Source organism: Dongia sp. (assembly GCF_041906375.1).
Taxonomy (GTDB): domain Bacteria; phylum Pseudomonadota; class Alphaproteobacteria; order Dongiales; family Dongiaceae; genus Dongia.
In genome coordinates, this window is sequence record NZ_JAYRJJ010000003.1 from 227,640 (window position 1) to 284,897 (window position 57,258).

The window sequence follows — 57,258 nt, forward strand, 5'->3', positions numbered from 1 at the left end:
GAACTTCAAGGACAACCCCTCGATCATTCTCTTTATCATCGTGCCGCTTTTCATGTTCTGCGCTGGCGTGCCGATGTTCGTGTTTTTCGCGGCGCGCTTCCTGCCTGGCAGTCCCTTCGACCATCTCTCGATCCGGGAGGATGGCGTCGTCCGACGCCTCACCTGGAAAGTGAAGGAGGCGAAATGGCCGGATATTCACCAATTCGATTGCATCCAGCGGACCCGCAAGACCAAGAACGGATCGCAGGTCTATTGGCTGGTCATGGCGGAACGCGCAGGCGCCACTGCGCGCGATCCTGATCAACGCGCCAAGGAGGCCTTGCTCTCCTTCGTCAGCGGCACTTTCGCGCCGGCCTTCAACAACAAGGCGGAATTCGCGCGCTTCCTCACTGACTGGCTTAACGGCCTGTTGGGCAACGTGCGGTCGGGCCGGCTGCACAATCCCATTTCCATGCCCGCCGCACTTGCCGACGCACTCCGCTACACCCCCGAGGCGGGGTCCGGCCACCGGCACGCGCCAAACGAGATCGGCCTGCGGCCAGTGAAGGATCCGGCGAGTAAGTCTTCCGCGCGCAAGAGCGTCATCGAACGCTGAGGGTGTTTCCGCAGCACCCCCACCCCCACCCCAACCCCTCCCCCTGAAGGGAGAGGGGCTTTGGACCGCGCTTGAACGATCAACCTCGCTCCAGGAACCCTCTCCCTTCAGGGGGAGGGCAGGGTGGGGGTGTAAGCGAAGGTTCGCACCTAGGACGCGTAGTTCCCTTTTTGTTCTTGACAATTGGCTAGGAATTTGATACTAGTATGCTGGTGCACACAGTCCCTCCGGTGCCCATCCGGAATCGCTCGGTTGTCTTCGGCGCAAGCCCCGGTCGGGGCGCAGGCCGACCATATCGCTCCCCTTCCACCGGGGGCAGCCTGGGCCGGTGGCTGCAACCGGCCTCCCGGATCGGCTGGATGAGCGATCCCCCGCGAGTCCCGGGTCACAGGACGCTCCCCTCGGGCCGCAGATGGATATGCCGGCCCCCGCTGGACCCGACGCGGTGACCGGGTTCCCCTCCTGGGACGGCAGGCAGCCGCCCACGTCGCGGCCGAGACGAAACGGCCGCTTGCTGCCCGAGCGATTCCCGATGGGGATGGGAGCGGTGAGGTTGGTGAGAGTTTTCAAATCGGCCCCCACTCAACCCTCCCCCTGAAGGGAGAGGGCTTTTGGGCCTGAGCTCGCGCGAGCGTTGCAGCAAACTCGGTGAGATTCCCTCTCCCTTCAGGGGGAGGGTTAGGGTGGGGGTGCGCTTCAGGTGACGGATGCGGGCCAGAACGGCGCTCTACCCCCGCTCATACATCTTTGCAATCGATCCGCCCCACTTTTCGCGGATCTTGTGGCGTTTGATCTTGAGGCTCGGCGTCAGCATGCCGTTGTCGATGGTGAAGCCTTCCGGCAGCAGCGTATAGCGGCGGATCTTCTCGATCGGCGACAGGCTGCCGTTGACGCGGTCGATGACGGAACCGACGGCCTTGTGGAAGTCGGAATTGTCGGCCAGGGCTGCCAAATCCGCGCTGCCGTTTTTCGCCGCCCAATCCCTCGCAAATTCCTCGTCGGGCACGATGAGGGCAACGAGGTGCGGGTGCTTGTCGCCATGGACCATGGCTTGGGCGATTTCCGGCTGCAGGACCAGGAAGCCCTCGACCCGGGCCGGCGAGACATTATCGCCGCCCGACAGCACGATGATATCCTTCTTGCGGTCGGTGATCTTGAGATAGCCGTCGGCGTCGAACTCGCCGATATCGCCGGTGTGCAGCCAGCCATCGACCACGGCCTTGGCGCTCGATTCCGGATCGCGCCAATAGCCGTTCATGACCGCTTCGCCCTTCACCAGGATCTCGCCATCCTCGGCAATGCGCGCGGTGAGGCCGTCGAAGATCGGGCCCACCGTATCGATCTTGATCTTGCTCGGCATGTTGGCGCTGATGACCGGCGATGCTTCGGTCTGCCCATAGCCCTGCAGCAGGCGGACACCCAGCGCCAGGAAGAAGATGCCGATCTCGTAATTGAGCGCGGCGCCGCCCGAGACGAAGGCCTTGAGCTGCCCGCCGAAACGCTGCTGCACCTTCTTGCGCACCAGGGCGTCGCACAGTTTGTTGAGCAAAGTTTCAACGAAGGTGAGGGAGCCCGGCTGCTCATAAGCCTTCCGCCCCAGGCGATAGGCGAGCCAGAAGAGTTGCTGCCGCAACTTGGGCGCCTTGGCGAGGCCGCGCAGGATCTTCGTATGCACGGCTTCATAGAGCCGGGGTACGGCGGTCATGATGGTCGGCCGTACTTCGGCCATGTTGTCGACCAGCCGCTCGATGCTTTCGGCATACCAGATCTCGGCGCCGATCGAGATGGGTAGGAACTGGCCCGCCGTATGCTCGTAGGAATGGGAGAGCGGCAGGAAGGAAAGGAAGCGATCGTCGCCGAGCCCCACGTCGAGCAGCAGCTTATAGGCGCCCTTGATGTTGCAGAGGATGGAGCCATGGCTCAGCATCACGCCCTTCGGTGTGCCGCCGGTGCCGGAGGTGTAGATGATGCAGCAGGTATCGCCACGCGTCTGCAGGCCGAGGCGCCGGTCGATCTCGGCATCCTTGCTTTCCGTCCCCGTCGCCTCGTGCCAGTCGAACTGGCGGAACGGCATCTGCAGGGGCTTGTCGGGATGATCCATGGCGATGACGAATTTCAGCTCCGGCGCCTGGAAGGCTGCCGGCAGCAGGCGGGCGGCAATGGTGCCGCCGGAATAGATGACGCCTTTCGCCCCGCTATGGGTGAGGATATGGCGATGGTCCTCGCTGGTATTGGTTGAGAAGGCCGGCACGGTTATGGCGCCGGCCGTCATGATGGCAAGATCGGCGATCAGCCATTCCGGCCTGTTTTCGGCGACCAGGGCCACGCGGTCGCCGGGTTCCACACCCTGGGCGATCAAGCCGCTGGCCAGCGCCCGCACCTCGGCCGCCGTCGCCGCCCAGCTTGCCGGCTGCCAGCTTCCATCGGCGCGCCGATAGGTGAGCGGCTTGTCGCCGAGCTTGGCCGCCTGGTCGAAAAACAGGCGCGGCAGGCTGGCGATCCGGTCGTAATCCATGCTTTTGGCCGCTCCCCCGACAATAACCCGATGGGCGCTTGGCGCACCCGTCTGAATCCCCATATAAGGTGGCCATGACGCAATCAAGCCCATGAGCGTGACAAATATGACTGCTGCACCTGCGAAGCCTGTTGAAAAACCTGATCTCGGCCCCTTGCCCAACTGGAATCTGGCCGATCTCTACGCTGCGACCAATGACCCCGCGATCGAGCGCGATCTCCAGTCGCTCTCCGCCCAATCGGGCGAGTTCAAGCGCAGATATGAGGGGAAGCTTGCCGGCCTCTCGGGTGCCGAACTGCTGGCCGCGTTGCTCGCCTATGAAAAGATGCAGGATCTGGCCGGTCGCGTCGGCTCCTATGCCCAGCTTGCCTATGCGGGCAACATGGCCGACCCCGAGCTGGCGCGCTTCCAGCAGAACATCTCGGAACGACTCAACCTCATCTCGGTCGAGACGCTGTTCTTCACCCTCGAGATCAACAAGATCGAGGATGCGGTTCTGGCCAAGCAGCTGACGCATCGGCCGCTGCAGCGCTATCAGTCCTGGCTGGATGCCGTGCGCGCCTTCCGCCCGCATCAGCTTTCCGACGAGGCCGAGCGGCTGCTGCATGAAAAATCGATCTCCGGCCGCCAAGCCTGGAACCGCCTCTTTGACGAGACGATGGCGGAACTGCGCTTCGACGTCGATGGGCAGAAGCTGACCAGCAACGAGGTTCTCAACCTGCTGACCGATCGCGACGGCGCCAAGCGCAAGGCGGCGGCGATGGGGCTCAACAAGGGCCTCAAGGAAAACCAGCGCATCTTCGCACTCGTCACCAATACCTTGGCCAAGGACAAGGAGATCGAGGACAAGTGGCGCCAGTTCAAGCGCCCGGTCTCTTCGCGCAACCTCGCCAACCAGGTCGAGGACGAGGTGGTGGACGCGCTGGTGGCAGCGGTCAAGCAGAGCTATCCGAAGCTCAGCCACCGCTACTACAAGCTCAAGGCCAAATGGATGGGCGTCGAGGCGCTCGATTTCTGGGACCGCAATGCGCCGCTGCCGCGCGACGACGACCGACTCATTCCCTGGGCCGAGGCGACCAAAAGCGTGCTCGACGCCTATCATGAATTCTCGCCGGAGCTTGCCAATGTCGGGCGGCAATTCTTCGAGAAGAACTGGATCGACGCGCCGTCGCGGCCTGGCAAGGACCCGGGCGCCTTCGCGCATCCGACCGTGCCGTCGGCGCATCCCTACCTGCTCCTCAACTATCATGGCCGCACCCGCGACGTGATGACCCTGGCGCATGAACTGGGGCACGGCGTGCATCAGGTGCTGGCGGGACCACAAGGTGCGCTGCTGGCCGACACGCCGCTCACCTTGGCGGAGACGGCCTCCGTCTTCGGCGAGATGCTGACCTTCCAGTCGCTGCTGGCGCGCGAGCAGGACCCGGCCAAGCGCCGCATCCTGCTGGCCGGCAAGGTCGAGGATATGCTCAACACGGTCGTGCGCCAGATCGCCATGCACAATTTCGAGACCGTCCTGCATGACGAACGCCGCGCTGGCGAAGTGATGCCGGAACGCATTGCCGAGATCTGGCTGGAGACGCAGCGCGAGGCGCTGGGGGCGGGGATCAAGTTGGATAAGGACAGCGCCTATGGCGTCTACTGGTCCTATATCCCGCACTTCATCCATGTGCCGTTCTATGTCTATGCCTATGCTTTCGGTGATTGCCTGGTGAACTCGCTTTACGCGGTCTATCGCGGTGCCAACGAAGGCTTTGCCGAAAAGTATCTCGACATGCTCAGGGCGGGTGGCACCAAGCGGCACAAGGAATTGCTGGCGCCGTTCGGATTGAATGCGGCCGATCCCGCCTTCTGGTCGAAGGGCCTCGGCGTCGTCTCCGGCTTCATCGACGAGCTGGAGGCGATGTGAGCAAGCGGGCTTCGGTCCCGCGCGAGTTCGAGGATCTGCTCACCCCGGCCGGCCTCCGGATTTTAGGCGGCCGGGCCGATCTCTGCGGCGCCCTGGCCGACCCCAGGCGCCGCTTCCTGGCGCTTGACGGCATGGTCGCCAAGGGCAAGGCGGATGCGCTGCGCCTGGTGCTCGAGGAACATCTGCTGCCGCTGCTCACGCCCATGAGCGATCCGATCCCGCCGGAAACGATCTGGGAGATGAAGCACGATTACGAAGAATGGCTACCCAAGACCGTGCGCGTGCAGACCGCCTATCTCGAGCGCAAGCGCGATGCCGCGTCGCTGCGCGCGCAGGAGCTGGGTGTCGTCGACCTGCTGAAGTCGGAGAGCATGGCGGTCTTTGCCGAACAGATCGCGGGACGCAGGCTTGACCGCAAGAGCGGCCAGCAGGTGCTCTGCTACGGCCCCGGCGACTATGCCGGTCCGCATAACGACCATCATCCGGAAAACGCGCGCGCAGCCGGCGGCTATCTCGACCTCCATCTTTCGCTGTCGTCGAAAGGCGTCGACCACCAATATCTGGTTTACGCCAAGGGCGGGCACTTCACCGAGATGGTGCCGGTGCATGGGTTGGGGTTCCTCACCATCTATCGCCTGCCGTTCTGGCACTACACCACGCCGCTGCAAGCCAAGCCTGGCAAGACAGATGAGGCGCGGCGCTGGGTGTTGCTCGCAACCTACCTTTACGCCAAGGCGTAACAAGAAACCCGGTTCCCGCGAATACAGAGGCGTACCAGCGGGCTAATGCAAATGCAGAATCTTTTGATCGCGACGGTTATCGCCCTTTCGATCGGCATGGTCATTGTCGACCGTCAGGCCATGGCAGAGCCGGTCGACCTGGTTGCAGCCGATGGAACCACCGTCTATGGCGAGGTCTGGTCCGCGGGAAAAGGCGCGCCGATCCTGCTCGCCTTTCATCAGGCGTCGTCCAGCCATGGGGAATACGCGCCGCTTGCGGAAAGGTTTGTGGCTGCGGGCTTCACCGTTCTCGCCATCGACCAGCGCTCCGGCGGGAATCTTTTCGGGACCAATGCGACAGTTGAATTGCGTGGCGCGTCGAGTACCTATGAATCCGCCCTGATGGATCTTGAGGCGGCGTTGTCATGGGCGAAAACGACCGATGGCTCCGTGCCGATTGTCGTGATGGGATCCAGCTACTCGGCGTCGCTGGTCTTTCTGTTGGCGGCGGCTCATCCTGGAGAGATCGCCGGTCTCGCTGCATTTTCGCCGGGCGAATATCTTTCCGACGACCATGCCGTCCGTCGCGCCGCTGCCAAAGTGAACGTTCCCATCTTCATCACGCAAGGCGACGGTGAGCAAGCGAATTCCGGCGTCATTCTGGCCTCGGCTGCCAGTTCGGCAAAGGCACAGTTTATGCCGAAATCTGGTGGCGTACACGGCGCCTCGACGTTGCGCACTGACAAAAATCCCCGCGGCGCCGCCGAGAATCTGCAGGCTTACTTGTCGTTTCTAAGTCAGTTCAGACGTCCCTGACACGATACGCCTGTGGCTCTGCCGTGTGCCTTGCGCTAGCATCCCGCGCGACATCAGAATCGCCGGGAGATATCCATGAGTGTCAGCGCAGAAAAGCAATTCGTGCTCGATTGGGTGGCTGGCCATGCCAGCCAGCTTTCCAAATGGCACGAAGTGATCTGGCATTTCGCCGAGCCGGCGTTCCGCGAATACAAATCCTCCGCCTGGTATGTCGAGAAGCTGCGTGCCGAAGGTTTTGAGGTCGAGGCTGGCTCCGGCGGCATGCCGACGGCGTTCATGGCCAGCTGGAAGAACGGCGCCGGGCCGACCATTGCAACTTACGTCGAATACGATGCCGTTCCTGGCAATTGCCAGGCGGCGACCACGCGGCAGGAACCGCGCAAGGGTCTCTCCAAATATGCGCCCGGCCATACCGATCCGCATTCGGCGCTCGGGATGAGCGCCTTCGGCGGCGCGCTCGCCACCAAGGCGGCGATGGAGAAGTTCGGCATCAAGGGCACGCTCAAGGTCTTCGGCGAACCGGCGGAGAAAGTGCGGGCGTCGAAGCCCATCCATGCCGCCAAGGGCTATTACGACGACCTCGATGCGGCGGTGAGCTTTCATCCCGCCTATATGCTGCCCATGGTCAATACCACGATCTGGGACACCCATTGCGGTGTCGGCTATAACTACATCTATACGTTCACCTGCGATGCGCCGCAGGATTGGATCGCGTCCGACAAATACAGCCCGATCCCGCAGAATCATCTAGCCGCGCGCGCACCCGGCGCCAATGACGCGCTCATCCATTTCTATTCGCTCAATGAAAGCCTGCGCCGCTCCATGCTGCCCTTCACCGGGCTGTGGAGCTTCAACGAGGCGATCCTGACCGCGGGGCAGGCGACCGCCGACAATCTCACGCCGCAGATATCGCAGATCGACTATATGCTGCGCACGGATTCGATCGAGCAGGCGGAGATCATCAGCAATGTCATGGACAACAATGCCGAGGCGGCGGCGAAAGCCACCTTCTGCAAATGGAAGAAGACCTGGGTCGCAAAAAGCCGGCCGGGCCTAGCCAATCACACGATCGCCCAGGCGACCTATGACAATCTGGCCCTCGTCGGCGCACCCAAATGGGAAGGCGAGGCGATCCGCGTGGCGCAGGAGATGCAGCGCAATCTCGGCCTCGATCCGATGGAGAAGCCTTTCCTGCCGGCGACCGAAAGCCTGATCTCGCCGCAGGAATGCGAGCGGCTGATGCGCAAGCAGATGCCGGAATGGCAGAAGTATCTCACTTCCGACGATTATCCGGACTACACATGGCATTGCCCGACCGTGCGCCTCATCGTGGCGCGGCCGATGTTGTCGGCGCCGCAGGGCTATACCTATCCGGATTGGGTCGCGAACGCGCTGGGTGGGATTCCCGCCACCATCGATCCCATGATCCAGACGTCCGCCAAGACCATCGGCGCCACCCTGCTCGATCTTTTCAGCAAGCCGGACCTGCTGCAGGCCGCGACCGACGAGTTCAACGAGCGCACCGGCGGCGGCATCGGCGGCAGCAAATGGCTGGCGCCGCTGCTGCCCAAGGACTTCAAGGTCCCGCACCAATATCGCTGGCCGGAATACATCACCACCGCCCGCGGCGAGGAATGGACCATTCCCTACCGCGACGATGAGTGAGACCGGGTAAGCGGTTCTAGCTGCTCGGTGCCTGCCGGCCGGCATTGCGCAGGGCGGTGCCCTCCTTGCTCGACGGGGCCAGCGTGAATTCGTGCCTGTCCGTGTTGATTGGCAGGTAGCAGGTCTCCGGCCCCGACTTCATCTGCCGCAATTCTTCCTCGCTGCAGATCTGCTGCATGGCCTTGTTGGCAATATGGGTTGAGGTGGCGTGGGCGGGCATCGGTGCCCCGAGATTGCTGCTGACGGCGTAGCCGAGGCCGGCCAGCGCCGCCAGAATGACCATATCGACAATGCCGATATGGCGCTGTGAGCGTTCCAGATACTGATGTTCTACCGTCATTTCGAGCCTCCTGGCCGACAGATGGGCGACCGTGGAAAGCAAAGCATTCCTGATGTCGTTGTCGGGATATGGGGGATCGATGGGCCAAGGCCCAATTCATTCGTCAGATATCGACTATTGCCGCGAATGATCTGGCCGGTGCGAGACCGGGTCCAATCTGCACATGTGGGAAATTGGGAGGAGGGGGTTGTTTTGCAAGCCCCCTCGCGCATCCCTCAAACGCGTTGTGGGTTTGTCGCCCTGGGGTTAGGCGAGTTTCTCTTTGAGTGCCGCGATATGCTCCGGCCCGATGCCGCAGCAGCCGCCGATGATCTCGGCGCCGCGTTGCTGCCAGTCCTTGGCAAAGGCCAGGTAGCCCTTGGGATCGAGATCGGCGCGGATGTCGCTCAGCGTGCCGTTGGCTTCCTCTTCCTCGTTCCGCGGCGGGAAGGCATTGGCATAGCAGCCGACCTTGATGCTTGAGCCGAGCCGTTTCAATTCGGCCCGTGCCACATCGATGGCGTTGCCCATCACTTCCGGCTGGCTGCAATTGAACAGCAAGGTGGCGGCGCCCAGTTCATGCGCGAGCTTCGCCGCCTCGACCACGGTCTCGCCGGAGCGCAGGCGCGGGATCGCGGGATCGGGATGTTCGTCCTGCAGGGTGAACGACAGCCACAGCGGCTTCGAATCGCCTTTGAGGCCCTTGGCCACTTCGCGGGCTTCATCCAAGGCGCTCTGCGTTTCCGCGAGCCAGAAATCGACATGCGGTTTCAGGCCGGCGATGAGCGGCTTCAACAGGTCTTGCGCCTGCGCCGCATTGAAAAGATCGGGCCGGTAGGAACCGAACAGCGGCGGCAACGATCCTGCAACCCGCACCGCCTTGCCGGATTCCGTGACCGCCTGGCGCGCGAGGCGCCCGGCGAGGTCGGCCAGTTCCTGGCCGCGCGCGGCAAAGCGCGCGTCGCCGATGTGGTAGGGCACCACGGCATAGGAATTGGTGGTGATGATCTCAGCCCCCGCCGCAATGAAGGCGGCATGCGCACGGCGCACGAAATCGGGTCCCTCGAGGAGCGCCAGCGCCGACCATTCCGGCTGCTGGAATGGCGCACCCATCCGCAACAATTCGCGGCCCATGCCGCCGTCAAGGAGGGTGATCTGCGTCGTCTCAGTCATCGGAAAGCCTCATTACAAGCGTGTTTCTTCGGATTTTGGTCGGTTGTTCGCCGGGTATCGGAGCCCGATTTAGCATCTAGGATAAGGTTCCGCAAACCACCGTAAGTTGCCCCGGCCGATTTGGGACAAAATGCCGATCAACCGCTCGTTTGACCTGCGTCAAAGTCCCCGGTTCTCAATCATATCAGGATGTTTTTCGGAATTAACGCGCCTTCGCGGCTGCCTTATCCGGCGCTGCGGCCGGGGTATAGAAATTTCGCGAACAGTTCGGCAGGGGGAGTTCGATGACCACCTACTTGCGAAACACCTTTAGAGTCGTCCTCCTCGCAGCAGCGATCCTTCTGGCGCCTCAGGGCGTCGCTTGCGCGCAGCAGGCCGACCTTGGCGATACTGCAGCGACCCAGAATGAAGCAACGCTTTCCTATCTGAACCGGCCGATCTTCACGTTCCGCAGCAATATCGGCACGACGACGCCGGCCGAGCGCGCCGCGCGCTCCCACGAACGGATGATCGAACTCTCCGACGACGTACTGGCTCAGCCAATCGCGGTGCAACCGGTCACCTGGGGTGACAAGAGTGGTGTGATACTTTCAATCGGCGGCAATCTGCTGTTCGGCATTGCCCCTGGTGACGTCGATCCCGAATACCCGCTGAGCGTCGATTTTCTGGCCGAGGAAGCGAAAAGCAAACTGGAGGAAGCGTTCGCGGCGCGGCTGGAGCAGAAGAGACTCCCGGTCCTTCTGCGCGGTGTTGGCCTTTCGATCGCCGCCACCTTGCTGCTGGCGGTGGTGACCTGGATTGTCTGGCGCTTGCGCCTGCGGGTTGGCGCCTGGTTTCACCGATTGATTTCGTCGCGGATCGAAAAGGCCGCCAAGGGCCATCTGCAATGGCAACAATATGGCTATGTACTGACCGCCCGGCTGGTACAACTGGCGACTGGCTTCGCCATTCTCATCCTGATTTATCTGTGGCTGGCATTCCTGCTCGGCCAGTTTCCGATCACGCGTCCGGTGGGGGATCGGTTAGGCGGCTTCTTCGTCGAGGTGGCGAGCGATCTGGGCTTGAAGGCGGTCAGCGCCATTCCCGGCATCATCACCGTGGCCGTGATTTTCCTGATCGCCCAGGCATTCAGCAGCGCCATGTCCAATGTGGCCGTGGCCGTCGAAAGCCGCCGCGTGGCGCTGCCCTTCGTGCAGCCGGATACGGTGCGCGCGACGCGGCAGATCCTGCGCTTCATCATCTGGGGTGTCGCTCTGGCGGTCGCCTATCCCTACATTCCCGGTTCCGACAGCCTGGCCTTCCAGGGACTCAGCGTGCTCTTCGGCTTGATGATCTCGCTGGGTTCGACCGGCGTCGTCTCGCAGATGATGAGCGGCACCGTGCTCGCCTATACGCGTGCCCTGCATGTGGGCGATTTCGTCAGCATCGGCGAGGTCGAGGGGATGGTGTCGGAGGTGGGAGCGATCTCGACCAAGCTCGTCACCATGAGCAACGAGGAAGTGACCATTCCGAATTCGGTGCTCATTGAAAATTCGATCAAGAACTACTCGCAACGCTTCGCCAGCAGCGCGTCGCAGATATCGACCAAGATCACCATCGGCTACGATACGCCCTGGCGCCAGGTGCACGCCATGCTGTTGATGGCCGCCGACCAGGTCGACGGTCTGTGCAAATCCCCGGCGCCCTATGTCTTCCAGCGCGCGCTGACCGATTTCTATACCGAATATGAACTGTTTGCCGCGGTGGAAACGCCGATGGAACGGCTTGGCGCCTTGTCGGCGCTCCATGGCAAGATCCAGGACGTCTTCAACACCTACGGCGTCCAGATCATGTCGCCGCAATATTACGAGCAGCCACCCGAACCGTTGATCGTGCCGAAGGACAAGTGGTTCACGGCGCCCGCCAAGGACCAGGAATAGCGGAGCTGCGGCGATGGGGAGAGGAAGTTGGAGCGGGTGAGGGGAATCGAACCCCCGTCGTAAGCTTGGGAAGCTTCTGCTCTACCATTGAGCTACACCCGCAGGGCGGCCCGCATAGCGGGGCGGCTGCTGGGGGCGATTTATAGGGGATCGCGGCGCCGGGTTCAAGACGCTCGACCCCGATCCCGCTGGCCGATTGCGTCGCCGTGGTGAAACAATCTACGGTTTCCCGCGTATAGAATCGCTGGAAGACAGCAGGGATGGCGGGAGAGATGGGCAGATGACGACAGGTTCGACCCGACGCGACGTGATTCTGGCCGGGTTGTCCCTGGGGCTGACGGTGCCGCTCTGGGGCCAACCGGCCCGCGCCGACACGCCGCCGGCAAGCTTTGACGCGGCCCTTGCCGCCGCCCGTGGCCAGACCGTCTATTTCAACGCCTGGGGCGGCGACCAGCGGATCAACGACTATATCGCCTGGGCGGGACGTGAACTGGCGGCGCAATTCGGCGTCACCCTCCAGCATGTGAAACTCGCCGACACCGCCGAAGCGGTGACGCGGGTGCTGGCCGGCAAGATCGCCGGGCAGACGGATGGCGGCGGCATCGACCTCATCTGGATCAATGGCGAGAACTTCGCGGCGATGAAGCGGCAGGATCTGCTCTTCGGCCCGATCATCCATCTGTTGCCCAATATGAAGTTCGTTGATCCGCTGGTGAAGCCCACGGTTCTGTCGGACTTCACGGTGCCGACCGACGGCTATGAATCGCCCTGGGGCATGGCGCAGCTCGTTTTCTTTCACGACAGCCGGCGCGTGCCCCAGCCACCGCGCTCGCTGGCGGCGTTGCTGGCTTTCGCCAAATCCAATCCAGGACGCTTCACCTATCCGGCGCCGCCCGATTTCATCGGCTCGACCGTGCTCAAGCAGTTCCTTCTGTCGCTCGCTGTCGATCGCACGCCGTTCGACCATCCGCTCGATGCGAGCGGCTTCGCGCGCATGACCGCGCCCTTGTGGGATTACCTGGCCGACTTGACGCCGCATCTGTGGCGGGCCGGGAAAAGCTATCCGACTTCCAGCACGGCGCTGCGGCAATTGTTGAACGATGGCGAGATCGACATCTCCATGGCCTTCAACCCGGGCGATGCCTCTTCGGCGATTGCGCAAGGCCTGCTGCCGGACACGGTGCGCAGTTTCGTGCTCGATGGCGGCACGATCGGCAATACGCATTTCGTCGCCATTCCCTTCAACGCCAATGCCAAGGCAGGCGCCTTGGTCGTCGCCAACTTCCTGCTGTCGCCGGAAGCGCAACTGCGCAAGGAGAATGCCGATATCTGGGGCGATCCCACCGTGCTGGAGATGAAGCTGCTGCCGCCCGAGGCGCGGCTGGCCTTCGACGCCCTGCCGCGCGGGATTGCAACACTCTCCGCGGACGCGCTCGGCCCGGTCCTGCCGGAGCCGCATCCCAGCTGGATGACGGCGATCGAGGCGCGCTGGACCCAGCTCTATGGCCATTGAGGCCGCGTGAGAGCGCGGCGCGACATCCGCCTGCAGGTCGATACCGGAAAGCTCGCCCCGGCGGCGGCGCTTTTGCTGCTGGTGGGGTCGATCTGCCTCGGCCTCGTCTTCGTCCTGGCGATCGGGTTCGGCTACCTGCCGGCGCTGGGAGGGCGGAGCTTGTCCCTGGACGCTTTCCGCACCTTGGCCGACGATCCGCGCACCTTGCCGGCGCTGGGCACCACGCTCCTTGCCGGCACATTGGCGACACTGGCGGCGACCAGCGCAGCCTTTGCCCTCGTCGCCCTGGTCGATCCGTGCGGCGCGGCACGGCAGGGCTGGCCGCAACGTCTGGCCGTCGCGGTCCTTGCCGTGCCGCATGTCGCCATGGCCCTCGGCCTCGGTTTTGTCCTGGCACCGTCCGGCTGGTTGATGCGCGGCCTTGATGCCCTGACCGGCCTGCTGCCTCTGCCGCCGGATGTGGAACTGGTGCCGAGGGAGCAAGGCCTCACCCTGGCCCTTGGCCTCCTCCTGAAGGAGACGCCGTTTCTGTTCGTGGCCATGGCGACGGCCCTGCGCCAGATCGGGCCGGCGCAGCACATGCTGGTGGCGCGCGCGCTCGGCTACAGCGACGGCATGGCCTGGATGAAGCTGGTCCTGCCGCGGCTTTATCCGCTGGTGCGGTTTCCCATCCTCGCCGTTCTTGCCTATGGCCTCTCGGTGGTCGACATGTCGCTGATCCTCGGGCCGACGACTCCCGTGACCTTGCCTGTTCTCATTCTGAAATGGACCAACGACCCGGATCTTGCGCAGCGCTTTCTGGCGGGTGCCGCTGCCCTGCTTCAGGTGTCGCTCGTGGCGGCGGCGATCCTTACATGGTGGCTCGGCGAGCGCGCGGTGGTTCGCGTGGCGCGCGGCTGGTTGAGCCGGGGCGGGCGGCGCTGGCCGCGGATCGTGTCGGTCCCGTTCGCTGCGACCCTGCGCGGTGTCGGCATCGCCTCCGTCGCGCTGACGTTCCTCTCGCTCGGGGCGTTGTTGCTCTGGTCGCTCGCGCAGAGCTGGCGCTATCCGTCGCTCTTTCCCGACGCGTTCAGTCTTTCTGGCTGGCAGCGCAGCCTTGCCGGCTTGTGGTCGCCGCTCGCCACCAGCCTGCTGTTGGCTGTCATTGCGACGACCTTGTCTCTCGTTCTGGCCCTTGCCTGCCTGGAGCATGAGCGGCGGCTCAGCAAATCGGTCGTGCGCGCGGCCGAGAAATGGTTGTTCCTGCCCCTGCTGGTGCCGGAGGTGAGTTTCCTGCTGGGTCTGCAGATCCTGCTGCTGCTGATCGGCTGCAACGGCAGCTGGGCCGCGGTGCTGTGGATGCATCTGCTCTTCGTCTTCCCCTATGTCTTCCTGACCCTGAAGGACCCCTGGCGCTCGTTCGATCCGCGCTATGAGCGGGCGGGCGTGTCGCTGGGGAAATCGCCCTGGACGGTGTTCCGGCAGATCAAGCTGCCGCTGTTGCGCGGTCCCCTGGCCTGGGCGGCGGCGGTCGGCTGTGCGATCTCGCTCTCGCTCTATTTGCCAACCGTTCAAGGCGGGGAAGGGCGCATCGCCACCCTGGCCAGCGAGGCCGTTTCCTTAAGCGCCGGAGGCGATCGCCGAGTCGTCGGCGTCTACGGAATCCTGCAGGCCGTCGCGGCGGGCCTGTTCTTCATCCTCGCCGTGCGGATCGCGCGCCCTCGTCATTGGCGGGCGCCATGAGCCACCTCAGCCTGCGCGCGGTCGAACTCTTCAAGGAGGGCAAGCGTCTTCTCGGCCCGATCGACTGCGAGATCGAGGCGGGGCGGCCAGTCGTTCTGATGGGACCCTCGGGGAGCGGCAAGTCCAGCCTGCTCAATTGGCTGATCGGCGCCTTGCCGCCGGGTTTCATGGCACGCGGCCAGGTCCTGCTGGATGGAGTCGACATCGGGCATCTGCCGACGCAGGCGCGAAGGTTAGGAATTTTGTTCCAGGACGACCTGTTGTTTCCGCATCTTTCTGTCGCCGAGAATCTGGGCTTCGGTCTCCCGGCCGGGCTGCCGGCTTCGGAACGGCTGGCCCGGATCGAAGCGGGCCTTGCCGAAGCCGAGCTCCCTGGGCTCGGTCCACGCGATCCGGCGAGCCTTTCCGGGGGCGAGCGGGCGCGGATCGCCTTGATGCGCACCCTGCTCGCCGAACCGCGGGCCCTGCTGCTCGACGAGCCGTTTGCCAAGCTCGATGTTGCATTGCGAGGCAGGTTTCGCAGCCTCGTCCTGGAACGCGCGGCGGCGCGCAACCTTCCCGTGCTTCTGGTCAGTCACGACCCGGCCGACTCCATGGTCCCCGGGGGAACCACGATCAGCCTCTGAGAGCGCCTGCCGGACCGGCTGGCGGCGGCAAATTATGCCGACGAACAGGTTTAAGAAATGCCCCCAGAATCAACAAAAATGGAGACTTCCGGGGAACCAATTGTGACGTTCGGGCTTTTGACATCGCTGGGACGTTTACCTATAGTGCCAGAGATGTCAGCACTCGGGCTGGCTTCGCCGGGGGATTTCTACTGGTTTGACCGGTTTTCGAACTCAGCCGAGGTTTAAGGCATAAGCCGAAGTCGGGGATGTTGCGAAGCGTCTATGGGCGACGCATCGGAACCTGGGGACGGCGCTGAACAAAAGCGAGGAGACAAAAATGAAAGCATTGCGACTTCTGGCGGTTTTGGGGGCAGTTGGATTTCTGGCAGCCTGCTCGACCGACCTCGACCGTATCCGTACGACTGAAGCGAGCGGCGGTACGCCGTTCACCCAGGCGCTGACCACCGAATATCGCGATCTGGCCGTGTTCGAAGCCGACGAAATGTTCGATTGGCGTGACGCCGGCTACTACGCCCGCCGCGGCCTTGCTGCTGCCGGTGGCGAAGTTGTCCAGCCGGAAGATCCGGCCAACCGTGACCTGCCGGCTGATTCGCTGGGCGAGATCACCGACGTTCGTGGCCGCCTGCTGGCAGCCCTCGACGGCGGCGCTCGCGACAACAAGGCGGCTCTCGCTGCCCGCGCTCAGGCCCGTTTCGATTGCTGGCTCGAGCAGCAGGAAGAGAACTTCCAGTTCGACCATATCAGCGCCTGCAAGGACGAACTCCTCGCGGCCCTGGCTGAACTCGAAGCCGCTCCGCCTGCAGTCGAAGCTCCGGCTCCGGCGCCGAACGTCTATCTGGTGCTGTTCGACTTCGACAAGTCGAACATCAATGACGCGGCCCAGGCCGTGGTCAACCAGGTGGTTGCGGACTTCGGTGCGAACAAGTCGACCGCGATTTCGGTCACCGGTCACACCGACCGTTCGGGCTCTGACGCCTATAACGAGAAGCTCTCCGAGCGCCGCTCTGATGCGGTCCGCGAAGCGCTGATCGCTGCCGGCGTCCCGGCCGAAGCCATCACGACCGCCTGGAAGGGCGAAGCCGAGAACGCGGTCCCGACCGCTGACGGTGTCAAGGAGCAGGCTAACCGCCGCGCCGAGATCATCGTTCAGTAATCGAGGCCTACACCGCTGCTTTGCGGAACGGCGCCGGGGCAACCCGGCGCCGTTTTCTTTGGGGTCTGCGCCTGCCGCGCCCTCAATCCCACAATCCTGCAATCCCATAAACCCAGTCGATGCAGGGTCTTGGGGCAGTTGGATTTACGAGCGCATCCGATCTAAACTGCCGCCGATCATTCATCGGGCGCTCCGTCGGACGCCACAAGGCGAGCTTCATGTATCAACAAACCACCCGCAGTATCCTGGTCAGCGTCGAGCCGACCTATCTCGACGACCAATCGGCGCCGGACGAGGCGCATTTTGTCTGGAAGTATCATGTGCGCATCGAGAACCGCGGCGACCGGACCGTGCAGCTGCGCAACCGCTATTGGCGCATCACCGATTCCCTCGGCCGCGTACAGGAAGTGCGCGGCGCCGGTGTCGTCGGCGAGCAGCCGGTCCTGCATCCGGGCGAAGCCTATGAATATACCAGCGGGACACCGCTGAAGACGCCGTCAGGCATCATGGTGGGCACCTATGAGATGGAGAGCGAAACCGGCGAGATGTTCGATATCGACATTCCCGCTTTCTCGCTCGACAGCCCCTATCAGCCCAAGCGCTTGAACTGATCTCGCGCATACGCGCGCTTCCAGAAAGGAACATGGCCGTGGCCAAGGTCCCCTCGAAATCCACCAAATCCGCGACCAGCGCCCCGACTCAGGCCGAGGCAGAGGAAGCAGTCCGTACCCTCATCCGCTGGGCCGGTGATGATCCGACGCGCGAGGGCCTGCTCGACACGCCGCGCCGCGTGGTCAAATCCTATCGCGAGTTCTTCAGCGGCTATGCCGACAACCCGGCCGACATCCTGACCCGGACCTTCTCCGAGACCGATGGCTATGACGAGATGATCGTCCTCAAGGACATTCGTTTCGAGAGCCATTGCGAGCATCACATGGCGCCGATCATCGGCCGCGCGCATATCGCCTATCTGCCCAGGAAGCGCGTGGTCGGCATCTCGAAGCTAGCACGCCTGCTCGACTGCTACGCCAAGCGCCTGCAGATCCAGGAAAAGCTGACCGCGCAGATTGCCAACACGCTGAACGACGAATTGCAGCCGCGTGGTGTCGCCGTGGTGATCGATGCCAGCCATCAATGCATGACCACACGCGGCGTGCACAAGGCCGGCACGTCGATGGTGACCAGCCGCATGCTGGGTGCCTTCCGCAACGATGCGTCGACGCGGCGGGAGTTCCTGGCATTCATCGGGCTGCCGCCCGCGACCGTCGGCTCAAGCTCATAGGTCCGGACAGCCCAACATCATGAACGAAAGTTTCGTCGGCATCCTCGATCGTCTCATCGCGTTCGACACCGTGTCCGCCCGCTCCAACATGTCGCTGATCAATTGGATCGGCGATTTCCTGAAGCAGCACGGTGTCGCGGTCGATATCGTGCCGGCGCCGGATGGCCAGCCGAAGGCCAATCTCTGGGCCACGATCGGACCCAAGCGTGATGGCGGCATCGTGCTCTCCGGCCATACGGATGTCGTGCCGGTGGAAGGACAGCCCTGGACCAGCGATCCTTTCAAGCTGGTCGAAACGGAGAAGCGCTTTGTCGGCCGCGGCACCAGCGACATGAAGGGCTTCATCGCCCTTTGCCTGGCACTGGTTCCGGAGATGGTGGCAAAGCCGCTGCAGACGCCGCTCCATTTCGCTTTCTCCTATGACGAAGAACTGGGCTGCCTGGGCGCGCCGCATCTTCTGAAGGCGATCGGCCAGAACCTCCCTAAGCCGCGTCTGGCCATCATCGGCGAACCTACGGGCATGAAGCTCGGCGTTCGGCACAAGGGCGTCTATTCCTTCGAGACGCATGTTACCGGCAAGGACGGGCATTCCAGCCAGCCGGATCGCGGTCTCAATGCGATCGCACTTGCCGCCGAGGTGATGAACGAGATGGCGCGCATCTATCGCACCATCCAGACCGATGGCCCCTTCGACCGCAGCTTCGACCCGCCGCATTGTTCCTTCAACATCGGCCATATCAGTGGCGGCACGGCGGTCAATATCATCGCCCGCGAATGCAAATTCCTGTGGGACTTCCGGGTCATTCCCGGCGGCCATCCCGACCAGATGCTCGTGCCCCTGCAGGCCTTCATCGAGAAGCGCCTCAAGGAACTTCGCAGCGCGGTGCCCGCGGTGGATGTCGTCACCACGCCCCGCGTCTCGTCGCCGCCTTTGGTCGAGGAACATGAGGGTGCGGCGGAAGCCCTGTTGAAACATCTGACCGGCGCCAATGATACGGTGAGCCTTCCCTATTCGACCGAAGCCGGACAGTTCCAGCAGGCCGGCATGTCGGCCATCGTCTGCGGCCCCGGCCATATAGCCCAGGCGCACCAGCCGGACGAGTTCATCGACAAGGATCAGCTGGCGGCGGGCGACGCCTTCCTGCGCCGCCTGATCGACTGGGCACGCGTGAATTGACCGGATCATGAGCCTGCTGCGCCAATATCGCCGTTATCCCGCGCCGGACCTCGCGCGCTACCTTCGCTTCGTTGTGGCCGGCCGCCATGTCGGCTGGGTGAAGCCTGAACTGGCGGAAGAACTGGCGGCCCATGCCGATATCTTCCAACTGACTGGAACCGATTTCAGCATGCATCCCGCCCTCGCAACGGCGGACGCGCGCAGTGCGGCGATGGCGGAAATTCTCGACGGCCTGCGCCAGGGCGGCCGGGTGCCGGGCTGGCGCGACGAACTCTATCCCGTCACGCAAAGCTATGGCGAGACGCCGCTGCTGGTGATGGAGCGCGCCGCGGCGCCGCTCTTCGGTGTCATGGCCTATGGCGTCAATCTCAACGGCTTCGTCGGTCGCGGCTGGGAGATGAAGATCTGGGTCGCGCGTCGCGCCCCCACCAAATCGGTCGATCCCAACATGCTCGACCTCATCGTCGGCGGCGGCCAGCCTTTGGGCTTGTCGCCGGCCGAGAATCTGCTCAAAGAATGCCAGGAAGAGGCGGGCATTCCACCGGAGATCGCGGCTCAAGCGCTGCCGGTCGGCATCATCACCCTGTTGATCGAAGCGGGGGAAGGCTTGCGGGTCGGCCAGCAGTTCAATTTCGATCTCGAATTGCCGGAGAGTTTCCGCCCCCTCAACCAGGATGGCGAAGTGGCCGGCTTTGAACTCATTCCCGTCTCGGAAGTGATCCATCGCCTGCGCTCGGCCGATGAATTCATGTATGACATTGCGCTGGTGCTGATCGACTTCCTCATCCGCCACGGTTTCATCGGGCCAGAGGAGCGGGATTATCTGCCGCTCATCGCTGGCTTGCGGCGACCCATTCCCTTTGCGGCGCAGGTGGCGGCATGAGCCTGATGGACCGTATCGACAATTGCCATCGCCATGACCTGTCGCGCTATGTGCCGTTCAAGGTCGATGCCCGGCAGGTCGGTTTCATGCGCCGCGATATGGCCAGCGAGCTGCGCCGCTTCCCGAGCGTCTTTCGCGTCGCCGCCGATCAGGTGAGCGTTGCCGAGCATCTCGACAGTTTCGACTATCGCTCGGCGGCCATCGATTCCGTCATGCGCGAGCTGCGCCAGGAAGGTTTCATCCGTGGCTGGCGCGACGAGCTTTTCACGATCGCCGCGCATTTCGGCGCCGAGCCCCTGTTCGACCTGGAACGGGCCGGCGTGCCGCTTTTTGGCGTCAAGGCCTATGGCGTGCATCTCAACGGCTATGTGCGGCGCGATGGCGAGATCTGGCTGTGGGTCGGACGCCGCGCGGCCAACCGGCCGATCGAACCCGGCAAGCTCGACCATCTGGTGGCGGGCGGTCTCCCGTCCGGCGTGAAGCCTTTCGACAACCTGATCAAGGAAGCGGCCGAAGAGGCCTCGATCCCCAAGGAACTGGCGCGGCGCGCGCGACCCTGCGGCGCACTCAGCTACCGGATGGAACTGGACAATTGCCTCCGCGACGACACGCTCTTTGTCTACGACCTGGAATTGCCGGCCGACTTCGTGCCGCGCAACCATGATGGCGAGATCGCCGATTTCCGGTTGCTGCCACTTTCCGAAGTCGAGCGGCTGCTGGCCGAGACTGAGGATTTCAAGTTCAACGTCGGGCTCGTCATCATCGACTTCCTCATCCGCCACGGCTACCTGACGCCGGACGATCCCCAGTACAGCGCGCTGGCACTGGGCGTCTCTCGCCGCCCCTAGGCGCCGTTGATGAGCGGTTCAAGCTCGGCCCAGCCGCGCCAGATCATGTCGCCAGCCACATAGAAGATGACGGCAAGGCCGACATAGGCGATCCAATGGAACCGCTTCAGCAGCTTGGCGATGAAGGAGGCGGCAATACCCATGAGGGCTACCGACAGGATGAGGCCGAAAATGAGCACTTTGGGATGCTCATGCGCGGCGCCCGCCACCGCCAGCACGTTGTCGAGCGACATCGAGACGTCGGCGAGGATGATCTGGATCGTCGCCTGCATCATGGTCTTGGCCGGAGCCGAACCCGGCAGAGCCGATTCGCCTTCCGCCAGTGCCTGTTCTTCTTCCGCGCTGAGGGACTGGCCCTGGCGCATCTTCTCCAGCTTGTTCTCGCGGCGCTGGTGTTCGAGTTCGCGCCAGAACTTCCAGCACACCCACAGCAGCAGGATACCGCCGGCAAAGGTCAGGCCGATAACGGCCAGGAGATAAGTCGTGCCCAGGGCGAAAAGAATGCGCAGGACCGTGGCGGCGGCGATGCCGACCAGGATGACCTTGTTGCGCTGGCTGGGCGGCAGCCCGGCAGCAGCCAGGCCCACGACGATGGCATTGTCGCCGGCGAGCACGAGGTCGATGAGGATCACCTGCGCGAAGGCGGCAAGTTCGGGGCCGAGAAAAGTGAGGTCCATGATCAGATCTGCTTCATTGGCGTTGCATTTCTATAAGCGATGCGCGGGCCGGCGACTAGCTGGGAAACCCGGCCAGTTCCCTGACTTCCGCAGGACTTGTCCCTGATTCGCGCAAGGATCGCAGGCTGGGGGCGCCGGCGCGTTTGGCAAGGCGTACACCCTGTGCATCGGTGAGGAGCTTGTGGTGGGCGTAATGGGGCGTCGGCAGGCCGAGCAGGGCCTGGAGAAGGCGATGGATATGTGTTGCCGGCAGCAGGTCTTCGGCGCGCGTCACCAGCGTGACCCCCTGCAGGGCGTCATCCACGGTGACGCAGAGATGATAGCTGCACGGAATCTCGCGCCGGGCCAGCACCACGTCGCCAAGATGCTCGGGATGCGCCGTGAGCCTGCCGCTCCCTTCCTCATCGAATGTCAGTGCACCGGCCAGGGCCATGGCCTTGGCCACATCGAGGCGCAGCGCATAGGGTTCACCGGCCTCCATGCGCGCGGAAGCAGTCTCCGGGGGCAGATGGCGGCAAGTACCGGGATAAAGTGGGCCCTCCGGCCCATGTGGGGCCGATTGGGCGGCGGCGATATCCCTTCGGGTACAGAAGCAGGCATAGAGAACGCCCAAAGTCTGCAGGCGGGCGATGGCGGCGCGGTAATCGTCGAAATGATCGGATTGCCGCCGCACCGGCCCGTCCCAGTCGAGGCCCAGCCAGGCAAGATCCTCGACGATGGCGGCCTCGAATTCGGGCCGGCAGCGGGTCCGGTCTATGTCTTCAATTCGCAACAGGAACCTTCCACCAGCTCGCCGGGCCCGCGACCATCCATCCAGCGCCGAACAGGCGTGGCCGAGATGGAGGTATCCGGTCGGGCTGGGCGCAAAACGGGTTACGAGCGGCATCTGGACTTCAAGTAAGCAGCTTTATCCCCATCTACAACCGCGGAAGGCCGTTCCGGGGCAGGAAAATCCATGAATTTCGGCATTATCCGGGAATCTGGGCCTTCATTCCCTCGAACCAGGCGCGCCTGGCGCCGATTTCGGCGATCTCGAGGTCGATCCAGGAGGGCAGGTGGCCACCCCCGGCCGTGACCGGCGGGTAGGCGCGCAGGTCACCCAGCCGCACCAATTCCCTGTCGCAGGCCTCGATCATCAGGTCGACCTGCTGCCGCTGGTCCTCGGGCGTCAGGCAGCGGAAGAAATGCATTTTGAAGGCGATGATCAGCTTGTTGACCTCACCCATCGGGCCCCGGAGGCGCGTCGTCATCAGGCGCCGCAGCTCCGTCCGGCCGTCCGGGGTCAGGCGCATGATCTGCGAATCCGCCGGCTGCTTGGGGTCGATGGCCTCGATCAGGCCCTCGATCTTGAAGAGTTCCAGGGACGGTCCCAGCAATTCCAGCGAGGGCCCCACGATGCGGCCGACGAAATGGCGGATTTCCCGCGCCAGATCGGCATAACTGCGTTCGCCCTGCCACAGCAGGCCGAGGGCGGCGAGGCGGATCGCTTCAGAGGGAATGAGGCTATTGTCTTTATACATCTAAGCTCTAAGGCAAATAGTCCGGGGGTTATGTCTGATTTGCCATTGGCTGAGCGCCGTCAGCGCTTTGCTAAGTTCTGGTCGTCAGATATTAGGGTTTAGCCGTTTTGGCGGGGAAGCGGAAGCAGTTCACATGTTCTTCATTACTCTCACTCTCGGTTCGGCCATGGTGTTGCTCGCCATTGGCATTCATTACGAAGCCCTGCGCATGGCGGCCAGCTACCTGTTGCCCCGCATGCAGATCGTTTCCAGGCGAGCCCATGTGACCGTCGGCGTCATCGCCTGCATGGCAGCCCATACGATCGAAATTTGGGCCTTTGCCGGCGCCTATTGGTTGCTCAGCTGGACAGGTCTCAATATGGGGTTTGCCGACAATTACCGGCGCAGTTTTATTGATTATTTGAATTTCTCTGCAGAATCATACACTTCTCTCGGGTTTGGCGATGCGGAGATGCTGAGCCCGGACATGCGCCTGCTGGCCGGGATCGAGGCCCTGACCGGCCTCGTGCTCATTGCCTGGAGTGCCTCCTTTACCTATTTCGTGATGGCCCAGTATTGGGGCGGCCGTCCGCGGCACTAAGGGGGGCTGCAAGGCTCCCATGAATATGCGGGCAGTCCATACGCTGCTTGCGTCCTTCCCATGCCCGGATAGCGGTTGTGCGGTGCAGCAGGATCGGACAGAATGTCGCGCATAAAACAGCGGAATGCGAACTGGCGACGAGGCGGTCAGGCCTAAGTCGTCCTGCACGAGGGAGGCGGAAATGAGCGTCCATGCCAGCGGCAGCAATGAAGGCGCGGTGCTGAAGCGCCTGTCGGTACCGGAATTCGCTGCCCGCAAAGGCAAGGAACCGCTGGTCTGCCTCACCGCCTATACGATGCCGATGGCGCAGCGCCTCGATTCCCATGTCGACCTGCTGATGGTCGGCGATTCGCTCGGCATGGTTCTCTATGGCTTCGACACGACCCTGCCGGTGACGCTGGACATGATGATCCAGCATGGTGCCGCGGTCGTGCGCGGCTCGAAAACCTCGATGGTCGTAGTCGACATGCCCTTCGGCTCCTATCAGGAAAGCCCGGAACAAGCCTTCCGCTCGGCGGCGCGCATCATGAAGGAGACCGGCTGCCAGGCCGTGAAGCTTGAAGGCGGGCGTGAGATGGCTGACACCGTGGCCTTTCTGGCCAAGCGCGGCGTGCCCGTGATGGGCCATGTCGGCCTGACGCCGCAATCGGTGAACACGCTGGGCGGCTTCCGCGCCCGCGGTCGCGGCGACCAGGAAGCGGCAGCGATCGTTGCCGATGCCGTAGCCGTTGCCGAGGCCGGCGCGTTTTCGGTCGTACTCGAGGGTGTCATGGAGCAGATCGCGCAGGCCGTGACGGCGCGCGTGGCCGTCCCGGTGATCGGCATCGGCGCCTCATCCATCTGCGATGGCCAGGTGCTGGTGGCCGAGGATATTCTGGGCCTGTTCAGTTCCTTCAAGCCGCGCTTCGTGAAGCGTTATGCCGAACTCGGCAACGCGATCGAAGAAGCGGCGGAGCGCTATGCGGAGGAAGTCCGTGCCCGCTCCTTCCCGGGGCCGGAGCATATCTTCGGTGCGATGAAGAAACACGGCTGAGCGCACAACGCATTCTTATCGCATGACCGATTTGCCCATCGTTCGCCGCGTCGCCGATCTGCGCGCCCGTATCGCCGTCTTCCGCAAGGCCGGCCACACCGTCGGCCTGGTGCCGACGATGGGTGCGCTGCATGAAGGGCATCTGGCACTCGTTCAACGCGCCAAGGCTGAAAACGACCGGGTCGTGGCGACGATCTTCGTGAACCCGACGCAGTTCGGGCCGACCGAGGATCTCAGTGCCTATCCGCGCGACGAAGCCGGCGATGTGGCGAGGCTTGCCGGCGCGGATTGCGATCTGCTCTTTGCGCCGGACGTGACGGAGATGTATCCGCGGGGCTTTTCAACATCGGTGACGGTCAGCGGCATCACCACGCATCTCGATGGCGTGGCGCGGCCCGGCCATTTCGGCGGTGTTGCCACCATCGTCTCGAAGCTGCTGCTGCAGAGCCTGCCCGATCGCGCCTATTTCGGCGAGAAGGATTTCCAGCAATTGCAGGTCATCCGATGCCTGGCGCGCGATCTCGATATGCCGGTGGAAATCGTCGGCGTGCCGACCGTGCGCGAAGCCGATGGCCTGGCCCTTTCATCGCGCAACCGCTACCTGTCGCCGTCGGAACGGAAGCAGGCTGCGATGCTGCCGCAGATCCTGGCAGAGACGGCCAGGCAATTGGCCTCAGCCGACGACGCGGCGCCGATCCTCGCCGCCGCGACGGCGCGGCTGCTGCAAGGCGGTTTTGCCCGTGTCGACTATGTGGCGCTGTGCGATGAAGCAACGCTTGCGCCGATCGCCAGCGCGCAAAAGGGTAGCCGCCTGTTCGCGGCGGCGCATATCGGCCGCACGCGTCTCATCGACAACTGGCCGGTTGCTTAACGGTCTTTCTCTCGTCATCCCCGGGCGAAGACCCGGGGATCCGGTGATGGGTGGATAGACTGGATGCCCAGGTCAGGCCCGGGCATGACGATGAAGTGTATTAAGGACGCTTCAGCTTGACGATCGGCTGCACGAATTGCGGCTCGATGTCCCAGGGGAAGAAGATCCAGGTGTCCTGCGAGACTTCGGTGACGAAGGTATCGACTAGCGGACGACCCGAGGGCTTGGCATAGATCGTGGCGAAATGCGCCTTGGGCAGCATGTCGCGCACCACGCGCGCGGTGCGGCCGGTATCGACGAGGTCGTCGATGATGAGCCAGCCGGCGCCATCACCGGGTGAATCCTTCAGCACCTTGATCTGGCCCTGGGCGTGATCGTCCGAATAACTCTGCATGCAGACGGTGTCGATGAGGCGCACGTCGAGCTCGCGGGCGATGATGGCGGCCGGCACCAGGCCGCCGCGCGTCACGGCGACGATGCCCTCGAACGGACCCTTCTCGATGAGTCGCCAGGCCAATGCCTTGGCGTTGCGATGCAGCTCTTCCCAGGATACCGGAAAGGTCTTTTGCGGATCGGACATTTTCTTTTTCCCCCGGGTTGAGCGGACTGTCGGCCGGATGTGTGGAACGCATGGTTTCCAAAGCCGTTCTGACCATTAGCCGATGCCGGCGACAGCGGCAATTGCGGATTGCCGGCGCGCCTCTAATGCCGAGTCCAGCCAGGTGTCAAGAGGGATTATTGCGGTGCAAAAACCCTATTGCGTGAGGGGCAGGGCGATGACAGGATGCGCCGCTTTCACGGGCAGGACAGGCCCAGTTCAGCAAGGGATGGATACTCATCTTGAGTCCGCGCCAGCTGCCGGTAGGGGTGGCAAGCGCTCGAGCGGCCGGACGCAGGATGCCACCAACACCAAGTGACCACATCAGCTCAGACATCAGATAGCCAGGTTCCGGCAACGGCCCCGGGCAACGACCATACCCCGCAAGGTGCGCTGGCGCCGCTGGCCATCGGCGCGCTCGGCGTCGTGTTCGGGGATATCGGTACGTCGCCGCTCTACACCTTCCGCGAAGCCTTCCATGGCGCCGGCGAAGTCATGGCGAACCCTGGGCATGTCTTCGGCATCCTGTCGCTGATCTTCTGGACGATCACCATCATCGTCAGCGTGAAATACGCCTTGCTGATCCTGCGCGCCGACAACCAGGGGCAGGGCGGCCTGTTAGCCCTCATCGGTCTTGCCATCCGTTCCGCCACCAAACCGGGGCGGCGCGAGAAATTCCTGGCGCTCGGCATCGTCGGCGCAGCGCTCTTCTACGGCGACGGCATGATCACGCCGGCCATTTCGATTCTGTCCGCGGTCGAGGGTCTCAAGATCGCGCAGCCGAATCTGGACAAGGATTGGATCGTCGCCATCACGATCGTCATCGTGATCGGCCTCTTTGCCATTCAGAGCCGCGGCACCGGCGCGGTTGGCGCCTTCTTTGGCCCGGTCATGATGATCTGGTTCGCGACCCTTGGCATTCTGGGCTTGCTGCAGATCATCGGTCATCCGGAAATCCTGCAGGCGCTCTCGCCGCACTATGCGCTCTCCTTTCTGTTCCACAATATCGGCATCGCCTTTCCCGTGATGGGCGCCGTGCTGCTGGCCGTGACGGGGGCCGAGGCGCTCTATGCCGATCTCGGGCATTTCGGGCGCAAGCCGATCCAGGCTTCCTGGTTCGTCTTCGTGCTGCCCTGTCTCACCTTGAACTATTTCGGCCAAGGCGCACTGGTGCTGGCCGATCCGGCGGCGGTCGCCAATCCTTTCTATCTGCTGGCGCCGGACTGGTTCCTCTATCCCCTGATCGGCCTTGCCACCGCGGCCACGATCATCGCCTCGCAGGCAGTGATTTCAGGCGCGTTCTCGCTCTCCTGGCAGGCGATGCGCATGGGCGTCTGCCCGCGTCTCCTCATCACGCATACTTCGGCCCATCACCAGGGCCAGATCTATGTGCCGCAGATCAACTGGCTGCTGATGATCTGCGTGCTGCTGCTGGTGATCGGCTTCAAATCGTCGAGCGGTCTGGCCAACGCCTATGGCATCGCCGTCACCGGCACCATGATCATCGACACGATCATCGCCTTCTTCGTGTTCCGTTCGCTGTGGCATTGGAGTCCGCTGCGTACCATCCTCGTCTGCGGCTTCATCCTGCTGGTCGAAGCGTCGCTGCTGGGGGCGAGCCTCCTCAAGGTGCTCGACGGCGGCTGGTTCCCGCTGCTGATCGGCGCCATCATCATCTTCATCCTGTCGACCTGGATGGATGGGCGCGGCCTGCTGGCCAAGCGTCACGGCGCCGGCTCTTTGACCGAAGACGAATTCCTCGGCGCGCTCTCGGAGCGGCACTTGAGCCGCGTGCCGGGCACGGCGCTGTTCCTCACCGCGCAGCTCGACCGGGTTCCCTTCGCGCTGCTGCACAACATGCGCCACAATCGCATCCTGCATGAGCGTATCGTCATGACGACGCTGATTACCGAAGCGCGACCCTTCGTGCCGGATGCGGAACGCATCCAGGTGCGCGAGCTCGGCCGCGGCTTCTGGCGCATCGTGGTGCATTACGGCTTTGCCGATGAACCCAATCTGCCGGCCGCCATGCGCATGGCGGCAAAGCATGGGCTCGACATGGACCCGGAGAACGTCTCCTATTTCATCGGCCGCGAGCGCATCGTGCCGCGCGCCAAGTCGGCCATGTCGGGCTGGCGGCGCTGGCTCTTCATCCTGCTGTCGGACACGGAAATCTCGGCTTCCGACTATTTCCGCATTCCGGTGGGGCGCATCATCGAGCTGGGTGCGCGCACCGAAATCTGACGCCGAAATCTGACACCGAAATCTGACGAGGGGCAGGGCGGACGGGATGACGCGCAAGGAGTTCGACAAGGTCTGCAGCGCGCTTCCCAAGACAAGCCAGGTCATCCAATGGGGCGGCGCTTCCGTCTGGAAGATCGGCGGCAAGATCTTCGCCGTCTGTTCGAATTGGGGTCCCGGCGAGGGACCGAAGATCAGCTTCAAATGCAGCGACATGTCCTACGACCTGCTGCGCCAGCAGAAGGGCATCATACCAGCGCCCTATCTCGCCCGCGCCAAATGGGTGCAGGTCGAAACGCCGAAGGCGCTCGGCGACAAGTATCTGAAGGCCTATATCGAGACGGCCTATCGCCTGGTTGCGGCGAAGCTCACCAAGGCCAAGCGCGCGGAACTCGGCCTGGCCCTGCCGCCGCGCGGCTAATCGATCGCCATTTCAGGCCGGCGTGACACGTCCTCGGGAAAGCCGATGCGGCCGAGACCCGGCACCCGCAATGCCGGGCGCAGGATATCGAGTCCGAAATTCAGTCCGAGGACATTGACCTCGACTCCTTCCTCGATCCCCAGCGTCACGCCGGTAAGACCGAACAGCGACACTTGCACCCCGGTGCCGCTCGGCGCCATCGCCACCGGCGCATCCCAGGCGCGGTAGTCCTTGCCGATGGCATTGGCCGGAATGTCGAGGCGCAGTTCGGGCACCTCGCGCGCCACATGCGCAAGGAAGGTGTTGCTGTTGGGCCCCGGCCAGCTGCGATACTGGTCCTTGAAGGGATAGGTCGCGACGGCCGCCTCGATGCGGTCGATCAGCGGGTCGACGCCGGCACCGCGATATTCCGCCATGATGCTGGGCTCGGCACCGAACCACATGCCGTCGGGCAGTGCATAGTCGACTTTCAATGCCTGTCCGCCGCCCCAGCCGACAACCTCATAGCGGGTGAAGCGGGCAGCACCCGACCGCTTGACGATGATCCAGGGATGGGTTGCGACGTAACCGCGCCAGCTGAAGGCGCGTGCGGTGTAGATCTGCACGACCGCTTCCGGTGTGCCGGCGGGATCGGGTGCCAGGCCCGCGGAATGGCGCGGGGCGTCGCGCCAGGACCCATCATAGGCCATGCCGCGTGCGATGCTGAGCGCGAGGGGCACGAAGACGAGGGCGGTGAGGGACCAGAACAGCACGCGCATTCAAACGCTTTCGTCCTGGGCGCGTTCCAGATAACAGCCGCTGATGCGCCAGGAACCATCAGGCTGCCGCTCGAACATATAGTGTGCGAGATAGCCCCTGCCATCGGGCCCGATGACAAAAACCTGCTGCTCCGGGCCACGGGTATGGTCGATGACGGCGCGGAACTCGACCGAGCGGGGCCGGTAGACCGGCGCGTAGCCGCTTTTGACCATATCCATGAAGACGCCCGGTGACCCGAACTTGGTCTGTAGAGCGGGGGAGGCGAAGCCGAAGGCTTTGGCGCCGTCATCGGCCCGGAAGGCGGATATCTGCGCGCCGATGATCTCCTGGAAGGCAGCCTTGTCCGCGGCATTGGGTTCGGCCCGGAGGACGCCCGGGGTCAGGAAGAGCAGGAACAGGGCGAGGGTGGCGCATCGCATGGGAACCTCCCGCAGGCTGAAGCCGGCATCACGCCCCTATTACGCGGCAAAAGGGCGGGCAGATCGATTCCCAAATGAAAACCGGCGCCCATTTCTGGGCGCCGGCTTCCGGTTCGAGGTTATGTGTAGAGGACTAATGGCTTATCATCGCACGTAAACGTGGACTTCGTTGACCTGCGCGTTGGGGTCGGTCACCTGGGCGATACCGACACGATCCGGCGGCAGGCCCATATTCAGGAGCGAGCGCGAGACCTTGTTGGCGTTCGTGCGGGCGATATCGCTGTTGAGCGCCACCTGGGCCGGCTGGCCCATGGCCGGGGCGACGCCGACCACGTCGAAGGCGGCGTTCGGGCGCAGTTCCAGGGCCTTGGAGGTCGCCTGATAGAGCGCCTGCTCGTAGTTCACATTGGCCCGGTCGAAGCGAATCACCACCAGCGGGCGGCCCGTGCTCATGCCAGCCATCGGCGGCAGGGCCGGCTGGGCCGGCGGCGCATAGGAACGGCTGGCGAGCGTGGTGCCATAGACCTGGCCGGTATTCACGCCGGCGGCCAGCGTGGTGAGGTTCGAGCGCTCGGTGGCCAGGAAATTGGTCTGGCGCGAGGTATCTTCGGCCAGCTGGTTCAGCAGGCGGTCGATCGAGACCGTCGTCTGATTCGTCTGGTCCTCAAGGATGCGGAGCTGCCGGTGATCCTCGTCGACCGCGCCGGAAACGGTGTAGGAGGCGCGGATCGAATCGAGCAGGTAGCTCGAGAAGGCGGCGTTGTTGGCGACGTCATTCGACAGACGGTTCATCTGGTCGAGGTCGGAGCCGATCTGGTCGAGCTGGTTCTGGGCCTGCTGCCAGGCGCCGGTCACAGCCGGGTTGCCCGGGGTGGTGCCCATCTGCAGCTTGCCGTTGATGGCGCCGACCGTGGTCTGGTAGCCGGCGGCATTGCGTTCCGCACTGGCGCGCAGTTCCTGGTGCTTCAGCGCCTGCTGCTGCACGGCCTGCTGCAGGCGGTTGAGATCGCTGCGGATCTCGATCACCCGGGTGCCCACCAGCGTGCCGGTCGGCTGGCCGGACGGTACCGATGCCGTGTTGTGCACGTCGGCGCCGATCGGCGCGCCGGAAACCGACGGTGCCAAGGCGTTGTTGAAAAACTCGCAGCCGCCCAAGATAAGCGGTGCGGCGGCCACGGCCGCGAGCCAGACATGTTTCTTCATGCTTGCCGAACCCCGAAAGACTGCGAACAAAAGCAAAGTCCCATACCCCCTTGCCTTGCTCAACCCATTACCCAAAAACAGTTCTTCGCAGCTTTCAGGACAAGAATCAACAGCCCAAGTCGGGTCTTGGGGGCCAGAGCGTGCCATGAGGGTCACAGGGTGGCGCGAAGGCCACAGCGAACACCGCGGGGAACCCCGCTGAAAACCGTGGGAAGCCGGCGGATTTCGTCCCGGTCCAATCCTGTGCCGTGGGTTCCCGGGCCCGGTTCTTCAGCACCTTTTCCGAGCGAAAACAAAGATATAGACCCGCGCCGGAAAACATTAAGCAAATCGCGCCAAAGAACTTGCAATGGTCCACGGCTTTGGCTAGTTTCCGCCACCGTTCGGGGGCCGAGACATCCAACTCGGCTGAATGCAACGCAAATTGCACTCACCCACCGCGAACCGACGCACCCATAGCTCAATTGGATAGAGCATCTGACTACGAATCAGAAGGTTGGAGGTTCGAGTCCTTCTGGGTGCGCCATTTTCCCTTTCGAGCACTTAGCTAAAAGGTCCGGGCCAATTCTGGCGTTGCCGAATCGCGCCTTGGTGACCTCCGGGCAGCTACTCATGCCAGCTGGCATCTGCGGTCGGCATGTTGACCCAGTCGAGATAGTTGCTTTGGTCTGGTATCAAGCCAGCTTGCTTCGCTTTGTCAAAGTCGGTCGCTTCGACTTTTGGCGGGGCCCGCTTTATTGCCGGCGCGATGTGCGCCGCGTGCTGTTGGATGTCCAATCCCAGCATGTGGCTGAAGAAGATACAATCATCCGTGAGCGCAATGATGCCGGCGAGCGTGTCGGAGTACCTTCGATCTAAGTGACCTGCTACAGTCGGCAGTCCGAAGTAGGCGCGCGCAAGCGCATCGGGGTCATTCGGGAACCGTGCTCTAAAATCTTGGATGAGAGCGTTGCGAGCGCCTATGCAACTGCCAAGCGCTTTCACGGATTGGGCTAGAACCATTGTAAGTGCAAGTGGCCGCCGCTGAATGGATAGCTTCTCGAACACAAGGTTACTTAGCAGATCGATTGGCACCACCGGTTCGGGCAAGTTCTCGAAATCGGCATCAAAATGGAAAGTCCCGTTTTGCCGGCCGGCTTTCCTTTCCTGCGCGTGCAGCAAGAGTGCCTGCTTTTGGGTTTGAAAAGTTGCGGCCATTATTTGGACGTGTTGTTGCTTAAGGCCGCAAAACGTATTGGTGATGCCAAGTGACACCATGATAGCGGCATTCGCGCATCGCACCTCGGTCACAATATCCCTTCGATTGGCGGTGCGTCTCGCAATGGAGTCAGCTCCGTACACACCTGCCAATGCACCGGCCAGCGCAGCAGTAAAGTTGCTGTTTAGCAGTTGCCACGCTTGACTAGTGAGCCATTCGAAGATGCAGGAAAGGTCCATGTGCCTATCTACCAATTCGCCACAAATATAACGCAGAGGTGCGGCAAATTATCTGGCAATCTAATCGGGCCTGCAAAAATCGCACCTTCAATCGTACTGGACATGATCTTTGCAGAAGTGATCACCAACAGCGAAATCAGAAAGGCGTTCCGGGAGGTTAGCCTTTCGGCGGATAGGGGTCCTTGCCATAAGTCCATTCGGTTCGAAATCTACCGTCTTCGCCCTTAATCAGGACGGAAGCACTGTGCCCTTTTCCCCCAACTTCTTGCGCCCAGTCGATCGCTTGGCGCGTCGCGGCATGCTGAGTGTCGTATGAGCCGTGGTGCTTGCCCTCATAACTGATTTTCCACCTGCCCTCGTGTTTCCCAATGACATATTGAACCAGCGCCATGTTCTCGATTTCCTTGGTTGCGAGTTTTGATGCAAGGCGACACACAGTGGCATTTATTCTGTGATATCGGATTGGGCTCATATCCAATCAGGTGCAATGTTCAGAAATGCACGTCAGACAATATCGCACCCTCGTGCCCAGTCTGCTGGCGTCCTACTTTCGCTTGTCTCTATTCGATTGCCACGATTGAAGTCACCGGGTGGATTTCCCACGCAGTAGATGGGCGCATTCCCGTGGGACCGACAACCCCCGGAGCGTGGTCGATATCGTAGAAGATCGATCCCTCTATTTGGACGTGCAGGGGCGGATCATATCTACGATAGGTTCCGCTGCCGGGGAGGTCATCAGCGAGCAGCGTGGCCAGATCTTTTCTTGCCTGAAGTAAAGTTGCGTAGTCGGCCGCGTTCCTCTTTGGCAGTCCGCTCACCTCGACATTGAAGAAGGTCGGGCCATTACATCTCTTGTCGCCGGCGACGATGATGTGCCAATCGCTATCCGTTTCGAATTTTATCGCACAGACATATGCTGCCACCTTTACGTTCCGATTTTCTTCCTCCACTCGGTCGAAAGACGCATCTTCTTCGAGCGCGGGATCGTGATTGCGCATGTCATCATCGCTGGGCAAACTCCGCGTAAAGGCACTGAGGGACTGAAAGTCCTCGGTATCTGCATCGGAGATCGACGTCTTCGCAATCTTGCGATCATGTCCGCGAAATTGAGCGTTCACCAAATCAGCGGGAACTAGACTCGTTAGCGGCATTACGCTGTCGGCGACTTCCATCTCCGACTCTTGCTCTGGATGTGACCAGTCGTCGACTGCATAGACTGTGTATTGCTGACCTGCGTCATTCTTGACGGTCTTCAATGCCACCGGCTTTTGAGCACAGCCGCCCAGGAAAGCAACTGAGAGTGCTAGGGATACGATGGCAGGCCTGAAGCTGGGTACGAGCATAGCGACTCTCCGCAGAACATGGAGCCGTATATACAGTACTATACAACCATGAATCGTTAATTGCTACTCCAACTCAAGTCAGGGACGAAATTGCCAAAGGACAATCGAGTTTTCTAAACGTTCCGGCGTAGTATTGCCGGCGTCGAGAGTGGTCTACACCGCTTCCAAGCCCTCTGGGCCTTCATCCATTTCACCCCTGTCCGCCGCTCGCTTTCTCGCGGCGGGCGATGGAGGCGTCCATGTGGTCGAAGAAGGGGGCGAGGTCCGGGTGCAGTTGCAGGGCGCGGCATGCGTTGAGGTGGCGGAGGGCTTCGGCATAGTTGCCGTTCGCGGCCGCGGTCACTGATTCGGTCAGTTGGCCGGCCAGGCTGGGGAAGGACGGGTCGGCGGCGATGGGGTTGTCGCCGATCAGGGCCAGGACTTCGGTGCTTTCCTGCTTGCCTTTGACGATCGCCCGGCCGAGCGGGACCACCGCGAAATTCGCCACCAGAGCATGCGTCGCGCCACCGATGAGGATGTCGACGCCGTATTGCTTGGACAATCCCTCGATGCGCGAGGCGACGTTCACGTCATCGCCGATGACCGAATAGTTGAAGCGTTGCTGTGAGCCGAGATTGCCGACCAGGCAGGCGCCGGAATTGATGCCGACACCCATGCGCAGGGGCTGGAAGTTCCTGCCATGGGCTTCCGCCTCAAGCTCCAGTTCCAGGTTGAGCTGCGCCAGGCGCCGGCGCATTTCCAATGCCGCCAGGCAGGCATTCTGTGCATGGGTGTCGTCGTCGAGCGGCGCGTTCCAGAATGCCATGATGCTGTCGCCGATATACTTGTCGATCGTGCCGCCATGTTTGAGGACGGCATCCGTCATCGGTGTCAGAAAACGGTTGAGCAACTGGGTCAGCGCTTCCGGCGTGTTGCGTTCCGAGATGCTGGTAAAATCGCGAATGTCGCAGAAGAGAATCGTCACCGGCCGCATTTCGCCGCCGAGGCGCAGCCGTTCCGGTTCGGCCGCGAGCTGCTCGACCATTTCCGGCGCGAGGTAGTGGCTGAAGGCCGCGCGGATCGTGCGCCGTTCGATGTCGGAGCGGAAATAGGACGACATCGCCCCCGTGATGAACACGAGCAGCACGGATAGACCGGGATAGACCGGGTCAAACAGCTGGCCTCGCTCCGTGAAGGCATACCAGGCAGCACCGATGGCGATTGCCATCGCACAGGCGCCCAGAAGCGCGCAGCCGATCGGCCCGGCACGCGGCAACAAGGCGATCATGGCGCTGCCCAGCACAATCAGAAAGCCGAGCTCGGGCAAGATCGTCCAATAGGGCCGGTTGAGTGAAACGCCGGTCAGTATCTGCTCGGCGATCTGTGCATGGATTTCAACGCCCGGCGTCAACGGGCTGTTGGGCGTCGCGCGTAGATCCAGGAGACCCGGCGCGCTGGTGCCGATGAAGAGGACGCCGCCGGTGAGGTCGATCTTCTCGCCGGAGAGGATGCGCCATGCCGGGATGGTACGCTGTGGAACGCGGCCGCTGTCGTAAAGCCATATCTGGCCGCGCTCGTCGGTGAGCGGCGCGAGCTTGCCGATCTTGATCTCGGCGATGCCCTCGACTTCGATCAGGCTGCTGGGCAGGCCGAGGCTGCTGGTGAGCTTCTGCCACCAGGCCTGATACCCTTCGGACCCGGACGATTTGACGACGACGGTCGAGGCCTTCTGCGACACGCGCAGCGTCTCGCCCACCAGGCTCGAATAGAGCGTGCCGCCGCCATTGAGCAGCAAGGGCAGTTGCCGGACGATCGCATCGCCTTCGGTAAAGACATTGATGCTGCCCTGGCCCTTGGCGCTGGCCTGCAGCGAGGCCAGGCTGGCGATCGATGCGTTGAACTTGCGCACGAAATTTCGCGGGTCGCGGCCGGCATCGGCACCGAGCGTCGCCATACCGCCCTTGCGCTTTGGCATCGCTGTCGGCGTGGGTCCGTTGGCGAGAATGAAGCCCAGTACCGTGGGTGTCGACTTGATCACCTTGGCGAGGATCGCGTCGGGGTCGGCGACGCGGGCCAGGATCGATTGCGACAGGGGATCTGAGTCACTCAGGCCCCAACCATCCGTCGCCAGCTTCGGCCCCGTGCGGTCCGGTTCGGCAAAGACGATATCGACTGCGATGGCGCTGGCGCCGGCCTTGGCCAACCGCTCGATCAGATCCGCCGTCAGGCTGCGCGGCCAGGGCCACTGGCCATAACGCTGCAAGGTTGTGTCGTCGATATCAATGACCCGGACCGGCGTCTCGACATAGGTGCGCGGTTCGATGCGCTGGAACACGTCGAACATGCGCAGCCTGATCTCGGAAAGGAAGACCGGGTCATGGATGCGCAGAAGGAGCGCGCAAAGAAGCACCAGGGCCGGTAGCCCGCGCTGAACGAGATACATCATGTGTGACGTGGCGCCATTGCTGATCCCGACGCTAGGTCGCGGCACACGGCTTGTCAAAGCAAGCTGTGCGTCCCGGTGACCATTCTGAATCCGGCGCGGTGGAATAAGCGCCGCGGCTAAACGTATTCGTCCAGTCGCAGTTTGAGCCATCGCAGCTTGTGCGCTGCAGCAATAAATTCCCGGCCAATCCGGCGATCTTGAGAGGGGTAGGACATGAGGAACATTATCGCCCCCGGGCTGGGGATAGCTGCGCTCATTTCCGTGTCAGCCCTGGCACTCGCGTCGACCGAAGCGATTCCGATCGCCGACGTGGTGGATGTCATCAAGAGCGCCTTTCACACGCCGCCCGGCGGCGCCGAGGTGCCGGCCACGGTCGGCGACAAGCTGCTGGCAGACGAAGCCATTCGGACAGAATCGGATTCCGCTATCGAAATGAGCTTTCCGGACGGTGCCACTTTGCGGCTGGAAGCAGATAGCGATCTGGTTCTCGATTCCTATGTCTTCGATCCGAACGCCCTCAAATCGGCGGCTGCCATTTCGATTCCCGCCGGTATCGCCAGATATACGACGGGCGACGAAAGCATTGACGATACGGGTGTCGAATTCTCGACGCCGGTGGCGACGGTGGGCATCAGAGGCACCGACATCGTCGTATCGGTCGGCGCCAATGGTGCGACCGTCATCGATGTTCTGTCCGGCAAGGTGACCGCCAAAGCGATAAAGCATGATGCTCAGGTTGAGGCGATCGAAGGGCAGAGCGTCCTTATCGATCAGATCGACCAGCCGCCGGAAGTGGGCCAGATCGGCGATTTTGCGACTGCCGCCGGCGGGCCGCCGGCAGCGCCAGGCTCATATGACCCCGACTCTTTGAAAGACAGGAAGGCCGGCGAGGCGCCCAGCGACGGCGGTGGCAACACGGATTCTGCCGCCGATGGCAATGACGGTAATGACGGCTCCGGCGGGGGTAGCGGTGGCAGCGGCGGCAGTGGTAGTGGCGGCGGAAGCAGTGGTGGAGGTGGTGGTGGAGGTGGTGGGGGCGTCGATGGTGACGGCAATTCTGGTCATGGCGACAATGCCGACAAGCACGACCCCGACAATCCCGGCGGCGGGAAGGGCAAGAACAACAAATAATCCCGGCCAGGTTTGCAGCCGGTCGGGAACAGAAATGTCCCGAGGGGGACATTCCTGTGATTCACGGTGGTTTCTGCCTACAGGCCGGAATAACGGCATTTCTTGGCCCGTTTGTTCGGGGTGCGGAAGCTGCGCGTCCCAGCGCGGTTTTGACTGAACCCGAAGGAGTACGACCATGAAATTGCGAGACCGATCGTTGCTGCATGTTCTCTTCATCAGCGGGACGATGGCGTTCGCCGCCGTGTCGTCTACGGCATTGCCTTTCGACAATTTTGCCTTCGCGAAGAACGGCGGTGGCAATGGCGGTGGCAACAGCGGTGACCATGGCGGTGGCAATGGCGGTGACCATGGCGGCGGCAAAGGCGGTGACCATGGCGGCGGCAATGGTGGGGGGCAGGGCGGCTCGAACAAGGCCGATGCCGCGCATGGCTCCAAGGGTGCGCAAGCGTCGGACGAGGACGGCGACGAGACCGATCCGGAAATTACGCCCAGCGCCCTCGGCAAACTAAACGGCTTCTTCCATGCTTCAGCCACGGGGCTCGCCAACGCCTCACCGAACTCGGCACCCGGCAGCATCAGCCATACCTTCCACGACCTGCTGAATGACTTTGTCGACCAGCAAGCCACGCCTGAGGAAGGTGAAGAAACCGATGTCGACCTGGATGACCTCGCCGAGGTGCTTGCGGCCGCCAGCAATAAGCCGATGACGCCGGAAATCGTCGAAAAGATCGTCAACAAGCTGGCTGACACCTATGGCGAAGACTATTCGGAGCTGACCGACCCTGTCGAAGCGCAGGATGACGGCAGCGCCGAAACGCCCGAAGGCACTGAAGCCGAGCCGGCGCCGAGCTTCGCCGAGAAGCTGGCGGAGAAGGTGAATGAGATCAACGGCTACGATACGCCTGACGAACAGGATCCTTCCTGATCCAGACCGCATCCACAAAGTGATGTGAAAATGGGGCGCCCCATCATGTGGGGCGCCCCAATCATATCGGCCCGATCATGGCGTATGGCGAGCATCCAAAGACTATTTGATGGCAGCCGGGCAGGTCTTCGAGGCCTGGACCAAACCATAGCCGAATGTCGCATCCCGGCCTTCGGGGCCGAGATCGATGGCGGCGTTGGTCAGGCTGTCGAGATCGTTGCCATTCGCGGCCAAAGCCGCCGCGACAAAGGGCGCGGCGAAGGATGTGCCGCTCACATAGGTACCGTTGCCGCCGCCATTCTTGGACCCCATCGGCGCCGGCAGCCACAGGTCGACGCCTGGTGCGGCAAAGGCCACGAATGTTCCCTTGTTGGCTTTGGCAAACGCATGCTTGTCAGCGTCGACCGCCGTGACGCCGATGACGCCCGGGAAGGCCGCCGGATAGCGTGCAACATCGGCAAAGCCATCATTGCCGACGGCGGCGACAATGCGTATGCCCTGTCGGGCGGCAGCATCCACCGCCAATTCCATCAGCGCGTTGTTGGGGCCACTGAGGCTCGTGTTGATCGTCTTGATGCCCTGTCCGGCCAACCAGTCGAGACCGGAGACAAAGGCGGTAGCACTTGCGATCGGCGCGCCATCTTCATCCAGCGTGAAAATGCCTGCAATCGACAGCGCAGCGCGCGGCAGCAGGCCGAAATTCTGTTGTCCGGCCAGGATCGCCGCGACGATGCTGCCATGGTCCGGCATGGCAAGCAGGCTGTCCGGCGAATCAAGAAAGACCTGTTGTGTGATGCTAGCGCCAGAAAGGATCGGCGCCTTCGTGTCCGCCACGGTGTCCAGCATGCCGATCTGCACCGGCTCGGTACCGCATTCCGGCAGCGCGGGGTTCCAGCCAATGAGCTTGCGCGCAAAGTCCGGTGCCGGCAGCGTCATGCTGGCTTGTGGCTTGTACACATGGTTGAAATCGATCGATGCACCGGGAAAGGCAGACGCCAGGCGCGCGCGCGCTTCGGCCAGCGACATGGTTGCCGGCGGCGAAAGCCGCGTCACCGAAAGGCCAAGTGCACCCAACTTCTGCTGCGACAGCACACCGAACCCGTTGCTCGCGGCAAACTCAGGCAATGCATCGCCCGCATTGGCGACGACAATCTCGTGGGCCATCGCCCGATTGAGCTCGCCATTGCCGCTTGCCGCCGTGTTGGATGCCGCCGGCACGTCGGTCGTCGCGGCCGCTACCGTGCCGCCAAACCCGGCCACCGATTTCTTGCCGTTATTGCTCTTCTGCGTCGAGGCCGGATTGGCATTGGTGCTGCCATTGCCGCCACTGTTGCCAGCACCGTTTCCGTTGCCGCCGCCATTTCCGCCGCCGTTTCCGCCCCCGTTGCCACCACCGTTCCCGCCACCATTCCCGCCGCCGTTGCCGCCCCCATTCCCGCCGCCGTTGCCACCACCGTTCCCGCCGCCATTACCGCCACCTTTGCCATTGTCGCTCTTGGCCCAGGCATGACCGGCATCAAACAGGGACGGCGCCGCGAAGCCGAATTGCAGCGCGGCGGCAAAGGCAAGGATCACACTGGCCGTGGCAAAGCGGCGCTGGCTCATTTCCGTTTTAATCTCCGGACCGATCCGCGTCTGCGGTCAGGGCGCAGTGCGGGGCAGAACGATCACTTCCCATCCACCATCTTCACGGCGGCAAGCGACACCGCTGCCGGTGGTGGTGCCATTCTCGGCCTGCTCAAATTCTGCGCAGGATGTTCCTGACGCTAACTTAAACCAGTTTAACACTTTTACCTGTCCCTGGCCCGAAGTTTGGTCGCCGAACTCGACGGCGCGTGCCGGCGCCTCGGGCCCGTCGTTCAAAGCCGACAGCAATGCGGTGCGGAAAGCCGCGGCATGAGCGGCGTCGACGGTAAGTGCTTCTTCGGCCATGTCACCGCCATCGCTCTTGGCGCCAGCCAGGCGCAAGCCATCATCGGCGCGCTGGCTGGCGGACCAGATTCCCAGAATGCCGGCACCCAGGAGCAGGCCGAACAAGGCGGCAGCAACCTGACTGTGAATGAAGCTGGGACGGGGCGATGTCGACCTGGCTTTGGCCTGCGGCGCCGTGGCGATGGCGCGCGCCATGGCAAAGGGGACCGGCCGATTATCGAACGCGGCCATGGTATCGCGCGCGGCGTCGGCCGAGGTCCGGAAGTCTTCCGCCAGGGCCCGCAAGGCCGGATCGGCCGCAATCTGACGAGCGACAAGCTCGGCTTCCTCAGCAGGAAGCGTGCCGTCGCAATACTGCATCACGCGGATAATCATTTCTTCACCAATCGGTTGCCGAATTTCTGTCATCGAAATACCTAACGAGTGAAGGGGACTTCTATTCCGTGCCGCCAGTGTCGCGGATCTGCTTGGCAAGGGCCAATCGCGCCCTGGCCAGGCGGCTCATGACGGTGCCGATCGGAATATTCAGCATGTCCGCGGCTTCCTGGTAGCCAAAGCCTTCGACAGTGACCAACAGCAATACCTGCCGCTGCTCCTCCGGCAGGAGCTTGATGGCTTCCCAGGTCCGCTTCAGATCCTGCCGCGCCTCCAATTCCGCCACCAGCGGAGCTCCGGGAATCTGGTCCCACAGTCCCTCTCCAGGCACGGAGAGCCGCTGAACCGCGGATCGGCGGCGGTCGATCCAGGTATTCATGATGATCTTGTAGATCCAGCTGTCGAGGCGGGAATCGGGTTGCCATTGGCTGTGTCGCTCCAGCGCCTTCAGGCACGCCGCCTGCACCAGATCGTCCCCTTCATCGGACGAACCGCTCAAGCCAATAGCGAAGCGGCGCAGCCGGGGCAGCAGGCTGATCAGGCCGAGTTCGATTTCCTTGCGCTTCGTCACTGAGTCCTTCTGGCTAAGTTACTGGAGTTCATTTGTTTCTGGATCGGTTCGCGGTGGGTTCGATGCGCTGACTGCTTTCACAATACACCGGACGGAAAGCGTGATGACACGTCCGACTGGAAATCACTTTCACAAACACCATCAAACGGGTCATGGGGGTCAAGGGGAGAAAACCCACTTCCCGCACACGAGCATGTGAGTGGCCGCCGATATTCGTCTCAAATTTGCGGAATATCGCGGTGCATCCGCCCGTTTTCGGGTGAGTGCACGATCCGGTGGCCGCCTCGTTCGAACAGCCCTGGGGACGTGTGTCGAAGCTGAACCCGCTGATCCACAGCGCGAGCCCGGGAGCGTCTCATGGCCACTGACACCAACAATCTTTCGATCGACACCGTCGCCACCATCCGCGAGGACGATGTCGAGCAGGGCCATGTCACCCAATCGGCCGCCGCACCGGTGATCGTCCAGGTCCCGCAAGGCGCCGATGTGGTGCGCGTGCAGGTCACGCCGGGTGAGACGATCCAATTGCCGTTCCCGGCCGATGGCTTGGTGGCGCGCCTGGGCGATAACGGCAACCTCGCGGTCAAGGTCGGCAACATCACGGTCATTCTGGTCGGCTATGCCGATGCGACGGGCCAGGCCGACGTAAACCTGATCGGCAGCGACGGCAAGGCTGTCGACGTCGCCGCGGTTCTTGCCTCGACCGATCCCAACCTCGACATCCAGACGGCAGCCGGTCCCGGGGCGGGCGATGCCGGCGCCGGTGTCGACAACAATGGCGGCCTTTTCTCCCCCTTCGATCCGGCGGCCGGCATCGGCGGCCTTACCGCGATTGGCGGGCTCGACCCCACCGCGCTCAACTACAACCTCATCCAGCGCGATTTTGTCGAACTGATCGAAGACGATCCCACCGAAGTCGACCCGGTTCCGATCGTCATCGAGACGGTGGGCGGCATCGTCAACGAAGACGATTTGACGTCCAATTACGGCAATGTCCTCGATGGCGGTCAGTTCAACGATTCATTGGCGGCGATCGATGGTCCGCAGGCGCTGGTCCAGGACATCATCAACCAGTTCTGCTGGAACCCGGTCTACGGCAACGATCACCATGACGATGCTGACTATGACGGCGAGGATACGAAATCGGGGACGCCGTTCGGCGATGCCATCATCGGCTACGACCCGAATGGCAGCGACTCAGCGCCCGCCGATTTCGATCGGGAACCGCTGGTGTTCAATGGCACCGCGACGGTCGATTTCGGCGCCGATGCGCCAGGAACCCTGGTCTTCAATGCCGACACGCTGACCCAACTCACCGCTCTAGGCCTGAAGAGCGGCGGGTTCGATCTGCAATACCAGCAGGTCGACGATACGCATATCCAGGGCTATATCTTCGACGGCGAGTGCTACATTCTCGTCTTCACCGTGGCCATCGGCGACAGCTATCCGAACCCGACCGGTCCCGGCACGACCTTCGACATCTTCTTCATCCTCAGCGACAATGTCGACCACCCGCTGCCCGTCGGCGTCGACGCGGATGAAACCAATCTGCTCGTTCCCGTCTTCTTCCAGGCGATCGACAACAGCGGCTCGACCGCGGGCGGCCAGATCACCTTTGGCGTGCGCGATGACATTCCGGTCATCGACAACGAGAACCTCGACGAATCATCCAGCCTGCTGCATCCGGCGCTCTATCTCGACGATGACGACCTCAAGGGCGGCAATCCGGGCGGTACCGGCGACGATGACAGCACGGCCAACTACAATCTGTCCGGCTATCTCGGCGTCCATTATGGTGCCGATGGACCGGGCTCGCTCCTGCTGACCGATCCGTCGCTGCCGGAAGGCTTCTCGGCGAGCCTCAGCCTGGATGGTCTCACCCTGCTGATCAAGCAGAACGGCGTCGACGTCCTCAAGATCACGCTGAACGATTCGACCAGTGGCTATCTGACGGTCGAACAGCTGGCAGCGATCGACCATCCGGAAGGTGACGACGAAAATAACCTCCAATTCATCATCAATTTTGAAGCGAACGATTTCGATTGCGACAAGGTTGGCGGCTCGATCTCGATCGATGTCGATGACGACACGCCTGTGGCTGGCTGGAACTGCACTGTCCGTCTCGACGACGATGCGCTCACCGACGGCAATCCGGGCGGTACGGATGATGACGTGGATGCCGCGCATGTGACCGGGACCCTGGCGCACAGCTACGGCGCCGATGGCGCTGGCACGCTGCTGCTGACGTCAGCGACGCTGCCGGTTGTTGGCGGCTTCACGCAATCAGTCTCGCTGGATGGGCTTACGCTGACCATTTCGCAGAACGGCACGCCGGTCCTGAAGATCGAGCTCAGCAACGGCACCGACGGCATCTACACGGTGACGCAGCTGGCGCCGATCGAGCACGAGACGGGTGCCGACGAGAACAATGTCCAGTTTGCCATCAGCTATGAAGTGATCGATGGCGATGGCGATCCGGTGAGTGGCTCTCTCTCCATCGATGTCGACGATGATACGCCGGTAACGTCGTGGAATTGTACCGTGCGCCTCGACGACGATGCGCTCACCGACGGCAATCCGGGCGGCACGGATGACGACGTGGATGCCGCGCATGTGACCGGGACCCTGGCGCACAGTTTCGGCGCCGATGGCGCCGGATCGCTGCTGTTAACGTCGGCGACGCTGCCGGGTGTCGGCGGCTTTACCCAGGATCTCTCGTCGGACGGCATGACGCTGACCATCTCGCAGAACGGCACGCCGGTCCTGAAGATCGAGCTCAGCAACACGACCGACGGCGCCTATACGGTGACTCAGCTCGCCGCCATCAGCCACCCGGCGGGCCTGGACGAAAACAATGTTCAGTTTACGGTGAATTACCAGGTCACCGACAAGGACGGCGACACCGCGAACGGCTCGATGGTCGTCGATATCGATGATGACTCGCCGATCGTGAGCGAGAACAATGCCGTGCAGTTGGATGACGATGCGCTGGGCGGCAATGCGGGCGGCACCGGCGATGACGACGATGCGGTCAACGTGACGGGCACATTCGGCCACAGCTACGGCGCCGATGGGGCCGGAACCACTTTGCTGACGGCCGCAACCCTGCCGGTCTCGGGCGGCTTCACGCAAGATGTCTCGCCGGATGGCTTGACACTGATCATCTCGCAGAACGGCACGCCGGTCCTGAAGATCGAGCTCACCAATGCCGCCGACGGCTCCTATGCTGTTACGCAGCTGGCCGCCATCAGCCACCCGGAAGGCGACGACGAGAACAACACCCAGTTCGTCATCAACTACCAGGTCACCGACGAGGACGGCGACGCCGCCAACGGTTCGATGATCGTCGATGTCGATGACGACACGCCGACCATCCATCTCAACGATGTCGCGACGCCGGACCTGATCGTCGACGAGACATATCTGAACGTGGACGTAACGGATTCCTTTGCCGGCCTTTTCGGTGCGTCGGCCGGTGCCGACGGCCAGAAGGGCGACATCGCCTATGTCCTGGACGTGAAGTCGAAGGGTGCGGAGAGCGGGCTCGTCGATATCGCGACGGGCAACAAGGTCTATCTGTTCCTGGAAAGCGGCGTCGTGGTCGGCCGTGAAGGGACGGACGCAACAGATGCCGAAAACGGGGATATCGTCTTCACCGTGACGGTCGCCACCAATGGCGATGTGACGCTGGACCAGCAGCGCGCTGTGCAGCACGACGATCCGAATGATCCGGACGAATTGGTCTCGCCGGCGACGCTGTCGTCGAGCGATCTCATCACCCTGACGGCCACCATCACCGACAACGACGATGACACCGCCAGCGTTCCCGCCAATATCGGCTCCGCTTTCAAGTTCAAGGATGACGGGCCCAGCATCCACCTCAACGACGTGTCAGTACCGAGCCTGACCGTCGACGAGACGGATCTGACGGACGACGACACGGCCTCCTTCGCGGGACTCTTCAGCGGGCTTGCCGGCGCCGATGGGCAGAAAGGTGACATCACCTATGCTCTGGACGTGAAGGCGCCGGGCGTCGAAAGCGGTCTGATCGACATCGCCACAGGACACGAGGTGTTCCTGTTCCTGGAAAGCGGCAAAGTGGTCGGCCGTGAAGGCACGGATGCGATCGATGCCGCCAGTGGCGACATCGTCTTCACCGTGACCGTCGATGCCAGCGGAAATGTGACGTTCGATCAAGCCCGCGCCGTACAGCACGACGATCCGGCAGACCCTGATGAAGCCGCCACGCCGCCGCATTTGTCGGCGGCCGATCTCATCACCCTGACGGCGACCATCACCGACAACGACGATGACACGGCCAGCGTTCCGGCCGATATCGGCCTGGCTTTCAATTTTGAGGATGACGGGCCGTTTGACATCAAGGTGCTCTACGCGAACTTTGATGATCCGGAGGGGATGTATCAGGGGAATCTGATCGACGAAGACGACCTCAACGGCCCGTTTGTCAAGTACCAGGGCAATGGCGATGACGCACCTGGGGACGACGATGTGAACCCCAACGGGCTGCAGGATACGGCCCGGGTTGAAGGCTTCGTGTCTGTCAACTTCGGCGCCGATGGCCCGGCTGCCAGCGACTCGTTCAAGTTCGGCGTGGTCGATGGTGCCGATACCGGCCTCAAGACCTCAGACGGCAAGACGATCATCTGGCACGTCATCGATGCTCAGCATGTCGAGGGCGTGATCGATGGTCAGGTCAATCCGGTGTTCACCGTCGAACTACAGCTCAGCCCAATTCCCGGCTATTTCCTCTTCCAGCTCAACGAAGGTCTGTATCACCCGGACCATGATGATGACACGACCGAGGCCTTCGAGACCGCCTTTGAGGACAATCTCAACATCTATATTCCGGTGATCGCCACCGACAAGGACGGCGATCATGTCTCGGCCGACATCCATATCATCGTCGATGACGATATGGCGGTTGCGCGAGCCGATTACGACAGCGTCGCGAACTTGCTGACGACGGACGGCAATGTCATCACTGGCGTCGGCACCCAGGATCCGGCGAATGGGTCCGACTTGCTCGGCGCAGACAATGGCTCGGTTACCGGAATCGCGTCGGTGGAGCTTCCGGGTAATTCTCCGGCGGCGGCGACCGATCAGGTTCACGGCGCCGGCTTCGTGATCGATGGCGAATTCGGCACGCTGACGATCTATGCGGACGGGTACTACACCTACACCCGATTCGACGGCGAACCGCTGATCGAGGATGACAAGTTCACCTACACGCTGACGGATGGAGATGGCGACGCCACCACGGCTGTGCTGACCATCAACATCTACGATCAAGGAACGGAGCTCGACACCGATCCGGACGGCGAGAACGACAACGACGTCGATGAAAAAGGTCTGCCGATCCGGACAATCAACGCAATCGTCGAACCGGCTGGTACCGGCGAAGCGGCGGATGGAAACGGCAATGATGACGACGACACATCCGAGAAAGCGGATGGTCAGCTGAGCTTCAATACGCCGGACGGCTTCGGTTCCCTGACCATCGAGGACAAGGACGGCAATGCCGTGACGATCACGGCCATCGGCCAGATCATCCATGGCAAATATGGCGACCTCGAGGTCACGGCCTTCGACAGCGCGGCCGGCACCATGAGCTACGCCTACAAGCTGCTGGACAATGTTGATCATTCCGGTGGTGCGGTGAAGGATGCCTTTGCCGTGGTCGTGACCGATGTCGACGGCGATCACTCCAATGGCACGATCAGCATCGATATCATCGACGATGAGCCGATCGCCCGGAGCGATTTTGACAGCGTCGGCAATCTGTTGACGACGGATGGCAACGTCATTACCGGCGTTGGCACCTCCGACCCGGCCAGCGGCGCCGACACGCCCGGCGCGGACAACGCGCGGGTCTCGGCCATCGCCTCGGTTGAAATGCCGGGCAATGCCCCGGCGGCGACGAGTGACCAGGTCCACGGTGCCGGCTTCATCATAGACGGCGAATTCGGCACGTTGACGATCTATGCGGACGGCTACTACACCTACACCCGCTTCGACGGCGATCCGCTGATCGATGATGACAAGTTCACCTACACTCTGAAGGATGGTGACAACGACACCAAGACAGCGACCCTGACCATCAACATCTATGATGAAGGAACGGATCTCGACCTCGATCCGAGTGGCACCAACGACAACAATGTCGATGAAAAGGGCCTGCCAATCCGCACGATAAGCGCCATCATTGAACCGGCCGGTACCGGCGAGGCGGCCGATGGCAATGGCAGCGATGACGACGACACGTCGGAAAAAGCTACTGGTACACTGAACTTCAGTACGCCCGACGGATTCGGTTCACTCACCGTCGAAGATAAGGACGGCAATGCCGTGACGATCACGGCCATCGGCCAAATCATCCATGGCAAATATGGCGACCTCGAGGTGACGGCGTTCAACAGCGCAGCCGGCACCATGAGCTATACCTACAAGCTGTTGGACAATGTTGATCATTCCGGCGGCACGGTGAAGGACGACTTCAAGATTGTCGTCACCGATAGCGACGGCGACCATTCCAACGGCACCATCAGCATCGATATCGTCGATGATGCCCCGATTGCCAGCAACGACTTCGGTGGTTCGGTCAATACGGGGTCGTCGATCAACGTCATTAACCCGGCAAGCGGTGTGCTCGCCAACGATCTGTTCGGCGCGGACGGGGCCAAGGCCGGTTCGGGTGGCGGCGTCATTGGTGTCATTGCCGGCAACGGCAGCACGCAGTCGAGCACCGGCATCAATGCGTCGATCGTCTCGGCGCTGGGTACGTTGGTCCTCCAGGCCGATGGTACCTACACCTACACGGCGAAGGCGAACGTCTCGGGCACCGATTACTTCACCTACACGATCGAGGATGGTGATGGCGACCGGACGACGGCGGTATTGAGCTTCAATGTGGCCGACCAAGCGCAGGGCAGCATCACCGGCTCGACCTGGGTCTATGAAGACGGGATGCAGAACCAGAATACCGGTGACCTGACGACCGCGACATCGGCACTCGGCGTCGCATTCACGCCGGGTGACAATGAAGTGGTGACCAGCCTCACCCTGCAGAACCTGCCGACTGGCTGGAAGATCTATGACGGCAATACTTTGCTGGGAACCGGCAACGGTACCAACTTCGTGATCGACATTACGCTCCATGCATTGGCGAACCTGAAAATTCTACCGCCGGCTGACAATGCGGACGGTGATCTGTCGCTGAATATCTCGGCGACAATTCAGGATCCGAATGGCGGGCTTACCGACACGGTCAATGGTCAACTGACCATCAATCGCGACGGCGTCGCCGACAAGCCGACAGCGGTCACAATTACCGTGACTGACGCCGGTGCGAACGGCTTGTTCAGTGTCGGCGAGGTCGGCGTCGTTAACATCAAGGCGACCTTTGGCGACGCAACAGATGCGTCCGAAACCCATAGCCTCGTCTTCAAGGTGCCGGCCGGCTTCAATCTCACCGATTGGAACGGATCGACCTGGGCCGGGCTGCCGGCTGGCATCAGCGTTATCAGCGTCACCGGTTCTTCCGGCGCCGGCTGGACCGTCACTTTCGGTGTCGCCGACAATACATCCAGCGTGGATTTCAACGTCAATATCGTGAACACGGCAGCTGTCGCGTCAAATGCGCAGTTCACCGTCGATGCGAAGACGCTGGAAGAAGCGACGATCGCCGGACCGAACGGCAATAGCAGCGGCAATGAATTGACCATTGCCAACAACACGGCCATCACCTCGGCCTCGGTGCCGGTCGTTTCGGCCCGCATCCTCAATGGTGCGCTGGTGACCAACACGCCAAGCCCGCAGCAGGGCGATCAGGCGATGATCCTGACCTTTGTTCAGGATGGCAATCCGCTCAACGCCTACGCTCAGGTTGTTGTGCGCGATACGCAGGGGCAGCAGGGCGCCGTCCTCGCGGATTCCGGCTTCAATATCGATCCGAGCAAGGACTTCAACGTGGCGCTCGAGAACCCGCTGGAGGGCCACAAGATCATCGTGACCGACTTCAATCTCGAGGGGGTTACGCTGGACGTGTCGGGTGGCAACATCCAGATCGAGCACGAGGATGCATCCGGCAAACCGATGGCCGTCTATGCCCAGATGAGCCCGAACGATGGCGGCACCGTCGTCGTCGACGACTCAACCGATGGTGACAGCGGCAATGATACGCCGGTGCCGAGTCCCAACAATGCCGGCCAGGACTATCTGTATGGCGGGTCGGGCAACGACACGCTGAACGGCGGCGCCGAAGACGATGTACTCAACGGTGGCGTCGGCAATGACACCCTCAACGGCGATGGCGGGAATGACGTCCTCGTCTGGAATGGCGGCCTGCAGACGGCGGCCGGCAACACGGCGTTGGGCGATTACTATCACGGCGGAGATGGGTTCGACTTGCTGCGCGTCGATCAGGGTGCGCTCTACAATTCCACGGTCGGCAACAAGGCTAACATCGACTTCTTCCCGGACCAGGCTTCGGACGCAACTGTCGACTTGCGGGGCGCGCATATCGACGGGATGGAAGGCATTCTTATCACCGAAGAGGCCGTCATCAGCGGGACGACCCAGTCGGGAAGCAATGCGCTGGGTACCAAGATCCTGTTGAACGCCAGCGACGTGCTGAATTTCTCCGAGACCGATACGCTCTATGTGATCGGGTCGAAGGGGGATTCCGTCGATCTCGACAATCTGTCGGGCAGCAATGTCGGCACCGCGACCTGGGTGGCGGGCGGCGACGTGACCCCGATTACGGGCGGCGTCACCTTCACCCAATATACGGGAACGTTCAGCGACATTAACGGCTCGCATTCGGTCACCTTGTATGTCGACAAGGATGTGACCGTGGTCTGAGCAAACTGATCAGCGCAAGCTGATGAGTATCGGGAGAGCGGACTAAATCCAGAGTCCGCATGAGGTCAGTAGGTGCGGCCGGTAACGCCCCAAGGACCGGACCGCATTGATCGCCGCGCTGTAGGTTCGCCTGCAGCGCGGCGTCCTTATCAGATCACGTGAATGCGAGTTGTGCCGGTGCTCTTTGGGAACCAACTATGTCGAACCGGGTAGAGAGACCTTGAGGTAGAGAATGCGCGTCACAGTCGCCCTGCTGATTGTTGGGACCACGCTTGCCATATCGGCGCCTCATGCGCGTGCCGACAATGCTCCCGAACCAGGCGCCAATCCGCCGGTCGGCACAGAGCCGGGCGTGGGTGACATCATCATCGGGGAAGTCGAGCGGCGCATCATGCGCGACTACTATCAGCGCCATCTCGATGACTGGGAGCATGCGCAGGGCGGCAACAAGAACAAGCACAAGAACAAGGGCAACGGAAACGCGAACGGCAAGGATTTCCCGCCGGGCCTGGCCAAGCGGGGTGAATTGCCGCCTGGGCTGGCCAAGCAGCTGGTGCGCAACGGTCACTTGCCGCCGGGTCTTGAAGGGCGCGACCTGCCGCCGGATCTGTTGTCGCGCCTGCCGCGACTGGACCCCGCCTATCGCTACATGGTAGCCGACGACAAGGTCATGCTGGTGCGCCGGGCGACCAATGTCATCATGGACATCCTGACCGTCGCGGCCGTCGACCTGCTGAACTGAGACGCTGTTGAGGCAAAGGCGCCGGGGTGACGCGGTCTAGTGTGACCGGCCGTGACCATGCCGCGGCTCGGCCAATTCCCGTTCGACCAGATAGCTGACGGAACGGGGCAACTCGCGCCGCGGGGCGAGGTCCTGTCCGCCCCGCCGCAGCACCAGGCGCACTTCATCTGCCGCGAAATAGAGAATGACGCCAGTCCCGAAGGCGACATAGTCGAAGCCAGAGACATCGGTGTGCTGGGATTGCGTGCCTTCCGGCGCAATGCCGCGTGCGCGAATTTGGCCGAAATCTTCAAGAATCATGACAAGCGGGGCGCCATCGGTCTGAATGACCACCGATCCCGTGCGGTCGGGAATAAGGTCCTGCAGCTTCAGGCTGACGGAATTACTGAATGCATCTGTGTCGATCGCAGAGTCTTCCTCCGCCCGTTCCAATTCGAGCTTCCGCCGTCGTCCCGATCGATTTGCCGTCATCGTCTACACCCTGCGCCCTGGTAGAGGGACATAGATAGAACGATGCAAAAGGCAATTTATGCCATCTCGACCGGTCCCGGCTGTGGTCAGCCTGTTTTGGCCTGCGGCAACGCCGGTTCCGGCGGGGGAAAGGCCAATGAGAAGATGGAGCCCTTGCCGGGTTCGCTCACGACCCGAAGCTCGCCATCATGGAGGTCGATCAGGCGCTTGGTGATTGAGAGGCCGATACCGGCGCCGCCCTTCCCCTTGGCATAGACATTGTCGCTGGCGAACGGCTCGACGATCGACCTCAGGCGTTCGCCTGCAATCCCGATGCCGCTGTCGGCGACGCTGACCGTCACCTGGCCGTCTTCGTCAACCGTTGCGGAAATCTGGATCTGGCCGAATTGATGGGAAAATTTGATTGCGTTGGAGAGGAGATTGACCAGCATCTGCTTCACCGCCCGCCGATCGGCAAAGAGGCGGATGTTGGCGCCGACATCGATGGCGACCCCCAGTTCTGCCTCAAGAACCAATGTCGAGAGCATGGTGTAAACCTCGTTCACCACGTCGGCGAGGACGACGAATTCCTTGTCCAGCCGATATTTGCCGGCTTCGATGCGCGACAGGTCAAGGACGTCGTTGACGATTTCAAGGAGATGATGCCCGCTCTGCTTGATGACTTCGCCATATTCCCGGTAGCTCGGATGCGCATGCGGGCCGTGGATTTCGTGCAGGATCAGATCGGCAAAGCCGATGATGCCGTTGAGCGGGGTGCGCAGTTCATGGCTCATGTTTGCCAGGAACATGCGCTTGGCCTCGACCGCGCTGGTCGCTTCGGTCAGGGCGCGGCGCAACTCGCTCTGCTGGCGCGTCCTCGCCGTCATGTCGCGGAAGAAGCCGACCAGCCTCTGCTTGCCGTTATAGGAGATGGGCGAGGCTGAGATTTCGACCATGGCATGCTCGCCATTGGCCCGCTTGATGACGCCGTCCGGTACGACCACGCGTCCTATTTCGATATGCTCGCGGAAGGTCTGTCGGAATTTGTCCTGCATTTCTTCGGGATGGAGATCGGCCTGGTGCATGCCGATCAGATCCTCGACGGTGCAGCCGAACAGGTCGGCGGCGGCGGCGTTTACCTCCGTCAACCTGCCCGTCTCGGGATCGGCGATAAGGATCGGCTCTGGCGATCCCTCCAGGATGGCGCGGTATTTCTTCTCCGAGGCGGCCAGGGCTTCTTCGCGCAGCCGCTGTTCGGTGACATCGCGCATGATGGCAAAAGTGGCCTTTTGGCCCTCCCAGTGGCCACGCACGATCGTCGCTTCGGCCGGGAAGGAAGAGCCATCGGCGCGCTGTGCCAGGATCTGCCGTCGCTGATGCATGACCAGGGCGCGCGAATTCGAACGGGCGAAATTGTCGACCATTTGGCGATGCTGGGCACGGAAGGAGCGGGGAATGAGAAGATCGAGCCGCTGCCCGACGATATCTGCGGCGGTATAGCCAAATGCCCGCTCGGCGCTGGCGTTGAAATAGATGATGGTCTGGCTGGCATCGATGGCGACCACGGCCTCCGGCATGAAGGCAAGAACGTCTTCCAATCCTCCGTTCAAAATCTCCCTCGCCAATGCTGTTGAAATACTGAGCGATTATTTGCCGAGAGGCGGATTTCATCCGCATTCGCCAAGCAAACGGGGATGTTAGAAAATATGTAGGTGAGCGAATATTGCTAATAGAGAAACCTAGGTATCTAGCGGTTCGTCAAAAGAGGAATAATTTCAGATAGCTAGAGGTATTCGCCACAGATCCATTGTGGGTGTTCGGGCAGCAAGGCGGCTCTGCGATCAGGCGCCAAGCCGCTGAATTATTGACCTTTCCGTGGCAGAGATGATAGAGAGCGGCGGCCCGCGAACAGTGGTGGAAAGACGCTCCCGATAGGGCGGCGCCCCTGGGGCAGATTTCCGGTAAAATGAAGCGGCTTGGCACGGTGCGGGGATGGTCGCTCTCCCGCCAAGTGCCGAAATGTGCCGCGAGATGGAATGAGCATGGAACCCGCGAAGCAGCTATTTTCGCATCGGAAGTATTGGGCGCACCGTTTCGGTACGGCGCCCTTCCTGCCGATGACACGCGCCGAGATGGACGAACTTGGCTGGGATTCGTGCGACGTCATCCTGGTGACGGGCGATGCTTATATCGATCACCCCAGTTTCGGCATGGCGGTGATTGGCCGCCTGCTGGAAGCGCAGGGGTTCCGCGTCGGCATTCTTTCGCAGCCCGACTGGCAGAGCGCCGAGCCCTTCAAGGCGCTGGGCCGGCCCAATCTCTATTTCGGCGTCACCGGCGGTAACATGGATTCCATGGTCAACCGCTACACCGCCGACCGACGTCTGCGCCACAACGACAGCTATACGCCCAATGACGAGGGCGGCAAGCGCCCCGATCGCGCCGTCATCGTCTATTCGCATCGCTGCCGCGAAGCCTATAAGGATGTGCCGATCGTCCTCGGTGGTATTGAAAGCTCGCTCCGGCGCATTGCCCATTACGATTACTGGTCGGACAAAGTGCGCCGGTCGATCCTGGTCGACGCCAAGGGCGATATCCTGCTCTACGGCAATGCCGAGCGGGCCGTTGTCGAAGTGACCCACCGCATCGCCAAGGGCGACAAGCCGGCAGACCTCGCGGACCTGCGTGGTGTCGCCGTCATGAAGGACCGCGTGCCTGACGGTTGGGTCGAAGCGCCGGCCAACGATCTCGACGACGCAGCCGAAGGCGCCAGGCGTCTTGAAGGCGATACGGTCGTGCGCCTGCCGTCCTTCGAGCAGGTCGAGAAGGATCCGGAGGCCTATGCCCGCGCCTCGCGCGTGCTGCACCGGGAAAGCAATCCGGGCAACGCCCGCGCGCTGGTGCAGCGCCACGGCAACCGGGAACTCTGGGTCAGTCCGCCGCCCATCCCGCTAACGACGCCGGAAATGGATGCGGTCTTTGAACTGCCCTATGCGCGCGCACCGCACCCTTCCTATGGGGATGCGAAGATCGCCGCCTGGGACATGATCCGCTTTTCGGTCACCATCATGCGCGGCTGTTTCGGCGGCTGTTCCTTCTGCTCGATCACCGAGCATGAGGGCCGCATCATCCAGAACCGCTCGGAAGGCTCGATCCTCAAGGAAATCGAGCAGATCCGCGACAAGACCAAGGGCTTCACCGGCATCATCTCCGATATTGGGGGCCCTACCGCCAACATGTATCGCATGGCCTGCAAGGACAAGCGCACGGAGGAATTGTGCCGCAAGCCCTCCTGTGTCTTTCCAGACATCTGCCCCAATCTCAACACCAGCCATGATTCGCTGATTCAGCTCTATCGGAAGTCGCGCGACCTTCCCGGCATCAAGAAGGTCATGGTCGCTTCCGGCGTGCGCTATGACCTCGCCGTGAAGAGCCCGGCCTATATCAAGGAACTGGTCGCGCACCATGTCGGCGGCTATCTGAAGATCGCGCCGGAGCATACCGAAGCCGGCCCGCTCTCCAAGATGATGAAACCCGGCATCGGTGCTTACGACAAGTTCAAGGAACTGTTCGACAAGGCCGCCAAGGAAGCGAAGAAGGAATACTTCCTCATCCCCTATTTCATCGCAGCTCATCCGGGAACAACGGATGAGGACATGATGAATCTGGCCCTCTGGCTGAAGCGCAACAAATACCGCGCCGACCAGGTGCAGACTTTCCTGCCGTCACCGATGGCGCTGTCGACCGCCATGTATCATTCCGGCTTTAACCCGTTGCGGCCAATCCGCCATGGCGCTTCGGAGCCGGTGGAGACCGTGAAGGGCCTGAAGCAGCGCCGCCTGCACAAGGCGTTCCTGCGCTATCACGACGCAGAAAACTGGCCTTTGCTGCGTGAGGCCCTGAAGAACATGGGGCGGGCCGACCTCATCGGTCCCGGCAAGCACCAATTGGTGCCGAACTGGCAGCCGGCGGGGACGGGACTAAGCGGCGGTGAAGGGCGGCGCTTGGGTCGCAAGCACGGCGTGCAGACGTTTACGACGAAGGGCGTTCTGAAGCGCCGCTGAGCAATTCCAACAGCCTCCGCAGTTCGACCGGCACGGGCTCGCGGGCAAAATCGCCATATTGGCCTTCAACCTGGCGCGCAAACCAGCGCTCGCCTTCGACACGGCCATGGCCGTTGATCTTGACGCGGTACATCATGATCTAAGACGTGCATCTCCTGATCGAGTTTAGACGGGCCAATGCGTGCCGAAAAGGAACAACACGTAGGCCGAAGCCGCAGCACTCGCCAGATAGAAGCCGATCGTCTGTGTCATGACCAACCCTCCTGTCCTATTCGATCCGCACCGTCACTGATTTTCCCTGTTCGGTTTTCGGCCGCCTTACCGCCCGCTGGTGCGACCCAGCGGGCGGCCCATTGCCAGAATACTTACTGCCAATAGGGCGGCACGCCGAAATGGCCATGCAGGCGGCTGCCCCATTCCGGATCGATATTGTTATTGTCGGCATAGACCGGCGTCTGCCGCAGCACATCATCCTCGGCATTGACCACATAGCCGCCGAGATCGGTATTGTAGGTCAGCACGTTCCAGGGCAGCGCCCGGCGCTCCGACCCGATGCCGAGGAAACCGCCGAAAGTCACGACGGCATAGGCGACCTTGCCGCTCCGCTTGTCGATCATGACGCTTTCGACCTCGCCCAGATTGTCGCCGCGGCGGTTGTAGATGTCGGTGCCCTGGACCTTGTCGGCCGAGATCAGGCCTCCGGTCTCGTCTTTCTTCAAGGTCTCCTGGCGGTTCTCTGTCGCAGACTGCATTTGTCGTCTCCTGAATTGGTTGCCAAAATTGGTTGGATGCCGTCTCAACAGTGCAATCTTGCCTTTTGTTCCGTTGTCCGGTGGCAAAGGCATCAGCAGGGGGCAAGTCGACAGAAAGTCGGGTATAGCGGCAATATTGGGCCGGCTCGACGCCATGCGTCTGAGCCCGTATCCTCTATACGTCACAGGTAAATGGGGTGAGGCTGTCATGCGCGGAATGATTCCCCTGGTGGCGGTTCTGGCGATGTGGGTTGGGGGCTGTGCCGGCAAGGAGGCCGAACCGTCGCTCATCGGCCCGGTCTGGGTCGTCGACAGCATCGCTACGGCACCGGTCCTGGCCGGGTCGGAGATCATCTTGAAATTCGATGCCGATGGCCGTTCCGGCGGTAAGGCCGGCTGTAACAGCTATGGTGCCGCCTATCGCCTGGACGATACGGCGCTCACTTTCGAGCAGGCCGTTTCGACCAGGATGTTCTGTTCACCGGACGCCTTGATGGTGCAGGAGCAGGCCTATCTGGATCTTCTCGGCCGCGTCATCGGCTTCAGCCGGACCGGCGAGGAGCTGGAACTCTATGCCGGGAACGGCGACGCGATCCTGTTTCACGTGAAACCTTGAACGCGCGGTACAATCTCCTTTCTTCCGCCCTGGAAAATTGTCATCTTCCGCGCAGGCGGAGGCTGATTGTTTCAAGATGAGCGACATCAAGAAAATTCTTGTCCTCGGCGGCACCGGCGAGGGCATCGCGCTCGCCGAAGCGCTGCGGGAAATTCCGCATATTCATGTTATCTCGTCTCTGGCCGGGCGCGTCGCCAATCCGAAACTGCCGCCGGGCGAGGTGCGCATCGGCTGTTTCGGCGGGGCTGCGGGCCTCGCCGCGTATCTCAATGACAACAGGATCGCGGCCGTCATCGACGCGACACATCCCTTCGCTCGCCGCATGGGCTGGAATGCAGCGGAAGCGGCAGCGGTGGCCAAGGTCCCGCTGCTGCGTTATGAGCGACCGGCCTGGGTGGCGCAGCCGGGCGATCGGTGGATCGAGGTGGACGATTGGGCGCAGGCGGTCGAGGCGTT

General features: G+C 62.2%; 48 protein-coding genes and 2 tRNA genes (2 of these 50 running past the window's edge). 28 read left to right on the plus strand and 22 right to left on the minus strand.

Annotation, left to right across the window (positions count from 1 at the left end; all coding sequences use genetic code 11):
- On the plus strand, positions 1 to 595 hold the 3' portion of the coding sequence (locus ACE3OA_RS12545) for a hypothetical protein (RefSeq protein ID WP_374311123.1). The gene continues 140 nt to the left of window position 1, outside the view; 595 of the gene's 735 nt are visible here — the last part of the coding sequence; its start codon lies off the left edge, out of view; it ends in the stop codon at positions 593 to 595.
- Between the two features lie 727 nt (positions 596 to 1,322).
- On the opposite strand, the gene ACE3OA_RS12550 is transcribed toward ACE3OA_RS12545, so the two are convergent.
- Complete coding sequence (locus ACE3OA_RS12550) at positions 1,323 to 3,110, minus strand: long-chain fatty acid--CoA ligase (RefSeq protein WP_374311124.1); 1,788 nt, start codon at positions 3,108 to 3,110, stop codon at positions 1,323 to 1,325.
- A 106-nt stretch (positions 3,111 to 3,216) separates the two neighbouring features.
- On the opposite strand from ACE3OA_RS12550, the gene ACE3OA_RS12555 reads away from it, so the two are divergent.
- The 4 genes from ACE3OA_RS12555 to ACE3OA_RS12570 all read left to right on the plus strand — a co-directional run bounded on the left by ACE3OA_RS12555 (position 3,217) and on the right by ACE3OA_RS12570 (position 8,219).
- A complete protein-coding gene (locus tag ACE3OA_RS12555) occupies positions 3,217 to 5,019 on the plus strand; it encodes a M3 family oligoendopeptidase (RefSeq protein WP_374311125.1) in 1,803 nt (600 codons plus the stop codon).
- Positions 5,016 to 5,759: a hypothetical protein gene (locus tag ACE3OA_RS12560; protein WP_374311126.1), complete on the plus strand. Its 744-nt coding sequence runs from the start codon at positions 5,016 to 5,018 to the stop codon at positions 5,757 to 5,759. Before ACE3OA_RS12555 ends, ACE3OA_RS12560 begins: the two co-directional genes overlap by 4 nt.
- Positions 5,760 to 5,810: 51 nt before the next feature.
- The gene (locus ACE3OA_RS12565; protein ID WP_374311127.1) at positions 5,811 to 6,554 is read left to right on the plus strand and encodes an alpha/beta hydrolase; all 744 of its coding nucleotides are present in this window, start codon (positions 5,811 to 5,813) and stop codon (positions 6,552 to 6,554) included.
- Positions 6,555 to 6,629: 75 nt separating this feature from the next.
- Positions 6,630 to 8,219, plus strand: coding sequence for an amidohydrolase (locus ACE3OA_RS12570; protein ID WP_374311128.1), 1,590 nt, complete (start codon positions 6,630 to 6,632; stop codon positions 8,217 to 8,219).
- A gap of 16 nt (positions 8,220 to 8,235) precedes the next feature.
- On the opposite strand, the gene ACE3OA_RS12575 is transcribed toward ACE3OA_RS12570, so the two are convergent.
- On the minus strand, positions 8,236 to 8,559 hold the full coding sequence (locus tag ACE3OA_RS12575; protein ID WP_374311129.1) for a hypothetical protein: 324 nt from the start codon (positions 8,557 to 8,559) through the stop codon (positions 8,236 to 8,238).
- Between the two features lie 246 nt (positions 8,560 to 8,805).
- Positions 8,806 to 9,711: a homocysteine S-methyltransferase family protein gene (locus ACE3OA_RS12580; protein ID WP_374311130.1), complete on the minus strand. Its 906-nt coding sequence runs from the start codon at positions 9,709 to 9,711 to the stop codon at positions 8,806 to 8,808.
- Between the two features lie 284 nt (positions 9,712 to 9,995).
- Here ACE3OA_RS12580 and ACE3OA_RS12585 point away from each other — a divergent pair, with 284 nt between their 5' ends.
- A complete protein-coding gene (locus tag ACE3OA_RS12585) occupies positions 9,996 to 11,630 on the plus strand; it encodes a mechanosensitive ion channel family protein (RefSeq protein WP_374311131.1) in 1,635 nt (544 codons plus the stop codon).
- Between the two features lie 28 nt (positions 11,631 to 11,658).
- Here ACE3OA_RS12585 and ACE3OA_RS12590 read toward each other — a convergent pair.
- Positions 11,659 to 11,732, minus strand: a tRNA-Gly gene (locus ACE3OA_RS12590).
- 178 nt (positions 11,733 to 11,910) lie between these two features.
- Between ACE3OA_RS12590 and ACE3OA_RS12595 the strand changes: the two genes are divergently transcribed.
- The 9 genes from ACE3OA_RS12595 to ACE3OA_RS12635 all read left to right on the plus strand — a co-directional run bounded on the left by ACE3OA_RS12595 (position 11,911) and on the right by ACE3OA_RS12635 (position 20,837).
- Positions 11,911 to 13,143, plus strand: a complete 1,233-nt coding sequence (locus ACE3OA_RS12595; protein WP_374311133.1) for an ABC transporter substrate-binding protein — start codon at positions 11,911 to 11,913, stop codon at positions 13,141 to 13,143.
- Between the two features lie 6 nt (positions 13,144 to 13,149).
- Positions 13,150 to 14,865, plus strand: a complete 1,716-nt coding sequence (locus ACE3OA_RS12600; RefSeq protein WP_374311135.1) for an ABC transporter permease — start codon at positions 13,150 to 13,152, stop codon at positions 14,863 to 14,865.
- Complete coding sequence (locus tag ACE3OA_RS12605) at positions 14,862 to 15,491, plus strand: ATP-binding cassette domain-containing protein (RefSeq protein WP_374311137.1); 630 nt, start codon at positions 14,862 to 14,864, stop codon at positions 15,489 to 15,491. Before ACE3OA_RS12600 ends, ACE3OA_RS12605 begins: the two co-directional genes overlap by 4 nt.
- Before the next feature lie 319 nt (positions 15,492 to 15,810).
- Positions 15,811 to 16,647 carry an OmpA family protein gene (locus tag ACE3OA_RS12610; protein ID WP_374311139.1) on the plus strand — a complete coding sequence of 279 codons (837 nt, stop codon included), beginning with the start codon at positions 15,811 to 15,813 and terminating at the stop codon, positions 16,645 to 16,647.
- Positions 16,648 to 16,865: 218 nt separating this feature from the next.
- Positions 16,866 to 17,258, plus strand: a complete 393-nt coding sequence (apaG, locus tag ACE3OA_RS12615) for a Co2+/Mg2+ efflux protein ApaG (protein WP_374311141.1) — start codon at positions 16,866 to 16,868, stop codon at positions 17,256 to 17,258.
- A gap of 32 nt (positions 17,259 to 17,290) precedes the next feature.
- Positions 17,291 to 17,929, plus strand: coding sequence for a GTP cyclohydrolase I FolE (folE, locus tag ACE3OA_RS12620; RefSeq protein WP_374311143.1), 639 nt, complete (start codon positions 17,291 to 17,293; stop codon positions 17,927 to 17,929).
- Positions 17,930 to 17,948: 19 nt separating this feature from the next.
- On the plus strand, positions 17,949 to 19,106 hold the full coding sequence (gene argE, locus ACE3OA_RS12625; RefSeq protein WP_374311145.1) for an acetylornithine deacetylase: 1,158 nt from the start codon (positions 17,949 to 17,951) through the stop codon (positions 19,104 to 19,106).
- A 7-nt stretch (positions 19,107 to 19,113) separates the two neighbouring features.
- A complete protein-coding gene (locus tag ACE3OA_RS12630) occupies positions 19,114 to 19,989 on the plus strand; it encodes a DUF4743 domain-containing protein (protein ID WP_374311147.1) in 876 nt (291 codons plus the stop codon).
- Positions 19,986 to 20,837, plus strand: a complete 852-nt coding sequence (locus ACE3OA_RS12635) for a DUF4743 domain-containing protein (protein WP_374311149.1) — start codon at positions 19,986 to 19,988, stop codon at positions 20,835 to 20,837. The genes ACE3OA_RS12630 and ACE3OA_RS12635 overlap by 4 nt, the downstream gene beginning before the upstream one ends.
- Here the strand turns inward: ACE3OA_RS12635 and ACE3OA_RS12640 are convergent.
- The 3 genes from ACE3OA_RS12640 to ACE3OA_RS12650 form a co-directional block, all read right to left on the minus strand.
- Positions 20,834 to 21,514, minus strand: coding sequence for a TerC family protein (locus ACE3OA_RS12640; RefSeq protein ID WP_374311151.1), 681 nt, complete (start codon positions 21,512 to 21,514; stop codon positions 20,834 to 20,836). The genes ACE3OA_RS12635 and ACE3OA_RS12640 overlap by 4 nt on opposite strands.
- Before the next feature lie 55 nt (positions 21,515 to 21,569).
- Complete coding sequence (gene gluQRS / locus ACE3OA_RS12645) at positions 21,570 to 22,400, minus strand: tRNA glutamyl-Q(34) synthetase GluQRS (RefSeq protein WP_374311153.1); 831 nt, start codon at positions 22,398 to 22,400, stop codon at positions 21,570 to 21,572.
- Between the two features lie 82 nt (positions 22,401 to 22,482).
- Positions 22,483 to 23,034: a hypothetical protein gene (locus ACE3OA_RS12650; protein ID WP_374311155.1), complete on the minus strand. Its 552-nt coding sequence runs from the start codon at positions 23,032 to 23,034 to the stop codon at positions 22,483 to 22,485.
- Positions 23,035 to 23,167: 133 nt separating this feature from the next.
- Between ACE3OA_RS12650 and ACE3OA_RS12655 the strand changes: the two genes are divergently transcribed.
- From ACE3OA_RS12655 to panC, 3 genes are all read left to right on the plus strand, one after another.
- Complete coding sequence (locus ACE3OA_RS12655; protein WP_374311157.1) at positions 23,168 to 23,614, plus strand: ion channel; 447 nt, start codon at positions 23,168 to 23,170, stop codon at positions 23,612 to 23,614.
- A gap of 181 nt (positions 23,615 to 23,795) precedes the next feature.
- Positions 23,796 to 24,647, plus strand: a complete 852-nt coding sequence (gene panB, locus ACE3OA_RS12660; RefSeq protein ID WP_374311159.1) for a 3-methyl-2-oxobutanoate hydroxymethyltransferase — start codon at positions 23,796 to 23,798, stop codon at positions 24,645 to 24,647.
- Between the two features lie 22 nt (positions 24,648 to 24,669).
- Positions 24,670 to 25,518: a pantoate--beta-alanine ligase gene (panC, locus tag ACE3OA_RS12665; protein ID WP_374311161.1), complete on the plus strand. Its 849-nt coding sequence runs from the start codon at positions 24,670 to 24,672 to the stop codon at positions 25,516 to 25,518.
- A gap of 100 nt (positions 25,519 to 25,618) precedes the next feature.
- Here the strand turns inward: panC and gpt are convergent, their stop codons facing one another.
- On the minus strand, positions 25,619 to 26,098 hold the full coding sequence (gpt, locus tag ACE3OA_RS12670) for a xanthine phosphoribosyltransferase (protein WP_374311163.1): 480 nt from the start codon (positions 26,096 to 26,098) through the stop codon (positions 25,619 to 25,621).
- 333 nt (positions 26,099 to 26,431) lie between these two features.
- Between gpt and ACE3OA_RS12675 the strand changes: the two genes are divergently transcribed.
- Positions 26,432 to 28,360, plus strand: coding sequence for a potassium transporter Kup (locus ACE3OA_RS12675; protein WP_374311165.1), 1,929 nt, complete (start codon positions 26,432 to 26,434; stop codon positions 28,358 to 28,360).
- Positions 28,361 to 28,406: 46 nt separating this feature from the next.
- Positions 28,407 to 28,778, plus strand: coding sequence for an MmcQ/YjbR family DNA-binding protein (locus ACE3OA_RS12680; RefSeq protein WP_374311167.1), 372 nt, complete (start codon positions 28,407 to 28,409; stop codon positions 28,776 to 28,778).
- Here the strand turns inward: ACE3OA_RS12680 and ACE3OA_RS12685 are convergent.
- The 3 genes from ACE3OA_RS12685 to ACE3OA_RS12695 all read right to left on the minus strand — a co-directional run bounded on the left by ACE3OA_RS12685 (position 28,775) and on the right by ACE3OA_RS12695 (position 31,159).
- The gene (locus ACE3OA_RS12685) at positions 28,775 to 29,536 is read right to left on the minus strand and encodes a DUF3750 domain-containing protein (protein ID WP_374311169.1); all 762 of its coding nucleotides are present in this window, start codon (positions 29,534 to 29,536) and stop codon (positions 28,775 to 28,777) included. The genes ACE3OA_RS12680 and ACE3OA_RS12685 overlap by 4 nt on opposite strands.
- Complete coding sequence (locus ACE3OA_RS12690; protein ID WP_374311171.1) at positions 29,537 to 29,956, minus strand: DUF4864 domain-containing protein; 420 nt, start codon at positions 29,954 to 29,956, stop codon at positions 29,537 to 29,539.
- Between the two features lie 144 nt (positions 29,957 to 30,100).
- Positions 30,101 to 31,159: a hypothetical protein gene (locus ACE3OA_RS12695; RefSeq protein WP_374311173.1), complete on the minus strand. Its 1,059-nt coding sequence runs from the start codon at positions 31,157 to 31,159 to the stop codon at positions 30,101 to 30,103.
- Positions 31,160 to 31,608: 449 nt separating this feature from the next.
- On the opposite strand from ACE3OA_RS12695, the gene ACE3OA_RS12700 reads away from it, so the two are divergent.
- Positions 31,609 to 31,685, plus strand: a tRNA-Arg gene (locus ACE3OA_RS12700).
- Positions 31,686 to 31,765: 80 nt separating this feature from the next.
- Here ACE3OA_RS12700 and ACE3OA_RS12705 read toward each other — a convergent pair.
- The 4 genes from ACE3OA_RS12705 to ACE3OA_RS12720 form a co-directional block, all read right to left on the minus strand.
- Entirely contained in the window at positions 31,766 to 32,596 is an 831-nt protein-coding gene (locus ACE3OA_RS12705; protein ID WP_374311175.1) for a hypothetical protein, read from the minus strand.
- Positions 32,597 to 32,753: 157 nt separating this feature from the next.
- Positions 32,754 to 32,987: a DUF2188 domain-containing protein gene (locus tag ACE3OA_RS12710; RefSeq protein WP_374311177.1), complete on the minus strand. Its 234-nt coding sequence runs from the start codon at positions 32,985 to 32,987 to the stop codon at positions 32,754 to 32,756.
- A 169-nt stretch (positions 32,988 to 33,156) separates the two neighbouring features.
- Complete coding sequence (locus ACE3OA_RS12715) at positions 33,157 to 33,939, minus strand: hypothetical protein (protein WP_374311179.1); 783 nt, start codon at positions 33,937 to 33,939, stop codon at positions 33,157 to 33,159.
- A 190-nt stretch (positions 33,940 to 34,129) separates the two neighbouring features.
- Entirely contained in the window at positions 34,130 to 36,364 is a 2,235-nt protein-coding gene (locus ACE3OA_RS12720) for a CHASE2 domain-containing protein (RefSeq protein ID WP_374311181.1), read from the minus strand.
- Positions 36,365 to 36,577: 213 nt separating this feature from the next.
- Here ACE3OA_RS12720 and ACE3OA_RS12725 point away from each other — a divergent pair, with 213 nt between their 5' ends.
- Both ACE3OA_RS12725 and ACE3OA_RS12730 read left to right on the plus strand, forming a co-directional pair.
- On the plus strand, positions 36,578 to 37,495 hold the full coding sequence (locus tag ACE3OA_RS12725) for a FecR domain-containing protein (RefSeq protein ID WP_374311183.1): 918 nt from the start codon (positions 36,578 to 36,580) through the stop codon (positions 37,493 to 37,495).
- A gap of 175 nt (positions 37,496 to 37,670) precedes the next feature.
- On the plus strand, positions 37,671 to 38,420 hold the full coding sequence (locus ACE3OA_RS12730) for a hypothetical protein (RefSeq protein ID WP_374311185.1): 750 nt from the start codon (positions 37,671 to 37,673) through the stop codon (positions 38,418 to 38,420).
- A 102-nt stretch (positions 38,421 to 38,522) separates the two neighbouring features.
- Here ACE3OA_RS12730 and ACE3OA_RS12735 read toward each other — a convergent pair whose 3' ends face one another.
- From ACE3OA_RS12735 to ACE3OA_RS12745, 3 genes are all read right to left on the minus strand, one after another.
- Positions 38,523 to 40,025 carry a S8 family serine peptidase gene (locus ACE3OA_RS12735; RefSeq protein ID WP_374311187.1) on the minus strand — a complete coding sequence of 501 codons (1,503 nt, stop codon included), beginning with the start codon at positions 40,023 to 40,025 and terminating at the stop codon, positions 38,523 to 38,525.
- 36 nt (positions 40,026 to 40,061) lie between these two features.
- Positions 40,062 to 40,727 (minus strand): anti-sigma factor, encoded by a 666-nt coding sequence (locus ACE3OA_RS12740; RefSeq protein ID WP_374311189.1) that lies wholly within the window; start codon positions 40,725 to 40,727, stop codon positions 40,062 to 40,064.
- A 61-nt stretch (positions 40,728 to 40,788) separates the two neighbouring features.
- Positions 40,789 to 41,298, minus strand: a complete 510-nt coding sequence (locus ACE3OA_RS12745) for an RNA polymerase sigma factor (RefSeq protein WP_374311191.1) — start codon at positions 41,296 to 41,298, stop codon at positions 40,789 to 40,791.
- Between the two features lie 357 nt (positions 41,299 to 41,655).
- Between ACE3OA_RS12745 and ACE3OA_RS12750 the strand changes: the two genes are divergently transcribed.
- Positions 41,656 to 50,178, plus strand: coding sequence for a DUF5801 repeats-in-toxin domain-containing protein (locus tag ACE3OA_RS12750; RefSeq protein ID WP_374311193.1), 8,523 nt, complete (start codon positions 41,656 to 41,658; stop codon positions 50,176 to 50,178).
- A gap of 232 nt (positions 50,179 to 50,410) precedes the next feature.
- The gene (locus ACE3OA_RS12755) at positions 50,411 to 50,920 is read left to right on the plus strand and encodes a hypothetical protein (protein ID WP_374311195.1); all 510 of its coding nucleotides are present in this window, start codon (positions 50,411 to 50,413) and stop codon (positions 50,918 to 50,920) included.
- A gap of 36 nt (positions 50,921 to 50,956) precedes the next feature.
- Here ACE3OA_RS12755 and ACE3OA_RS12760 read toward each other — a convergent pair whose 3' ends face one another.
- Together ACE3OA_RS12760 and ACE3OA_RS12765 are read right to left on the minus strand one after the other, a co-directional pair.
- Positions 50,957 to 51,391 carry a hypothetical protein gene (locus ACE3OA_RS12760; protein ID WP_374311197.1) on the minus strand — a complete coding sequence of 145 codons (435 nt, stop codon included), beginning with the start codon at positions 51,389 to 51,391 and terminating at the stop codon, positions 50,957 to 50,959.
- 86 nt (positions 51,392 to 51,477) lie between these two features.
- On the minus strand, positions 51,478 to 52,968 hold the full coding sequence (locus ACE3OA_RS12765; RefSeq protein WP_374311199.1) for a PAS domain S-box protein: 1,491 nt from the start codon (positions 52,966 to 52,968) through the stop codon (positions 51,478 to 51,480).
- A 444-nt stretch (positions 52,969 to 53,412) separates the two neighbouring features.
- Between ACE3OA_RS12765 and ACE3OA_RS12770 the strand changes: the two genes are divergently transcribed.
- On the plus strand, positions 53,413 to 55,434 hold the full coding sequence (locus ACE3OA_RS12770) for a YgiQ family radical SAM protein (protein WP_374311646.1): 2,022 nt from the start codon (positions 53,413 to 53,415) through the stop codon (positions 55,432 to 55,434).
- On the opposite strand, the gene ACE3OA_RS12775 is transcribed toward ACE3OA_RS12770, so the two are convergent.
- Both ACE3OA_RS12775 and ACE3OA_RS12780 read right to left on the minus strand, forming a co-directional pair.
- Entirely contained in the window at positions 55,403 to 55,570 is a 168-nt protein-coding gene (locus ACE3OA_RS12775) for a hypothetical protein (RefSeq protein WP_374311201.1), read from the minus strand. The two genes, ACE3OA_RS12770 and ACE3OA_RS12775, sit on opposite strands and share 32 nt — an antisense overlap.
- A gap of 229 nt (positions 55,571 to 55,799) precedes the next feature.
- A complete protein-coding gene (locus ACE3OA_RS12780; RefSeq protein WP_374311203.1) occupies positions 55,800 to 56,186 on the minus strand; it encodes a PRC-barrel domain-containing protein in 387 nt (128 codons plus the stop codon).
- A 208-nt stretch (positions 56,187 to 56,394) separates the two neighbouring features.
- Between ACE3OA_RS12780 and ACE3OA_RS12785 the strand changes: the two genes are divergently transcribed.
- Complete coding sequence (locus tag ACE3OA_RS12785; RefSeq protein WP_374311205.1) at positions 56,395 to 56,802, plus strand: META domain-containing protein; 408 nt, start codon at positions 56,395 to 56,397, stop codon at positions 56,800 to 56,802.
- A 76-nt stretch (positions 56,803 to 56,878) separates the two neighbouring features.
- A protein-coding gene (locus tag ACE3OA_RS12790) for a cobalt-precorrin-6A reductase (RefSeq protein ID WP_374311207.1) crosses the window boundary here: on the plus strand, positions 56,879 to 57,258 show its 5' portion. 367 nt of this gene lie beyond the right edge of the window; only the first 380 of its 747 coding nucleotides appear in the window; it begins with the start codon at positions 56,879 to 56,881; the stop codon falls past the right edge of the window.

What these genes read in the sequence shown, in the direction of transcription:
- ACE3OA_RS12565 (WP_374311127.1), top strand. Translation starts at nt 5,811, where the DNA reads ATGCAGAATCTTTTGATCGCGACGGTTATCGCCCTTTCGATCGGCATG.
- folE (WP_374311143.1), top strand. Translation starts at nt 17,291, where the DNA reads ATGGCCGTGGCCAAGGTCCCCTCGAAATCCACCAAATCCGCGACCAGC.
- ACE3OA_RS12630 (WP_374311147.1), top strand. Translation starts at nt 19,114, where the DNA reads ATGAGCCTGCTGCGCCAATATCGCCGTTATCCCGCGCCGGACCTCGCG.
- ACE3OA_RS12720 (WP_374311181.1), bottom strand. Translation starts at nt 36,364, where the DNA reads ATGATGTATCTCGTTCAGCGCGGGCTACCGGCCCTGGTGCTTCTTTGC.
- ACE3OA_RS12680 (WP_374311167.1), top strand. Translation starts at nt 28,407, where the DNA reads ATGACGCGCAAGGAGTTCGACAAGGTCTGCAGCGCGCTTCCCAAGACA.
- ACE3OA_RS12580 (WP_374311130.1), bottom strand. Translation starts at nt 9,711, where the DNA reads ATGACTGAGACGACGCAGATCACCCTCCTTGACGGCGGCATGGGCCGC.
- ACE3OA_RS12755 (WP_374311195.1), top strand. Translation starts at nt 50,411, where the DNA reads ATGCGCGTCACAGTCGCCCTGCTGATTGTTGGGACCACGCTTGCCATA.
- ACE3OA_RS12740 (WP_374311189.1), bottom strand. Translation starts at nt 40,727, where the DNA reads ATGATTATCCGCGTGATGCAGTATTGCGACGGCACGCTTCCTGCTGAG.
- ACE3OA_RS12635 (WP_374311149.1), top strand. Translation starts at nt 19,986, where the DNA reads ATGAGCCTGATGGACCGTATCGACAATTGCCATCGCCATGACCTGTCG.
- gluQRS (WP_374311153.1), bottom strand. Translation starts at nt 22,400, where the DNA reads ATGCCGCTCGTAACCCGTTTTGCGCCCAGCCCGACCGGATACCTCCAT.
- ACE3OA_RS12780 (WP_374311203.1), bottom strand. Translation starts at nt 56,186, where the DNA reads ATGCAGTCTGCGACAGAGAACCGCCAGGAGACCTTGAAGAAAGACGAG.
- argE (WP_374311145.1), top strand. Translation starts at nt 17,949, where the DNA reads ATGAACGAAAGTTTCGTCGGCATCCTCGATCGTCTCATCGCGTTCGAC.
- ACE3OA_RS12585 (WP_374311131.1), top strand. Translation starts at nt 9,996, where the DNA reads ATGACCACCTACTTGCGAAACACCTTTAGAGTCGTCCTCCTCGCAGCA.
- gpt (WP_374311163.1), bottom strand. Translation starts at nt 26,098, where the DNA reads ATGTCCGATCCGCAAAAGACCTTTCCGGTATCCTGGGAAGAGCTGCAT.
- ACE3OA_RS12715 (WP_374311179.1), bottom strand. Translation starts at nt 33,939, where the DNA reads ATGCTCGTACCCAGCTTCAGGCCTGCCATCGTATCCCTAGCACTCTCA.
- panB (WP_374311159.1), top strand. Translation starts at nt 23,796, where the DNA reads ATGAGCGTCCATGCCAGCGGCAGCAATGAAGGCGCGGTGCTGAAGCGC.
- ACE3OA_RS12730 (WP_374311185.1), top strand. Translation starts at nt 37,671, where the DNA reads ATGAAATTGCGAGACCGATCGTTGCTGCATGTTCTCTTCATCAGCGGG.
- ACE3OA_RS12655 (WP_374311157.1), top strand. Translation starts at nt 23,168, where the DNA reads ATGTTCTTCATTACTCTCACTCTCGGTTCGGCCATGGTGTTGCTCGCC.
- ACE3OA_RS12650 (WP_374311155.1), bottom strand. Translation starts at nt 23,034, where the DNA reads ATGTATAAAGACAATAGCCTCATTCCCTCTGAAGCGATCCGCCTCGCC.
- ACE3OA_RS12735 (WP_374311187.1), bottom strand. Translation starts at nt 40,025, where the DNA reads ATGAGCCAGCGCCGCTTTGCCACGGCCAGTGTGATCCTTGCCTTTGCC.
- ACE3OA_RS12695 (WP_374311173.1), bottom strand. Translation starts at nt 31,159, where the DNA reads ATGAAGAAACATGTCTGGCTCGCGGCCGTGGCCGCCGCACCGCTTATC.
- ACE3OA_RS12555 (WP_374311125.1), top strand. Translation starts at nt 3,217, where the DNA reads ATGACTGCTGCACCTGCGAAGCCTGTTGAAAAACCTGATCTCGGCCCC.
- ACE3OA_RS12760 (WP_374311197.1), bottom strand. Translation starts at nt 51,391, where the DNA reads ATGACGGCAAATCGATCGGGACGACGGCGGAAGCTCGAATTGGAACGG.
- ACE3OA_RS12775 (WP_374311201.1), bottom strand. Translation starts at nt 55,570, where the DNA reads ATGATGTACCGCGTCAAGATCAACGGCCATGGCCGTGTCGAAGGCGAG.
- ACE3OA_RS12705 (WP_374311175.1), bottom strand. Translation starts at nt 32,596, where the DNA reads ATGGACCTTTCCTGCATCTTCGAATGGCTCACTAGTCAAGCGTGGCAA.
- ACE3OA_RS12610 (WP_374311139.1), top strand. Translation starts at nt 15,811, where the DNA reads ATGAAAGCATTGCGACTTCTGGCGGTTTTGGGGGCAGTTGGATTTCTG.
- apaG (WP_374311141.1), top strand. Translation starts at nt 16,866, where the DNA reads ATGTATCAACAAACCACCCGCAGTATCCTGGTCAGCGTCGAGCCGACC.
- ACE3OA_RS12575 (WP_374311129.1), bottom strand. Translation starts at nt 8,559, where the DNA reads ATGACGGTAGAACATCAGTATCTGGAACGCTCACAGCGCCATATCGGC.
- ACE3OA_RS12685 (WP_374311169.1), bottom strand. Translation starts at nt 29,536, where the DNA reads ATGCGCGTGCTGTTCTGGTCCCTCACCGCCCTCGTCTTCGTGCCCCTC.
- ACE3OA_RS12595 (WP_374311133.1), top strand. Translation starts at nt 11,911, where the DNA reads ATGACGACAGGTTCGACCCGACGCGACGTGATTCTGGCCGGGTTGTCC.
- ACE3OA_RS12710 (WP_374311177.1), bottom strand. Translation starts at nt 32,987, where the DNA reads ATGGCGCTGGTTCAATATGTCATTGGGAAACACGAGGGCAGGTGGAAA.
- ACE3OA_RS12690 (WP_374311171.1), bottom strand. Translation starts at nt 29,956, where the DNA reads ATGCGATGCGCCACCCTCGCCCTGTTCCTGCTCTTCCTGACCCCGGGC.
- ACE3OA_RS12785 (WP_374311205.1), top strand. Translation starts at nt 56,395, where the DNA reads ATGCGCGGAATGATTCCCCTGGTGGCGGTTCTGGCGATGTGGGTTGGG.
- panC (WP_374311161.1), top strand. Translation starts at nt 24,670, where the DNA reads ATGACCGATTTGCCCATCGTTCGCCGCGTCGCCGATCTGCGCGCCCGT.
- ACE3OA_RS12640 (WP_374311151.1), bottom strand. Translation starts at nt 21,514, where the DNA reads ATGGACCTCACTTTTCTCGGCCCCGAACTTGCCGCCTTCGCGCAGGTG.
- ACE3OA_RS12725 (WP_374311183.1), top strand. Translation starts at nt 36,578, where the DNA reads ATGAGGAACATTATCGCCCCCGGGCTGGGGATAGCTGCGCTCATTTCC.
- ACE3OA_RS12750 (WP_374311193.1), top strand. Translation starts at nt 41,656, where the DNA reads ATGGCCACTGACACCAACAATCTTTCGATCGACACCGTCGCCACCATC.
- ACE3OA_RS12605 (WP_374311137.1), top strand. Translation starts at nt 14,862, where the DNA reads ATGAGCCACCTCAGCCTGCGCGCGGTCGAACTCTTCAAGGAGGGCAAG.
- ACE3OA_RS12570 (WP_374311128.1), top strand. Translation starts at nt 6,630, where the DNA reads ATGAGTGTCAGCGCAGAAAAGCAATTCGTGCTCGATTGGGTGGCTGGC.
- ACE3OA_RS12550 (WP_374311124.1), bottom strand. Translation starts at nt 3,110, where the DNA reads ATGGATTACGACCGGATCGCCAGCCTGCCGCGCCTGTTTTTCGACCAG.
- ACE3OA_RS12770 (WP_374311646.1), top strand. Translation starts at nt 53,413, where the DNA reads ATGGAACCCGCGAAGCAGCTATTTTCGCATCGGAAGTATTGGGCGCAC.